Here is a 56,480-nt window from a genome sequence, read left to right on the forward strand (position 1 = left end):
TCCGCGACGATTTTGCCTGAATTGGCAATTGAACCGCCGGGATTTAGTTGCCATTGATGGCATGAGGAGATCCGGGAGGAAAGCAAGTGCAGGTTTTGCAAAACGGACGTTTCGCGGTTTCGACATGGTCGCTGCATCGGCTGCTCGGCGCCGTTCATGCCTATAGTCCCGATCCCGACAAAAGCGCTGCTGCGAAAGAACCCTATGGCCCGGGTGCCGCGGCCCTGATCGATGTGCCGGCGGCGCTCTCGGCGCGCGGCGTCAACCGGCTGGAGATCTGTTCCTTCCATCTGCAAAGCCTCGACGCCACCTATATAAGCGAATTGCGCGACGCGATGGCGACCTCGAATGTGCTGTTCCAGACGCTGCTGGTCGAGGACGGCGATCCGAGCCATCCGGAGACGGCTGAACGCGACGTAAAATGGATGGCGGAGTGGATCGACATCGCGGCAACCCTTGGGGCTGAGAGGATGCGCGTCATTGCCGGCAAGCAGAAGCCGACGGAGGAAAACCTTGCCCGCGCCGCCCGCCATCTGAATTGGCTGGCCGGAAAGGCGGAAGGCAGCGGCGTGCGTGTCGTCGTCGAGAACTGGTTCGACCTGCTACCATCGCCAGTCGAAATGAACTGGCTGCTGGACCGGCTGGACGGCAAGGTCGGCCTCAATGGCGACCTCGGCAACTGGGCGGCGCCAGCCAAATATGAAGGCCTTGCCGACATCATGGGCCGGGCGGAAATCTGCCATGCCAAGGCCGACTATGGCACTGCCGGCCTCGATGCCGAGGATTACCGCACCTGCCTGGAGATGTGCGAGAGAGCCGGTTACGACGGTCCCTTCACGCTGATCTACGACTCGCCCTTCTTCCCTGATGAATGGGACGGCATCCTTCTGCAGAAGGCGTTCATCGAGGATTTTCTGCGCGAGGCGCCCGCGCGCAGAACGGCTTAAATCAGAAGCGCTTCTTGCTCATTCCTAGAGCATGATGCCGAAAAGTGTGAGCGGTTTTCGGACGACATCATGCTCTCACTATATAATGTAGAACAGGATTTAGATTTTAGGCCGACCCGGCCTAAAATCATCCTGTTCTAGCGCGGGAACCTCTGGTTTTCCTCCAGCACGTTCAGATCCATGTGGTTGCGCATATAGCGCTCCGAAGCTTTCTGCAGCGGCTGATAATCCCATGGATAATAGGCCCCATTGCGCAGCGCCGCATAGACCACCCAGCGGCGCGCCTGGCTTTCGCGCACGGCTTCGTCGAAATCGGAAAGGTTCCAGCGTCGGCCGGCCTGTTCGACAAGCCTTGCCAAGATCTCGGCATGCGCCGGGTCGGCCGCCAGATTGTCGAGCTCCTGCGGATCGACCTCGAGATTAAACAGCATCGGCGGGTCCTTCTCGCAGAGCGAGAGTTTGTATCGTCCGTCTCGGATACAGACGAGCGGCGCCTCGGAACCCTCTGCGGCATATTCCAACGGCACAGGGCCGCGGCTGCCGGTGCCTTCGGCAAGCGCTGCGAGATCCTCGCCCTCGGTCCATGGCTTCAATGAGGCGATATCGATCCCGGCAAGACCGGCGAGCGTCGGTGTCACGTCGAGTGTGGAGACAGGCTGGTCGATCCGTCTGGGCGTCCAGCCGGGTGCCGCGATCATCAGCGGAACGCGGGCCGATCCTTCGAAGAAGTTCATCTTGAACCAGAGGCCGCGATCGCCGAGCATGTCGCCATGGTCGGAGGCAAAGAGGATGATCGTGTTTTCAGCCATGCGGCTCCGTTCCAGGACGCCGAGAATGTCGCCGATCTTCTCGTCGACATAGGAGATATTGGCGAAATAGCCCCGCCTTGCCCGCCTGATCTGCTCATCGCTGATGTCGAAAGCGTCGTGATCGCAGGCTTTCATCAGACGCTGCGAGTGCGGGTCCTGCTGCTCGAAGGCAATCGGCGCAACCGTCGGGTCAAGTGCCGGGCAGTCCTCATAGAGGTCCCAGAATTTGCGGCGCGCGACATAGGGGTCGTGCGGATGGGTGAAGCTGACGGTCAGGCACCAGGGGCGCTCGTCATGGCCACGCGAGAGATCGAACAGCTTGCGGGCGGCGTGGTAGGCGACCTCGTCGTCATACTCCATCTGGTTGGTGATCTCGGCAACGCCGGCGCCGGTGACCGAGCCCAGATTGTGATACCACCAGTCTATGCGCTCGCCGGGCTTGCCATAATCGGGCGTCCAGCCGAAGTCGGCCGGGTAGATATCCGTCGTCAGGCGTTCCTCGAATCCATGCAACTGGTCGGGGCCGACGAAATGCATCTTGCCGGAAAGCGCTGTCTGGTATCCGGCAGCGCGCAGATGATGCGCATAGGTCGGAATGTCAGAGGCAAATTCCGCCGCATTGTCATAGACGCGGGTTCGGCTCGGCAATTGTCCGGACATGAAGGAGGCTCGCGCCGGTGCGCAGAGCGGGCTTGCCGTATAGGCGTTGGTGAAACGTACGGAGCGCTCCGCCAATGATTTCAGATGCGGCGCACGCAGGAAATCGGCAGGGCCATCGGGAAAGAACGTTCCATTCAACTGATCGACCATCAGGATGAGGATATTCGGACGCGCCATGTGAAATTGTCTCCTGTGGTCTCCAAGGCCGGGACGGTCTTCCTGGAGGGGGACGTCCCTTGCTATTTGCAGATCTTATCAAAACCGCTATCATCATGCTTGTAAAGGCAGCTTTTTTTTATATTTGCCAAAAGGAATTTTTATGTCAGACCGCCTGCCTGAGCTGGGATGGATGCGCATCTTCGCGGAGGTCGCAAGGCTCGGCAGCTTTTCGGCTGCGGCGGCAGTTCTCGGCCTTACGCAGCCTGCCGTCAGTTATCAGATCCGGCGGCTGGAAGAGCAGTTCGGCGTCGCCCTGCTGCGCCGCCAGCACCGCGGCGTCGAGTTGACCGCGGAGGGCGAACGGCTTTTCCAGGTCACGGCCAAGACGGTTGGTGACATCGATGCCCTGGCGCGCAGTTTCGGCACCGAGGCTCAAAGGCCGGTCGTCAGACTGAGAACCGACTATGCTTTTTCAGCGCTTTGGCTGATCCCGCGCATGCACGGCTTTCGCCTGCTTCACCCGGAAACGGATATACAGATCGTCGCGACCCAGAGGCTTGAGCCCGGCTTTGGTGACGACGCAGATGTGGTGGTGGTTTTCGGCACAAAGGCGGAATTCGGCACTATCGGATCGCTGCTGCTGCAGGAAAAGGTCGTGCCCGTCTGCACGCGAGGCTTTCTCGATCGCAACGGCCCGTTCGACGATCCGCAGCAGCTTGCCAAGGCGATCCTGATCCATCTCGACTCACCGACGCCATCGCCCTGGTTCGACTGGCGAAGTTATTTTGCCGAATTCTCCGTTACTCGCGACCTCCATGCCGGCCGCGGTGATGTCAGTTTCAACACTTACTCGCTGGTCGTCCAGGCCGCTCTCAGCGAGCAAGGCGTGGCGATCGGCTGGATGGGGCTGGTCGATACGCTTCTCTCCACACATATGCTGGTGGAAGCCGGGCCGCCGCTCGAGGCACCCGACCGCGGTTACTGGCTGATACCGCCGCGATCGGCAAATGTTGATAGCGAAAGGCTCAGCACCTGGCTGGTGGATGAAGTCGGCAGGACATGACATCCAGACCGAGGCCGGCGCGTCATTGCATCCGGAATATGTTCGCGCTCAGGAGAGAAGCCTTGTCATGACCGACGCCGATCGACATTGTGGCATCGATTCATAGGGAAGGGCCAAAGCATGTCGCGAACCGTCGGATACGTCGTTGGACTGCTCATGATCCTCTTGGGACTGATCTGGATCGCTCAGGGAAGCGGCTATTTTCCCTATCCCGCGTCCAGTTTCATGATCAACCAAAGCATCTGGGTTCTCTGGGGAAGCATCATGGCTGTCGCGGGGCTCGCTGTGACAATCATTATTTCACGACTGCGCCGGAGAGGATGACCCGGCAACCGTGCATGGCTTTGAGGGAATTCGACATCGACGAGTTCCTCGAGCAGAAATATCTGGCGGCTAACGGCCTGTCGAAGTGAGGAGAATGGCATGAGCGCAGCTGAAATCGACGGCTTTGCGGACCGGATCAGGCAACACCGGGGCGGCATGATCTCCGCCTGGATCGGTATTCCCGACGCCACGCTCGCCAATCACCTGGCGCAGGAGGCCTTCGATGCCGTCGTGCTGGATATGCAGCACGGCATGTGGGATATGCCCTCGGCGGCGAACGCCGTCGCCCAGGTGCGGCTTGCCGGCAAGCCGGCGCTGGCGCGCATACCGGTCGGTGATTTTGCTTCCGCCTCGCGCCTGCTCGATGCCGGCGCCTCCGGCATCATCGCGCCGATGATCAATTCGGCCGAAGACGCGCAAGCCTTCATCAAGACCACCAAATACCCGCCTCTCGGCGAACGCAGCTGGGGACCCTCGCTGGCGCTGAACCATACAGGCCTGTCGGCCGATGATTATCTGAAGAACGCCAACGCGCTCACCGTCGCCATCGCCATGATCGAGACCCGGGCGGCACTCGAGGCGATCGACGACATCCTCGGCGTTGCCGGCATCGATGGCATTTTCATCGGCCCTTCCGACCTTTCGATCGCGCTCTCGAACGGCGACCAGGTGGCGCCGAACGCCGCCGAGATCGACAGCGCCATGCAGCATGCGGTTTCGCGCTGCCGCTCCCACGGCAAATTCGCCTGCGCCTTCGCCGGCGACGGGGAGCGGGCCGGCGAACTGCTGAAATTCGGCTTCGATCTGGTCATTGCCGGGGCCGAGACAGCGCAGCTGCGCTCCGGCGCCCGCCGCGCCATCAACGCCGCCCGCAGGATCGCTTCTGCTTGAGCGTCATTTCACCGGCTTGACGGCCAGCCAGATGACGTGGCGGGCGCCGCCGCGTTTGCCGTTGGCGCGCGTGCTGACTGCATCGACGGCAAAACCGCTGCCCTTAAGACGTCGCGTGAAATCGGGGTCCGGACCGGACGACCAGACGGCGAGCACGCCGCCGGGGCGCAGCGCGTCGCTGGCGGCGCGAAGGCCGGCGAAATCGTAGAGCCGGTCGTTGGATTTGCGGGTCAGGCCATCAGGGCCGTTGTCGACATCGAGCAGAATGGCGTCATAGGCAGCCTTGCCGGCGCGGATCGCTTCGCCGACATCGCCCTGATGGATGCCGACGCGCGGATCGTCGAGGCAGCCCTTGAAGACCTCGGCCATCGGCCCGCGGGCCCAGGTGATGACCGCAGGCACCAGTTCGGCGACGGTGACGCCGGCATCTTCGGGAAGGACGGCGAGAGCGGCGCGCAGGGTAAAACCCATGCCGAGCCCGCCGATCAGCACCTTTGGCTTCGGGTGCGACTTGATCCGATCCCAGGAAAGGGTCGCCAGCGCTTCTTCCGAGCCGCTGAGACGGCTGTTCATCAGCTCGTTGGCGCCAAGCATGATCGAAAATTCGCTGCCGCGCTGCTTCAGCCGCAATTCGCCGTTTTCACCGGGAATGGTTGCGGAATCGAGCTGGATCCAGGGCAGCATGACGGTTTCGCCTCATATGAAAGAGACCGTCCCCTAGCATAGGGCGCTAGATGAGGCCAGCAAGCCGAACTCAGATCATCCGCATGAAATGATCCGGCTCGAATTCGACGATGTCGTCCTGCGGCACTGCCGAACGGCGGCGGATGTCCTCCACCTCGTCGGGCCTCAGCCGCGCCTTCGGGTCCTCGAACCGGACCTCCGGATCAGGCACGGCCGAGAGCAGCAGCCGGGTATAGGGATGCAGCGGATTGTCGATCACCTTGGCAACGCTGCCCCATTCGACGATCTGGCCGGCATACATCACAGCGATATCCTCGGCGACGTAACGGGCGGTGGCGATGTCATGGGTGATGTAGAGCAGGCCGAGATTCATCTCCTGCTTCATCTCGTTCAGCAGGTTCAGCACGCCGAGGCGCACCGAGACGTCGAGCATCGAGGTCGGCTCGTCGGCGACGATGACCTCCGGCTTGACGGCCAAGGCGCGAGCAATGTTGACGCGTTGGCGCTGGCCGCCGGAAAGCTCGTGCGGATATTTCGGCGCGACGAGATCGGGATCGAGCCTGACGCGCTGCAGCAATTCGCGGATCGCGGCGTCGATCTCGGCCCCCTTGATCTCCGGGCGGTGCAGTTTCAGTGGCCGCCGGAGATGATGGGCGATGGTGTGGGCCGGGTTGAGGGAAGCGAATGGGTCCTGGAAGATCATCTGCACCGAGCGGCGGTAGCGGGCGATCTCGGCGGATTTCGCCGCCTCGACAGGCCGGCCCTTGTAGAGAATCCGGCCCGATGTCGGCAGATATTCGCGCATCGCCATGCGGGCGCAGGTGGTTTTGCCGCTGCCGGATTCGCCGACAAGCGCCAGCGCCCGGCCGGCATGCAGCGAAAACGAGATGGCGCGCGCCGCATGCACCGCCCCGGAGCCATGGCCGAAAGTCTTGGTCACCTGGTCGAGTGCGAGAATGGCGTCTGTCATAACAGCACTCCTCCATGCAGCGAGGGGAAGGAGGCCCAGAGCTTCTTCGTGTAGTCGTGCTTTGGCGTCCTGTAGATCGCCTCGGCGGTGTTCTGCTCCACCAACTGGCCGCCGAGCATGATGCCGATGCGGTCACAAAACTGCACCATCAGCCCGAGATCATGGGTGATGAACAGCACGGAAAAGCCGAAGCTGCGGCGCAATTCGTTGATGCGCTGCAGGATTTCGCGCTGGACGACGACGTCGAGCGCCGTCGTCGGCTCGTCCATGACGACGAGCTTCGGATCGAGCGCCATGCAGATGGCGATGACGATGCGCTGGCGCATGCCGCCGGAAAACTGGTGCGGATAGTCGCGCATGCGATCCGGCGCGATGTCGACGAGCGTCAGCATCTCGGCGGTGCGCTCGCGGGCTGCAACACGGCTCATGCCCTTGTGAGCGCGCAGCATGTCGTAGAATTGCGTCTCAATGCGCAGCACCGGGTTCAGCGAATTCATGGCGCTCTGGAAAACCATGGCAACCTCGCGCCAGCGGAAGGCGCTGAGTGCCTGTTTGTCGAGGCCGAGCACGTCGCGACCGTCGAGCAGGATGCGGCTCTCCTTGCGGATTAGCGCCGGCGGCTTGTGCAGGCGGCTGATGGCAAAAGCGATGGTGCTCTTGCCGCAGCCGGATTCGCCGGCAAGGCCGAAGACCTCGCCGGGCGCGACATCGAAGCTGACATCGTCGACGGCGCGGAAATCCTTCTCCTCGCCGATATAGTCGATGGTGAGGTTCCTCACCGAGAGCAGCGGCTGCGTCACAGGCGGCCCTCCCCGGAGCGGACGAGCAGGGACCAGCGCTTCAGATGATTGCCGGTGCGCAGCCGCGGATTGGCGATCTCGTCGACGGCGAAGTTCAGCAATGACATGCCAATGCCGAGGAAGGCGAGTGCGAAGCAGGGGGTGAGAATATCCCACCAGGCGCCGACCGAAAGGGCCGAGGCTTTCTGCGCATTGTAGAGCATGGTGCCCCAGGAGATCGCTCTCGGGTCGCCGAGGCCGAGGAATTCGAGCGTCGCCTCGGTGATGATCGCGAAGATGACGCTGCCGATGAAATTGATGCCGACGATTGAAATCACGTTGGGAAAGATCTCGAATGTCATGATGCGCCATTGCGGCTCCCCCATCATCTCGGCCGATTTGACGAAATCCTTCTGCTTGACGGAGAGCGTTTCGGCACGAGTGACGCGCGCGCCCCAGGCCCAGGAGGTGGCGCCGAGGATGAGGGCGATGACGAGGGGGCTTGCCTGGCCGATGAAGGCGGCGAGCACGAGCAGCAGCGGCAGGTTCGGAACGACCAGCACCATGTTGGTGAAGAAGCTGATGATCTCGTCGGTCTTGCCGCCGCGATAGCCGGAGATGATGCCGAGTGCGGTGCCGACGAGTGTGATCAGCAGGCCGGCGCCGAAGCCGACGGCAAGCGAAGTACGGGCGCCGTAGATCAGCCGGGCAAAGACATCCTGGCCGATGCGGGTGGTGCCGAGGATATGGTCGAGTGATGGCGCTTGATGCGGCCGCCCGGTGCGGGCGGCGGGATCGTACTGCGTCAGCAACGGCGCTGCGATCGCGACGAGGACGATGAAGGCGATGATGACCAGGCCGATCAGCGCCTTGCGGTTTCGAAGCAGGGTCTTCATCTCACGCTCCCTTCAGCCGCGGGTCGAGCAGCACATAGCTGACGTCGACGATAAAATTGGCGATCAGCATGGTCGCGGTCATGATGAGGAGCTGGCCCTGGATGACGGGGTAATCGCGGGCGAGGATCGCCTGGTAGAGAATGTTGCCGAGGCCGGGATAGTTATAGACGACCTCCGTCACCAGCGAACCGCCGAGGATGGTGCCGATGGCGATGGCAAGGCTGGAGACGGTCGGCAACAGGGCGTTGCGCGCTGCGTACCAGAGCATCACATGCCGGTCGGAAAGGCCCTTGGCGCGGGCCATGACGATATAGTCCTCGCCGAGCAGGTTGATCATGTTGTTGCGCATGGTGACGGTGAAGCCGCCGATCAGCACGGTGCAGAGCGTCACCATCGGCAGGATGCCGTGATAGGCGAGGCTGCCGATGTATTGCAGGCTGAAGGCCGGATCGAGCGATGGGTCGGCGGCATAACCGTTCGGAAACCAGCCGAGCGTGAAGCCGAAGATGAAGAGCACGATCAGCGAGGTGACGACGGCCGGCACCGAGGTGGCGAAGATCGCGCCGACGGAGACGATGACATCGAACTTGCTGCCGCGGCGCCAGGCGGCGACGATGCCGAGGAAGGTGCCGAGCGCAAAGCTCACGATCGTCGCCGTGCCCATCAGGCCGACGGTCCAGACGAGGGCATGGCCGAGCACCGAGGTGACCGGCAGCGGAAAATATTTGATCGAGCGGCCGAGATCGCCGGTGAAGATGCTACCGAGATAAGTGAGATACTGCTGCCAGAGCGGACCGTCGACGAAGCCGAAGGTGAGCTTCAGCGCCTGCAGGCTTTCCGGCGGCAATTCGGTGCCGGCACTCGAAAACATGATCTGCACGGGATCGCCCGGCATCAGACGAGGCAGGAAGAAATTGATTGTCGCTGCCGCGATGAAGGCTGCCATGTAGAAGACGAGGCGGCGAAGCAGGAAAGCCATGGGGACTCCGTCATGACAGGAGCGGCGCTTTACGCCGCTCCCGAGGATTGCGATGCCTACTTGACCGGCTCGAGAGCCAGGAGGTTCAGCAGGCGTGCCGGGTTGGTCCGCGAGATCGACGGATTGACGAAGGGGTTTTCCTTGGTCGACCAGCCGGTGAAGCGCTTGGTGTTGTACTGATACCAGTTCGGATTGTTGAACACCGGAATGACAGGCATGTTTTCAGCGACGATGCGCTGCGCCTTGTTCATCGCGTCCTTCTGCTTGGCAAGGTCGGCGGTATGGGTGAACTCGGTGACGCGTTTTTCGACCTCCGGGTTGAACCAGCGCTGCGCGGTGAAGCGGGTCTTGCCCTTGTCCGAAGCGCTGAAGGCGCGCTTGTAGGGGTAATAGGGCGAAGCCGATGCCGGCAGGCTGTTGATCGCCGCATCGAAGGAGCCGTTGATGAGATTGCCGGTCCAGACGGCTTCCTCCGGCGTTTCGATCTTGGCGTCGATGCCGACCGCCTGCATGCCTTCGACGGCGAGGTTGACGGTGTCGATCCAGTCTGTCCAGGCACTCGGGACGATGATCGAGAAGGAGATCTTGCTGCCGTCCGGATTGTCGCGGAAGCCGTCGCCGTCCTTGTCCTTGTAGCCCGCTTCGTCGAGCAGGGCCTTGGCGGCATCGGCGTCATAGGTTGCGAACTTGCCGAAGTCGGCCTTGACGGACGGGTCCGCCCAGCTCTTGTAAAGTTCGCCCATCAGGCCGGGATCTTCGTTCAGCGTCGGATAGCCGTAGCCGGCGACGTCGATCATCGTCTTGCGGTCGAGCGCCATCGAGACAGCACGGCGGAATTTCAGGTCGTTGAAGGCCTTCTTGTTATTCTCGTTTGCGGTTTCCAGATTGAACAGGAAGGCGACCATGCTGCTCGGCGAATACCAATAGTGAAAATGCGCCGGATCCTTGGAAACATAGACATTGTCGATATCGGGAATGAAGGAGACGCCCCAGTCCAGCGTGCCGTCGGCCGTTGCCGTCAGCATCTGGTTGTTGTCGGCAAGCTGCGGGAAGCGCATGCAATCGACCTTCAGGTGCTCGTTGTCCCAGTAGTTCGGGTTACGGCACTGGTCGTAGGTCTGGCCGGTGAAGCGCGGCACTTCAGTCAGTGGGCCGCTGCCAACAGGGGTTTCGTTGGCGAAGGTGACGGGATCGGCAACATCCTTCCAGACATGTTCGGGAACGATCGGCAGTTGCGAGATCTGCTCGGCGGCGAGCGAGCTCGGATTGGCGAGCGTGAAGCGCACCGTCTGGCCGTCGACCGCTTGGACATCGGTGATGAAGGTCCAGATGCTGACGAAGTCGAGCGCCGGAAATTTCTTCAGGTAGTCATAGGTGAACTTGACGTCGGCCGCGGTCAGCGGCTTGCCGTCCGACCATTTCAGGTTCGGGCGCAGCTTGAAATCGATGCTCTTCAGGTCGTCGGAGAGTTTGAAGCTTTCGGCCAGGCGATAGACCGGCTTGTTGCTGTCGAAGCGGTTGAAAACGACCAGCGGCTCGTAGATGAAGTCGAGTGTCGACTGGCGCGACGAGGTCTGGTTGAACGGGTTGAAGTTGCGAACCCAGGTCGTCGCCGGTTCGATATTTACTGTGAGGACCGTCTGCGCCATGGCAGAACCCGAAAGCAGTGTTAGTGCGGCAGCGGCAAGAAGATATTTTTTCATGTTCTATTCCCCTTTTCTTATGCGGTGAGAGATGAGGTGCCGGTCAGGAGACCAGCGCGCTTGCAAACATGTCTTCGACTTCTGCATGGGCGGCGCGGACATCGATCTTGAGATTGCCGAGGCGGGCCTTGCCGGCAGCGATCCGCTGCACGGCGGCGTCCGTTAGCGGGCGGGCGGCCTTGGAGGCGGCTTCGCTTTCCCTGACGTCACCGTGGCTGTGAAGCGCGATGTCGAAGCCTGCGTCGAGCACCTGTTTGACGCGTTCCGGCAAGGTGCCGGAGAGCGATTCCATGAAGATGCAGTCGGAAATCAGCACGCCGTCGTAGCCCATGTCGTTCCGGATCACGTCGTGCATAACAGGCGAGACCGACGCCGGCAGCTCGGCGTCATAGGCCGAGTAGACGACATGGGCGACCATCGCCCAGGGCGTATCCTTCAGCGCCACGAAGGGCTTGAAATCGGTGGCTGTGAGCGTCTCGCGGCTGGCATTGACGACCGGACGCTCCTTGTGGGAGTCGAGCGTCGCGCGGCCATGGCCGGGAATATGTTTGATGACGGGCATGTTGCCGGTCTCGAGAAGGCCATCGACCACCTCGCGGCCGAGGGCAGCGATGAAATCGGGATCAGGGCCGAAGGAGCGGGCGCCGATGACCGCGCTCGTCGTCTCGAAGACGAGGTCGAGAACGGGCGAGCAGCCGCTCGAAAGGCCGAGTTCCGTCATCATCGCACCCATGGCCTGGGAGGAAAGGCGCAGTGCTTTTTTGCCGAGATCGAAATCGCGGCGTGCAAGTTCGGCAAACTGGCCGAAGCTGCGGAAGAGCGGCCAGGGGCCGGCATCGAGATGCTGCACGCGGCCGCCTTCCTGGTCGGTGAAGACAGGCGCGTCGTCGCGGCCGACGGCTTCGCGGAAGCGCTCGATCAGGCGCCTCGTCTGCTCCGGCTCGCGCTGATTGCGCCGGCCGACGAACAGGCCGAGCGGATTGCTTTCGCGAAAGAGGGCGAATTCATCATCCGAAATAGTGGGATTCGGAAGGCCGACGAAAAGGGCGAGCGGGGTCGAGGACAATTCTGTAACTCCGGTATCATGGTCATTTCGGCGCGCTTCGCAGCATGCCTTCGTAGATGCCCTTATCGGGGGCGGGGATGATGGTTGCGCCTGCGGTCCTGGCGTAGAAATCGACTGGCCCGGCATCGCCGATGAAGGCATAGGCGTGGCCGAGCGTCTTCATGGTCTGAAGGCAGGCGGAAAAGAGAGCGAGCCCAATGCCCTTGCCGCGTGCGTCGGGGTCGACGCCGGTCGGGCCGAAGAAGCCGCGCGCCGTCGTGTCATAGCAGGCAAAGCCCAGGAGCTTGCCGCTTTCGACGGCGATCAGGCAGGCAACGGGCTGGCGAGAGAAGGCGACCGCGACTTCGCTCGCCCAGTTCTCGCTGAACCGTTCGCGAACCCAGCTGACGATAAGATGCAGTTCCGGGGGGAGGGCCGGACGGATGGAGACGCCGACATCGTCGGCTTTACGTTTCAGGTCGGCGAGCTCAGTGGAATATAGGCTCACAAGCAGGTCTGGCACCCGTCACTCCTCCAGTTATTCCGTTATTGCGGAACATATCCCCTTTTAGTGTCATAGACTTGGCCATCTGGCCGGGCTTGTCAACAAGGTTTTTCAAACGGCCAAAGGCACGACCCGCCGCTGTCCCCGGCGTTTCAACGCAAAGTAGGTGCCGAACGCAAAAAAACGGCCCGGAAAGGCCGGGCCGTTTCGATTGGCGGAATATTGGTTGAGCGAGCGGCTATTCGCCCTCTTTCCAAAGCGCATGAAAATGCTGCACCGGGCCGTGGCCGGAGCCGACGGTGAGGTGTCCGGCAGCCGCGACCGCGCCGGCGAGGTAATCCTTGGCGATGGCGACAGCCTCCTGCGCCGAGGCGCCCTTGGCGAGTTCGGCCGCCAGCGCGCTGGAGAGCGTGCAGCCGGTGCCATGGGTGTTCTTGGTCGGCACACGCCTGGCTTCGAACCAGTGCAGGCCGGCGGCCGTGGCAAGCACGTCAGGGCTCTCGTCGCTGTCGAGATGGCCGCCCTTGACCAGCACTGCGGCCGGGCCAAGCGCCCGCAGGCGCTCGGCCTGTTCCGCCATCTCAGCCCGGTTTGTCGCGACCGGCTGGTGCAGCAGGGCGGCGGCTTCCGGCAGATTCGGGGTCAGAAGCGTGGCCAGCGGCAGCAGCCGGCGGGTTAGCACGTCGACCGCTTCGGGCGCGAGCAGGGCGGCACCACCCTTGGCGATCATGACAGGGTCGATGACGATCGGAATGTCGCGGTGGTCAGTCAGCGCGCCGGCAACAGCGTCGGCGATGCCGGCATTGGCGATCATGCCGATCTTGACCGCGTCGACGCGCACATCGGCAAAGACGGCATTGATCTGGTCGGCGACGAATTGCGGCGGCACCAGATGCACGCCGCTGACCCCTTGCGTGTTCTGCGCCGTCAGCGCGGTCAGCACCGCCATGCCGTAGACGCCGCGGGCGGAAAAGGCCTTGAGATCGGCCTGGATGCCGGCGCCGCCGGAGGGATCGGAACCGGCGATCGAGAGAACGTTGCGGATCATGCGCGCACCTTTCGAATTTCTGCAGCGATGCGGCGCGTAGCGGCTTCCGGGTCGGGCGTGCCGCAGATGGCGGAGACGACGGCAAGCCCACTGGCGCCTGCGGCGAACACTTGGACAACATGATCCGCCTTGAGCCCGCCGATCGCGACCGATGGCACTGGCGAGGCCTTTACCAGCCTTGCAAGGCCGTCAAAACCGATCGGCTGCTTGTGATCGGCCTTGGTCGGTGTCGCAAACACCGGCCCGACGCCGGTGTAGTCGACCAAGCCAGGATCGACGGCGTTTGCAAGCGCCTCGCTCTCGACCGACAGGCCAAGGATCATGTCGGCACCGACCATCGCCCGCGCTTTGCGCGCATCCATGTCCTCCTGGCCGATATGCAGGCCGTCGGCGCCGATGGCGACTGCCGCCTCGACGTCATCGTTGACGATGAGGAGGGCGCCGGTCCCATCCAGCGCCTGTTTCAAGGCGCGGCCGGTCTCGATCATCCTGATGGTGCCGGCATGTTTGTCGCGCAACTGCACCATGGTCGCGCCGCCGGCAACGGCAAGGCGCGCGGTCTCCACCATGCCGATCCCCGCGCAGAGATCGGGGTCGAGGACGAGATAGAGCGAAAGGTCGAAAGCCTTCATGCGACCGATATCCTTACTCTGGCGTCAAGCGTTTCGGCGTCGAGCGCGGCCAGCGCATCGAGGAAGCGCCAGGAGAAGGACCCAGGCCCGGCCGCCCCAAGGGCGGCCTCCTCGCCGGCGATGGCGAAGGTTGAGAGCGCTGCGACCGTCGCGCCAAAAATATCCTCCGGCGCCGTCGCGGCAAAGGCGCCGACGAGGCAGGTGAGCGAGCAGCCGAGCGCGGTGACTTGCGGCATCAAGACGGATCCGCCTTCGATGCGCACGGCCCTTTCACCATCGGTGACGAAATCCACGGCGCCGGTCACGGCAACGACCGCCCGCTGCCGCTCAGCGAGCCATCGCGCCGAACCTTCCGCCTGCTCGACCGGATCGCGGCTGTCGACCCCCTGACCGCGGCTTTCTCCGCCGGCAAGCGCGATGATCTCGGACGCGTTGCCACGAATGATGGTCGGGCTGAGCGCCAGCAGTTCGGCGACCGCATTGCGGCGGAAAGCCGTCGCATAATGGGCGACCGGATCGAGTACCCAGGGTTTGCCGGTTGATGTCGCCGCCTTCGCAGCCGCCTGCATGCCGTCGATCCATTGCGTCGACAACGTGCCGATATTGATTGTCAGCGCACTAGCGATCGCGGCGAATTCGCCGGCTTCTTCGGCGGCATGCACCATGGCGGGCGAGGCGCCCGATGCAAGCAGGACATTCGCGGCGATGTTCATGGCGACGTAATTGGTGATGCACTGAACGAGCGGCGGCTTCTCGCGCATCGCCTTCAGCATCGCTCCTGGTGTGGTTTTGGTCTGCATGTGGCCCCTTTCAGGCGGGGGCGGGCACGGGGCGGTTCGTGCGGGCGATGCCGCGACCCCGAGCGACTCCCTCCGCCGGCATTATCCGGTTCAGGTTCGAAGGGTGCTTCTCAGCCCGTCTGTCGACGAACGCCCCTGTCTCTCATCGGGTTTCTTTTCGCAGAGAACAGCGCGCCTGTCACCCCGAAAATGACAATTCCACGACCAACGCCGCCGCGTCTCTTTTACGAAAGGCGATCAGCCGACGATCTTTGCCAGCAGCCGTCCGACATCCTCGTTGGCGACATTGTTATGGGCGTCCGACGCCGCCGTCTTGATGATGTACTTGTCCGCCAGGAAGGTGTTGACCTTGCCGGCCTGCGGCGCAAAGACCGCATCCGTATTGTCCTCGACAGCCTGTCCCGCCTTCAGGTGCTGCGGACCGTTCGCCCCCATCGCCCCGAACTCGTCGTTGGCATCGCCGATGCTCTTGGCGATATCGCGCGACAGGCGCGACGCCAGCGCATAGGCGAGCGTGCAGGCGAGATCGTTGTGGGTGTGGGTGATGCAGGTCGGGCCGGTCGGTTTGCCCACGACGTCGGGGAAGGCGCCGGCAAGGCCCGGCTTGATCTCTTTAGCGAAGCCATTGTGCGAGAAGGCGCCCTGCAGCAAAGTGAGCGAGAAGAATTCCAGCTTCGGGATCGGTGCGAGCCCGTTTGCCGCCGCCGCGACCAGCCGGGCGCCAAAACTGTGGCCGACGAGATGCAGGCGGATCGACTGCTGCAGCACGAGCTTCGACAGCACGCTTTTCGTCAAAGCCTCGCCGACGATGCCGGCGCGTTTCTTCATTTCGTAATAGGTCAGCTGGTTCAAAAACCGCGCTACCGCCGCTCTCGGGCCGGAGATCAGGCCCGAGACGACGTCGCCGAGCCCTTGAGCCTTGCCGACGGAGCTTTCGAGGTTGAATGTCGGCGCCGCGATGAGAGCTTCCATCAGCATTTTGGCGCTGGTGGCATCGTCCGTGGCAAGCGCAATCGGCGCTGAATCCGCTTTGAGTTCGGAATCCGTTCCCGGAGAACCGAGTGCTTCGTTGCCGTTCTTTACGAGGAAAAACGACGTCGTTTCATCGAGCGTCTTCACTGCCGCCCGCGCCTTTTCGGCCGTTGCGGCGCCATCCTGCCCGAAGAAATCCTTGAAATCCTTCAGCACGTTTTTGAAGGCCTCATCGTCAAGATCCTCAGGGTCCGCCGCCGTCCCGTCTGCCGCCAGCGTTCCGCCGCCGCCTGGCGTCACCAGTGTCTGTTCGTCGAAATCGGTGCGATAGGCCTTGGCGGGCCAGACGACGCCGGCGACGACGATGTGGCTCGCCTTGTCGGGCGCAAGCTTCTTGCGGGCGTTCGCCCATAGCGTTCCGTAGAGCTTGCGCGCATCGTCCTTGGTATTCTTCCAGCCATGCGACATGACCACCAGATCGGTCGTTCCGGGCTGGTTGAGCAACGCCGCGAGACTTGTCGTCGTCGCGGGATCGATCGCGCCGTTCTTGTCGAATTCGAGCCATAGGAATGGCGAGGGTCCAAGCGTTTCCATATGTCCTCCTTACACAGCCTGTAGCGTTCGCATCAGATCGAGCAAGCCGGCGCCCTGAAACTCCGGCCGCCGCTTGAGATCGGTCGCAGCACTGACGAAGATCTCTTTGACACGTTCCGGCTGGCCGAGAAATTCACGCCGAACCGAGAGGAACGCGGCGATCGCGCCGGAGACATGCGGCGTCGCCATGCTCGTTCCGGTATCCTCCCGGAACGGCGCTTCGCCTGACTTCGCACCGTTGTAGCGCGCGCATGAGATGATGCGCTCGCCAGGTGCGACGAGATCTGGCTTCATGCGCCCATCCGCGGTTGGTCCCTTGGAGGAAAAATAGGAGACGCCGTAGGTATGCGGCATATCGCGATGCGTCGAGCCGACAGTGATGGCGAGCGCTGCGTTGCCGGGATCCATGATCGTGCCGCTATGGGCCGCGCGCTCCGGCGCGCCTGAGAATTGCGTAACCGTACCGTAGCCGGCATTGCCGGCCGCGACCACGACGCAGACGCCCGAACGCACCAGCCTGTCGACCTCGACGCAGAGCGGGCTTTGCCCTGCCGCGAACCAGACCGGATCGAACGGATAGCCAAGGCTGAGATTGATGCCGTGGATCTTGATGTTGCGCCCGTAGTCGTTCGAGCGCCGGACATAGCCGATCGCAGCCAGCAGATTGCTGAGCTTGCCTTGTTTCTCATTGGCCAGCACTTTCAGGCTCAACAGCTTGCAGTGCGGTGCCATGCCGGTGATGACGCCGTCATGAGTATCCTTGACGGTTGATTTGGTCCCGTCCTCGTTGCGCACCTCCGAATTCACGCAGATCTTCTTGATCGCGTCCGTCTTCGGTTCGTCCAGCACCGATGTACGGCCGGCTATGATGCCGGCAACATGGGTTCCATGGCCGGCACTGTCGATCAGCGCCGCAGCCGACGCCACGGCCGGGTCCGGATTGTCGGCCGTGAAATCCCGATGAAAGAGGCCGTCCGGCAGATCGAGCGTTCTCAGTGTTTTGAAATGCGGATGTGTCCCGTCAATGCCGGTATCGGCCACTGCCCAGACAATGCCTTTTCCGCTGGCTGCGAAGGATGCATGCGCCGCATCGCATTTGATTGTCCTGACGGATTCGTAGACGCAGCGTTTGATCTCGTGATCGCACCAGATCTTGTAGACGAGTGGTGTCTTTTTATTCTTGCTGCCGCTTTTGGTTTCACCCTTATTCTTGTCGTCATCCTTTTTGGGCATTGTCCAGCTCGAAAGCCGGTCAATGGCTTCCCGGGTCAGGGTCGCGAAGGCGTAGCTGTCGGTCCAGAGGGATTTGGCGGCAATCCTGCTGCCATTCGAAAAGATCAGCGAGAGGTCCAGTTTGCTGTCTTCCGAGACCGCAGGCATGCCGAGCGGCGGGGACATGCCGAAACGCCACAGGTTGTTGCTCTCGTCAGTCGCCCCGATCCTGTCGAGATACATCAGGAATGCTTCGAACAAGAGTTGCCGCGCCGCCGTGCCGCCGCCCGGAAAGTCGCGGTTGAATTCGATTATGACATCGAAGTGCTTCGCCTTGCCAATCCCCTTGGGGGGATCCGTCTTGCCTTTCATGAACGAAGAGAGATCGCCCCCGATCCGCGTCTTGACGAGGTTTTCTTGAATATTGCCCTCGGATTTTCTCCGGGGCCGTGCTGGCTGCTGCGCTCTCGCCACGCGGTTCTCCCCCACTTTGGAGAATAGCAGTGACAACCGTAGGTGCAATATATTTCTGAAATGCAGCTCTATATTTACTGAATATCCGAATGACTTTAAGATTGCCGATCTACACTCGCTCCGGCAATGCGCTCATGCATGAACCCCTTTCACCCGATAGACCTCCGGATCGGGGATGGGGACCGCGGCGATCAGCGCGCGGGTGTAGTCATCCCTGGGGTTCTCGAATATCTCCCGCCGCGTGCCGGTTTCGATAATGCGGCCGGCGCGCATGACGGCGACGTTGTGCGACATGCGCTCGACTACGGCCATGTCGTGGGAGATGAAGAGATAGGCGAGCCCCATGGTTTCCTGCAGTTCGAGCAGCAGGTCGAGCACCCGGGCGCGCACCGAGACGTCAAGCGCTGCGACGCTTTCGTCGGCGACGATCAGCTTCGGCTCCAGCGCCAGCGCCCTGGCGATGCAGATGCGCTGGCGCTGGCCGCCTGAAAACTCGTGCGGATAGCGCGTCGCCGCATCAGGCGTCAGGCCGACCCGGCGCAGCAGTTCGGCGACGCGGTCCTGCCGTTCGCTGTGGTTGCCGATACCGTGGATGATCATCGGTTCGCCGATCGCCTTGCCGACGGCCATGCGCGGGTCGAGCGAGGCATAGGGATCCTGGAAGATCATCTGCGCTGAGCGGCGCACGGGCCGCATCTCACGCTGGCTGAGGCCGGCGATGTTGCGGCCGTCGATCAGGACGTTGCCCTTGAAGGGGATGAGGCCGAGCACGGCCTTGCCCGTCGTCGATTTTCCGGAGCCGCTTTCGCCGACGAGGCCGAGCGTTTCACCCGGCAGGATATCGAAGGAAACGCCATCGACGGCAGCGACCGGCGGCTTGCCCTTGAAAAACCGGCTTGCGGCATTGCCGTAGGTGACGGTGAGGTCGCGCACGTTCAGGATCGGCGTGCGGTCCGGATGTAGCGTCTCGACGGCGCGCTGGGTGATGCGCGGCGGGCGGTCGGTGCCGGCAAGTGCGCCGAGCCTCGGGACGGCGGCAAGCAATTGCTGGGTATAGGTCTCCTTCGGCCGCTGGAAGACGGCGAGCGCTGTTCCCTGCTCGACGATTCGGCCATTCTGCATGATGACGACACGGTCGGCCATTTCGGCGACGACGCCCATGTCGTGGGTGATGAGGATGATCGAGGCGCCGAATTCGCGCTTCAACTCGCGCATCAGCCTGAGGATCTGCGCCTGTACGGTGACGTCGAGTGCCGTCGTCGGCTCGTCGGCAATCAGCACCTTCGGCCGGCAGGAGAGCGCCATGGCGATCATCACCCGCTGGCGCATGCCGCCGGAAAGCTCATGCGGATATTGCTTCAACCGCCGGGCCGGCTCGGTGATCTGCACGGCATCGAGCATCTTCAGCGCCACCGCCTCGGCATTGTCGCTGCCCTGGTGCGCGCGGATTGCTTCCGTCAGCTGGTTGCCGACCGACATGACCGGGTTCAGCGAGGTCATCGGCTCCTGGAACACCATGGCGATATCGCCGCCGCGCACGCTGCGCATCGCCCGGTCGGAAAGCGTGAGCAGGTCGCGCTCGCCGAGCATGATGCTGCCGGAGGCGACCCGCAGCGAGGCTTTCGGCAAGAGCCCCATGATCGACAGCGAGGTGACCGACTTGCCGGAGCCGGATTCACCGGCGATGCAGAGCGTTTCGCCGCTTGCAAGCTCGAAGCTGACATCCTGGAGCACCGGCTTGCGGCCTTCGGGTGTGCGGGCATCGACGCTCAGATTGCGAAGGCTGAGCACCGGTGCTGCGGCGGGCATGGCTTCGTTCACGCGAACACGATCCTCGGGAAATAGAAGGAAACCACCCAGTTTGGCTGGTCGACGATTTCGCTGATCCGGAGATCGCCGCAGACCGAGCAGAGCAGATAGGCATCGACGGCGCTCATGCCGTGTTCGGCGCCGAGAAGATCGATCATGCGCATGACGCTTTCGCGCGCCCCGGTCATCAGATCAGGGCCGATGCCTGTCGTCACCTCGTAGCCGGCGCCGTCGAGATGGCGAGTCACCGGTTCGGTCGTGGTGAAGCGCGGCGTCTGCAGCTTGGCGTCCTTGACGAGCTCGATCGTCGCTTCGACGTTCATCTGGCTTTCGATCGCCGTGCCGCAAACTTCGCCATCGCCCTGCGCGGCATGGGTATCACCGATCGAAAACAGCGCGCCGTCGACCTCGACGGGCAGGTAGAGCGTCACTCCCGCCGTCAGGTCGCGGATGTCCATGTTGCCGCCGACGCGGCGCGGCGGAACGACGGAGTGGGTGCCGGGCTCGGCGGGTGCGACGCCGATCGTGCCGGCGAAGGGCTTCAGCGGCACGCGGCCGCCCGGACCGTAAAGGGCGGGCACCATGCTGTTGGCGTCATAGGACCAGACGTGCAGCGCCGGATCCTTGAACTGGTCGGCAAGCAGGCCAAAGCCCGGAATATTGGCCGTCCAGCCGACGCCCGAGGGAATGAACTTGCGCAGCGTCACCTTCAGCGCATCGCCAGGTTTGGCGCCTTCGATATAGACCGGGCCGGAGACGGGGTTGATCTTGCCGAAATCGAGCGCGTTCAGCGTTTCCAGGGTCGCGTCGCTTCCGAGCTGGCCACCCGATGAATCCATGCATTCGAAGTGGATCGTCTCTCCGGGCTTGGCGACGACCGCGGGGGTGAAATCCTTGTTCCAGCCGAAATTATGCTGGGCGCGGTGGATGGTGTGGGTGCAGGCGATGCACATTTCATGTCTCCCTCGACTTTATGACGCCTTCCCGGCGTGGACCGGGAAGGCTTTGTTTCTTCGGGGCTTACTGCTTCACGTAGATCGCGTCGTAATTGATGACGCGGGTCGGATCGATGTAGATGTTGTCAGCACCGCCCATGCGCATCGACTTGGCGACGACGCGACGTTCGTTGATGACGGGAATCCACGGCGCATCGGCCATGATATCGGTGAAGATCTTGCCCCAGGCGGCGGTGCGCTCGGCTGCCTTTGCCGGATCGGACATCGAGTCGGCGGCAACGGCGCGCTTGTCGAGGTCGGCGTTGCAATACCATGACCAGTTCCAGCCGCCCGGGACCGCGCCGGCGCAACCGAGGATCGGGCCGTAGAAGTTGGACGGATCCGGGAAGTCGGCGATCCAGGCCATGCCGCCCGACCAGATCATCGGCGCTTCGCCTTCCGTGCCGCCGGCCGCGATGACGTTTGCCTGGGCGAGCGCCCGGACTTCGGCCTTGACGCCGACGGCGGCCAGATCCTGCTGGATCGCCTGGGCGATACGCGGCTGCGGGTCGGTGTTGGTGGAGTAGAGCACGGTTTCGAAGCCGTCGGGATAACCGGCTTCGGCAAGCAGCGCCTTGGCTTTCGCCACGTCATAGGCATAGCCGGTGAAGGACTTGTCGTAGCCCGGCATCAGCGGCGGCAGCGGCTGATTGGCGGGCGTTGCGCGGCCGTTGAGGATGCGGGTGATGCGCTCCTTGTTGATCGCCATGTTCAGCGCCTGGCGAACCTTGACGTTGTCGAATGGTTTCACCTTGGTGTTCAGCCTGATGTAGCCGGTGTGCAACTGTTCGCCGTCGACAATCATCTGCGCGCCGTCGGCCGAGTTCTTGATTTCGAGGAACTTCGCCGGCGGAATGCCGTCGCCGGCGATATCGACCTCGCCCTTCTGCAGGCGCAAGAGCGCCACCAGCGGCTCCTGGCCGACCTCGACCTTGAAGCTGTCGATATAGGGAACGCCCTTGACGAAATAATCCTTGTTGCGCTCGAAAACGAGCTGCTGGCCGATCGTCCAGTCCTTGAGGATGAAGGTTCCGGAGCCGACCGGCTTCTTGCCGAAGTCGCCGGCGGCCGCCTCGACGGCTTCCTTCGGCACGACCGAGGCGAAGTTGATCGCGAGCACGTGCAGGAAGGTGGCGTCGGGGCGCGAGAGGTTGAAGATGACGGTGCTGTCGTCAGGCGTCTCGATGCCGGAGAGCGTCGTCGTCTTGCCGCCGGTTTCATCCTCGAAGCCCTTGATGGCGCCGAAGAAGCCGGCGCCGGGCCCCTGCGTCTTCGGGTCGACGGCGCGTTCGATCGAATATTTCACGTCGGAGGCGACGAGTTCGCGGCCGTTGGAGAACTTCACGCCCTTGTGCAGCTTGAAGGTATAGGTCAAGCCGTCGGGTGAAACGGTGAAGCTCTCGGCAAGCGAGGGAACCGGGTTCGGCGTGCCGGGCGCATAGTCCATCAGGCGGGAATAGAGGCTCTTGATCATCGACCAGTTGACCCAGTCGTAGCCGATCGCCGGGTCGAGCGTGGTGATGTCGTCCTTGTAGGTGACGACGATATCGCCGCCCTGCTTGGGCGTTTCCTGCGCCATGACGGATAATGGGGCGAGCGCCACCATCGTTGCCATGGTCGTCTGTTGCAGCCAGCGTTTGAACATCTTGGTTCCCCTTCTTTGGTTGCTGTCAGCGTGTGCGGATGCGCGGATCGATGACCGGCGCGACGAGGTCGGCAAGCAGATTGCCGATGATGATGGCGAGCGCCGAGGTCAGCGTGACGCCCATGATGATCGGGATGTCGACCTGCTGGATCGCCTGCCATGCGAGCTGGCCGATGCCGGGCCAGCCATAGACCGCCTCGACGACGACCACGCCACCCATGAACTGGCCGATATCGATGCCGATCATGGCGATGATCGGCAGCACGGCGTTGGGCAGCGCATGCCGCAGAATGACGCGTTTCGAGGAAAGACCCTTGGCGCGCGCCGTGCGGACATAATCCTGGTTCAGCACGTCGATCATCGACGAGCGCACCATGCGGGCGTACCAGCCGGCGCCGCAGATGCCGAGCGTTACGGCCGGCAGGACGAGATGCGAGAAGCTGCCGTAGCCGCTCATCGGAAACCAGCCGAGCGTTGCCGCCAGCAGGTAGAGCAGCAGCAGGGCGACGAGAAATTGCGGTGCGGAGGTGCCGACAAAGGAGGCCATCATCACCATCCGGTCGACGAAGCCGCCGCGGCGCACGGCAGCGATGGTGCCGAGCGTCAGGCCGAGCACCACCTCGACGAAGATGCCGGCAAGCATCAACGTCAGCGTCGCCGGCAGCCGCGCGGCAATCAGCGTCCAGACATCGGTTTTCTGCGCATAGGAGCGGCCGAGATTGCCATGCAGCAGATTGCCGAGATAGGTGCCGAACTGGACCAGCAGCGGCTGGTCGAGGCCGAGCTCATGGCGGATGTTGGCGACCGTCTGGGCGGTGGCGCTGCGGCCGGCGATCATGCGGGCCGGATCGGCCGGAAGGGCGTAGAGCAGCACGAAGGTGATCGCCGCGACGCCGAGCAGGATGAGCGCCGCCTGCGCCAGCCGGCGGAGCATGAGTGATGCCATCAGCCCCTCCCGCGCTGGGTCGGGTCGAGAATGTCGCGTAGCGCGTCGCCGACCAGATTGAAGGAAAGCGCCGTCAGAAGGATGATCGCGCCGGGAATGAAGACCAGCCAGGGGGCGGCCTGGAAATAGCTTTGACTCTCGAAGATGATGTTGCCCCAGGAGGGCTGCGGCGGCTGGACGCCGACGCCGAGAAAGGAAAGTGTCGCCTCGAGCAGCACGGTGGTGGCGATGCCGAGAGTTCCCCAGACGATTGCCGTCGGCATGAGGTGCGGCAGGATATGCATGAAGAGCACGCGCATGTGGCCGGCGCCGAGCGAGCGTTCGGCCATGATGAAATCCCGCTCCACCAGGCCGCGAGTTTCGGTATAGACGATGCGGGCGACCTGCACCCAGTTGACCAGCGCAATCACCATGGCGACGATCCAGAGGCTCGGCTTCAGCAATGCGGCGAGCACGATGGCGAGAAGCAATGCCGGAAATGCCATCATCAGATCGGTGAAGCGCATCAGGATGTTGCCCGCCAGCCCGCGGAGATAACCGGCGACGATGCCGACGAAGAGGCCGATCGTCACCGCGATGCCATTGGCGACAAGGCCGATGATCAGCGAGGTGCGGGCGCCGAAGAGCAGGCGCGAGAAGAGGTCGCGGCCGAGCGTGTCGGTGCCCAGCAGATAGGGACCGCCCGGCGGCAGCGGCGCGCCTTCGAGCGACAGGCCGTCAAACATCTGCTCGTCAGGACTGAACGGCGCGATCCACGGCGCTGCGATGGCGAGCCCGATGACGAGCGTGACGACGATGAGGCCGAAAAGGGCCGTCGGCTGGCGGATCATCTGTTTCAGCACATGCATCAGCCGGCCTCCGGCAGAGGTTCGGCACCCGCCAGGATGAAGGCTGATATCTGCTCCATCGGCAGGCGGCGGCGCATGGCGCAATTGCGCAGGATTGCGTAAGCGCTCTCCTCGTCGATGCCATGTGCGGCCTGCAGCTTTTCGACGGCGGCGTGAACGAGCGGCCGCAGCCGAACGCGCTCTTCGAGATATTGCAGTTTTTCCGCAGTCGCCTTGCGCTCCCGATGAAGGGAGACGGCCATGACAAGCGCCGGATAAACGGCCGATGTGGCGATCGGCTTGGCGATGATCGCACCGGCACCCTGTCCAAGTGCCCAGGCGATGCGGCCGGGCGCTTCCGAACCAAGCAAGGCAACGACGGGGCAGGCAGGCGTTTCGCCGTGCCAGGGCAGCAGATCGTCCCAGCCCTGGTCGGCATCGACGATGACGAGATCGGGCAGTAGTGCCGCGGCCGAGAGCGGCGCCCATTGTAGCGTTGCGTGGATGCCGAGCAGGCGAAGCTGGCGGATCAGCTTTTCGGTGTTGCCGTCCTCGCGATGCAGGACCATCGCCTGCCAGCCGGTGAAATTGGGTGTCTCTCTCATGACACCACCCTTAGCCGTGGAAAGGCCAGGCGGTTGCGGCCGGTCAGATAGGGGTCGGCGGCGAGCGGCGGCCGCGAGGCGACGACATCGAAGCCGTTGTCGGCGTTGATCCGGCCGAGATGGAAGGGCAGGGCGGCATGATTGGTATCGCGGTCGATCGAAAGCGCGCCGAACAGGGTCGGCCAGGATCGATTGTGGAGCTCGCGCCGGACGGCGTCGGGCTCGTCACCGCCGGCGGCGACGATCGCGTCGACGCAGAGCCGGACGGCCGTATAGGCGCTGGCAAAGACGCTGGAGACACGCCGCTCGGCGCCGTGACGCTCGGTGACACGGGCCTTGAAGGCGGCATTTTCCGGGGTCGCGATACTATCGAAATAGGAAGCGGCGCAAAGCTGGCCGGCGGCAGCTCCGGCGGCGATATCGTCGAGTTCGCATTCCATCAGGTCGCAGCTGACTACCGGGCAATTTTCCGCGCGGAAGGCCGGATCGCGATCACCGAGGGCCTTGATCGCCTCCAGGAAGGCGTAGCTCGAGGGGCCGATCAGATTGTTGAGGATGAAGCTCGGGCGGCGCTGCGCGATCTCGGCGACGATGCGTTCGACGGCTGTCTCCTCGAGCGGAAGATAGCGTTCGCCAAGCACCTCGCCGCCGGCATTGGTAATGAGTTCGCGGGCGAGCCGGTTCATCTCCCAGCCCCAGACGTAGTTGGCGCCGACGAGGTAGGGCCTTGCGCCGTAACGCGGGATCAGGTGCTCGAAAAGCGGCAGCAGATGCTGGTTCGGGCAGCCGCCGACATAGATGACGTTCTCGTTGGCCTCGAAACCTTCATAGGGGCACATGTACCAGAGCAGGCCGTCATGTTTCTCGACGAGCGGGATGACTTCCTTGCGCGCCGCAGAGGTGATCGTACCGACGATATGGCGGCAGCCGGCGCGCAGAAGATGGCGCGCGCCATCGAGATAGGCGGCAAGATCGGCATGCGGATCGAAGAAGATGGGCTCAATCGCCACCCCTTCGACGCCGGTATATTCGGCCATCGCGAAATCGGCGCCGTCGCGCGCGTCGCGTCCCATCGAGCCGTAGGGCCCGGTGGTCGAAAAGAGGATGCCGATTTTCAGCGCGTCGTTCATGAAGTGACCACATCAAAAACCCCACGACGCTGATCCCATCGAGCGATGAGGCGTCATGGGGGGCGAAACTGCCCGGGGACTATCGAAGTCATGTAATGTGGAAGGCTCTTTGCCTAATCCGCAGGCTTGAGTAAAATACAGGCAGCTTATCTTTGTCAAGTGTGCTGCGCGGCACTCGCAGCGATTTGATCTTGTTCTTTCGGTAGAGCCGCCAAAGGTCGCTCTTCTAGCTCAAATCATGCAGATCGGTGGTAATCGCCGGGCCGATCGAGAATTCGGAAAAGCGGACCGTCAGTCCGCTGCGCTCCGGCGTGCAGGCCGTGGGTCCGACCTCGTAGTGATCGGCAGCCGGGAAGGGGGCGAGCCGCAGCAGCGGCCAGAAGCTGCCATCGCGCGAAGCCTGGATGCGCATCGCGCCGTTGGCGACGGTGACGCGGATGCGGAAATCTTCCAATTCCCTGAAGGGCTGAGCGACGGACCAGTCGGACTTGCCGTCGGTGACGACGGTGCTGAGGTAGGCTTCGCCGTCGGTGAACTCGACGCCTGTTTTCACCCAGCGTCTCTCGTCGATGCGCACCATCAGGCCGGCCTGGTCGTAGAGCGTGCGGAATTCGCCCCGGACGCGGATCTGTGCGGTGAAGCTGTCGGTGGTGGGAAAGGCGAGGAAGTGGCCGCTGTCACGGGTGAAGCCGTAATGGGTCTCCCGCCAGAAATCGGTCTTCTCATCGGTGGTCAGGGTGAGGCCGGTTTCGGTCGCCTGCCAGTGTGACGGCTCGTTCAGCCATTTGCCGTCGTTGAAATCGATGCTCATCCTGTTCTCCCGTTCCGTTGAAGCCTCACCGCAGTGCGATTGACTCACCTTGGCATAATGCGCGGTCTTGTTGCAGGCGGGGCGCAGCCAAAGATTGTGTGTTTTTCGGCGTCCCGGTATCCGCCGAGCGCATAATCCGTCGCTCCTGCTTGACAGGATCGATCCATCTCCTATTCTGTTACAAAAAGATGAATTACATAATTGTGGAACTAAACGGGAGCCTTCACATGAAAACACTGGTCGCATTCCTTCTCGGCACCGCGCTCGTCGCCCTGCCTTCGACGCTCCTTGCCCAGGAAAAGGGCGGCGTCATCAATGTCGCGACGATCGGCGAGCCGCCGACGCTCGATCCGATGTCGTCGACGGCCGATCTCGTCGGCATCGTCACGCAGCACATTTTCGAAACGCTCTACACCTTCGACAAGAGCTGGAACGTCACGCCGCTTCTCGCCGAAAGCCTGCCTGAGATCAGCGCCGACGGCAAAACCTATACGATCAAGCTCAGGACCGGCATCAAGTTCCACGACAATACCGACATGACCTCGGAAGATGTCGTTGCTTCGCTTGGCCGTTGGATGAAGATCGCCTCGCGCGGCAAGCAGGTGGCCGGCTTCATCGATAAGGTCACCGCCGCCGATCCGGCGACCGTGACGATCACGCTTAAGCAGCCCTATGCGCCGCTGACTTCGCTGCTCGCCTTCAACAATTCGGCTGCGATCATCATCCCGTCCGAAAAACAGGACGAGCCGATGAAAGACTTCATCGGCACCGGCCCCTATATGCTGAAGGAGCGCAAGGCCGACCAATACATCCAGCTCGTCCGCTTCGACGGCTACAAGTCCCGCGAAGGCGACAGCAACGGTTATGGCGGCGCCCGCCACCAGTATCTCGATGAAATCCGCTTCGTGCCGGTGCCGGATCCGAACACTCGCGTCGAGGCCGCCGTTTCCGGCCAGTACGACTACGTCGACTCGATCCCGGTTGAATCCTACGACAAGCTGAAGGCCTCCACCGCCTCGCAGCCGATCATCCTGAAGCCCTTCGGTTATCCCGTCTTCGTCTTCAACACGAAGGAAGGTATTGCTGGGAATGTCGAGGTTCGCAAGGCGATCCGCCAGGCGCTCAGCATGGAAGACATGCTGGCGGCGGCTTTCGGCAGCAAGGATTTCTACGCGCTCGACGGCGCCATCTATCCCAAGACCTTTGCCTGGTCGACAGATGCTGGCGTCGAGGGCGCCTACAACGTCGCCGATCCGGAAGGGGCGGCGGCTGCCGCCAAGAAGGCCGGCTACAACGGCGAACCGATCCGTATCCTGACCAGCCGCCAGTATGAGTTCCACTACAAGATGGCGCAGGTCGCCGCCGAATATCTGAAGCTTGCCGGCTTCACCGTCGATATGCAGGTTGTGGACTGGGCGACGCTGACGCAGCGCCGCACCGATCCGAAGCTCTGGGATATCTACATCACCCATAGCCCCTTCCTGCCGGAGCCTGCCCTGATCGGCTCGCTCTCAACCAGCTCGCCGGGCTGGTGGGATACGCCGGCCCGCAAGGCCGCCGTCGATGCCTTCACCTCGGAAGTCGATCCGAAGAAGCGCGTGGCGCTCTGGGCCGATGTCCAGAAGGCGATCTATGTCGACGCCCCCTTCATGAAGATCGGTGACTTCAACGCCGTTTCGGCAGAGTCGACCAAGCTTGAAGGTGTCGATCCGGCTCCGTGGCCGTATTTCTGGAATGCTTCCATCAAGAAGTAGGCATCGCCACCGATACCGGCCATTCCTGGTCGGTATCGGTCTTCTTTTTTGCAGCATCTGCAAAGGTTTACCAGGCATTCATGATACGCTACATCCTCCAGCGCCTGTTCGGCATGATCGTCGTGATGTTTCTCGTCGTCACGATCGTCTTCGTCATCGTGCGCGTGACGCCGGGAGATCCCGCCGCAGTGATGCTCGGGCCGGATGCGACGCCGCAGGATATTGCCGATCTCAGATCCCGGCTCGGCCTCGATCAGTCGCTCGGCCTGCAATATGTCTATTATATCGGCCAGATGCTGAGAGGTGATCTAGGCCAGTCGATCTTCCTCAACATGCCTGTCACCTCGGCCTTGCTCGACCGGGCCGAGCCGACCTTCTTCCTGACTTTGTTTTCGCTCGCCATTGCCAGCATCATCGCCCTGCCGATCGGCATCTATGCCGCCTATCGGCGCGGCTCCTTCATTGACCAGGCGGCAACGACGCTCGCCATGTTTGCCGCCAGCATTCCGAGCTTCTGGCTCGGCCTGATCCTGATGCAGTTCTTCGCCGTCAGGCTCAACCTCTTCCCGGTCTCGGGTTATGGCGGTCCGGGCTCGACCTTTCTCGATCGGATGTATCATCTGACGCTGCCTGCCTTTGCGCTCGGCATCGTCTCCTCGGCGCTGATCCTGCGTTTCACCCGCGCGTCGATGCTCGATGTGCTTGGCGACGATTATATTCGCACGGCGCGCGCCAAGGGGCTGATCGAGCGCCGGGTCATTCTCAAGCACGCTCTGAAGAATGCGCTGATCCCGATCCTGACTGTGATCGGCCTGACGGCAGCGGTGCTGATTTCAGGCGCCGTCGTCACCGAGACCGTCTTCGGCCTGCCGGGTGTCGGCAATCTCGTCGTCTCCGCTGTTCTGCGCCGCGACTATCCCGTCATCCAGGGGGCGCTGCTCGTCATCGCCGCCCTCTACGTGCTGATCAATTTTGCGATCGACATGCTCTATCTGCTGATCGATCCGAGGGTGCGCTACTGATGGCCGATATCGCGATCAAATCCGCCGAAGGCGAGGGCAGCAAATTCGCCAGGCGCCTGCTTAAACGCAAGACGGTCGCCTTGGGCCTGCTGATCCTGACGATCTTCGTGCTTCTGGCGGTCTTCGCTCCTGTTGTCGCGCCCTATTCGCCGTCGAAGCTTTCCATCGTCAATCGGCTGAAGCCGCCGAGCGGCACCTTTTTCTTCGGCACCGATGAGTTCGGCCGCGACGTCTTTTCGCGTACGATCTTCGCCGGCCGCCTGTCGCTGCTCGTCGGTGTTGCGGTCGTGACGCTCTCGGCCATAATCGGCGTGACGCTCGGCCTGCTTGCCGGCTTCTTTCAGAAGCTCGATACGCCGATTGCCCGATTGATCGACGCGATGATGGCGTTTCCGGATATTCTGCTGGCGATTGCGCTCGTTGCTGCCCTCGGCCCGTCGCTGACGACGGTCATCATCGCGCTGTCGATCGTTTATGCGCCGCGCCTTGCCCGCATCGTTCGCGCTTCGACGCTGGTCATTCGCGAACTGCCCTATGTCGAGGCGGCGAGGGCGCTCGGCATTTCGACCTTCCACATTATGACACGGCATGTGCTGCGCAATCTGCTGTCGCCGATCCTGGTGCAGGCGACGTTCCTCTTCGCCAGCGCCATGCTTGCCGAAGCCGGCCTGTCTTTCCTCGGCCTTGGCGTCAGCCCCGAAATCCCGACCTGGGGAACGATGATCGCCGCCGGCCGGCAGTATATCGGCCAGGCCGACTGGATGACGCTGTTTCCCGGCGTCGCCATCATCCTCTCGGTGCTGTCGCTGCAGATGGTCGGCGATGGCCTCAGAGACATGCTCGATCCAAGACTGCGCAAGGATCTTTAATTCACCGACCAAGTCGGCCCAACCGAAATTCGCCAAATCGAAAATTGCATGACAGGAGTTTGCGTGAATCAGTTTCCCACCGCCGCCGGCAAGGTCGAGAACTCACCTTACGAACGGCTTGCCGCCCTCGGCATTGCGCTTCCGCCGCCGCCGCCGCCGATTGCCAATTTCGTCACGCACGTGATCGAAGGCAACATGCTCTATCTGTCCGGCCAGGGCCCGCGTGAGGCCGACGGCTTCATGCATGCCGGCAAGGTCGGCGGTGGGGTCAGTGCCGAGGAGGCCTACGGCCATGCGCGGCTGACCGGCATCAACCTGCTTGCCGTGATGCAGGACGCGCTTGGCGATCTCTCCCGCGTCAAGCGGGTGGTCAAGCTGCTCGGCATGGTCAATGCCGTGCCTGATTTCGAAGATCATCCGAGCGTCATCAACGGCTGCTCGGATCTGCTGATAGAAGTCTTCGGTCCGGCCGGCGAACATGCCCGCTCGGCCGTCGGCTTCGGCTCGCTGCCCGGCAACATTACCGTCGAGATCGAGGCGATCGTCGCCTTGCACGGATGACGGAACTCGACACACTTGATCGTCCGCCCCATGTTTCTTTTTTCGACCCAGACTCCTGGAGATCTCCATGTCCACTGATATCCGCCCGTCGCTTGGCCTTCGCCCTGTCATCAATGTATCGGGCACGATGACCAGCCTCGGCGCCTCGATCGTCGTTCCCGAAGCGATCAGCGCGATGGCATCGATCCTGCCGCACTTCGTCGAGATCAACGATCTGCAGCGCAAGGCAAGCGGCGTCATCGCCCGGCTGACCGGCGGCGAGGCGGGCTTCGTCACCGCCTCCTGCTCGGCCGGCATTTCGCTGGCCGTCGCCGGCGCAATCACCGGCAACAATCTGCTGGCGATCGAGAGGCTGCCGGATGTGGTGCCGGAGAAGAACGAAGTGCTGGTGCAGATGGGCCATGTGGTGAGCTATGGCGCACCCGTCGACCAGGCGATCCGGCTTGCGGGCGGCAAGGTGGTGCTTGTGGGGCAGGCTACCTCGACGCACCGCTTCCACATGGAAAACGCCATCACCGACAAGACCGCAGCCGCCGTCTATGTCGTCTCCCACCATGTCGTCGATTACGGCCTTCTGAACCTCAAGGAATTCGTCGAGATTGCCCATGCCAAGGGCGTGCCCGTCATCGTCGACGCGGCCTCGGAATATGACCTGCGCATCTTCCTGGAGCAGGGAGCCGATATCGCGCTCTACTCCGGCCACAAATTCCTCGGCGGCCCGACCTCGGGCATCGTTGCCGGCAGGAAGGAGCTGGTGCGCCATGCCTTCCTGCAGAACATGGGCATCGGCCGCGGCATGAAGGTCGGCAAGGAGAGCATCTTCGGCGTCATGGCAGCACTCGAAGCCTGGGAAAACCGCGACCATGCCGGCATCCGGGAACGCGAGACCGGCTATCTCAACCTGTGGAAGCGCACGCTCGACGGCCGCCCCGGCCTCACCGCGCTTATCGAGCCCGATCCGACCCACAATCCGCTCGATCGGCTACGCCTGATCGTCGATTCCGAGCAGGCCCATATCACCGCCTGGGATCTGGCCGATGCGCTTGCCAAGGGCAGCCCGCCGATCATTGTGCGCGACCATGAGGTGGAGCACCGCTATTTCTACCTCGATCCGTGCAACCTGCACCCGGGCGAGGAGACGATTGTCGCGGAGCGCCTTGCGCAGGAACTCGATAAGGCGCGCGCCTCCAACGAGATCATCGCGACGCCGATCGAGAACCGCAGCAGGCACCGCTTCGACGGTGCGCTGCGCTGGCCGGATTGATCCGCCGCTTACCCGTCGCAAGAGGAACCGCCATGGCTAGCGCCCAAACCCAACCGATCCAGACGACGGCCGACGTTCTTTCCGTCGAAAGGCTGACGACATCCTTCCTGGTGGACGGCGTCTGGAAACCGGTCGTGCGCGATGTTTCCTTTACTGTGGCACCGGCGGAGACGGTGGCGATCGTCGGCGAATCCGGTTCTGGCAAGAGCGTCACGTCGCTCTCGATCATGCGGCTGCTGCAGGCGGACACGAGCCGTGTCGAGGGCCGCGTCATGCTCGGCGGACGCGATCTCCTGGCATTGCCGGAAAATGCCATGCGGCAGGTGCGCGGCAATGAGGTGGCGATGATCTTCCAGGAGCCGATGACATCGCTCAATCCGCTCTTCACCATTGGTGACCAGATTTCCGAAGCCTTGCTCTGCCATTCCGATATGAGCAGGGCTGATGCCAAAGCCGAGACGATAAGGCTGCTGGAAAAGGTCCGCATCCCCTCTGCCGCCTCGCGCTTCGGCGAATATCCGCATCGTTTTTCCGGCGGCATGCGGCAGCGGGTGATGATCGCCATGGCACTCGCCAGCCGGCCGAAGCTCTTGATTGCCGACGAGCCGACGACGGCGCTCGATGTGACCATCCAGGGCCAGATCCTCGATCTCATCAAGATGCTGCAGGACGAGGAGGGGACCTCCGTCCTTTTCATCACCCATGACATGGGTGTCGTTGCCGAGATCGCCGACCGGACGGTGGTGATGTATCGCGGCGAACAGGTGGAAAGCGGCGCCACCGCCGATATCTTCCATCGCGGCAAACATCCCTATACCAGAGCACTCCTATCAGCCGTGCCGGTGCTCGGTTCGATGCAGGGCCGGCAAAGGCCGCTGCGCTTTCCCGTGGTCAATACCGCAACGGGTGAATCGGACATTCCTGCCGAAGTCGCCGATACGGTGGCAGCGACGCCGGTGCTGCAGGTGAAGAACCTCACCAAGCGTTTCGACATCCATTCCGGCCTGTTCGGCCGGCTAACCAGCCGGGTGCACGCGGTCGAAAACGTCTCCTTCGATCTTCACGCCGGCGAGACGCTGTCGCTGGTCGGCGAATCCGGTTGCGGCAAATCGACGACCGGCCGCGCCATCATGCGGCTGATCGAGCCGCAGGCCGGTTCCGTTCTCGTCGAGGGCAGGGAGGTGCTCGGCCTCGACAGGAAGGATCTGCGCGAGATGCGTAAATCGGTGCAGATGATCTTCCAGGATCCCTTTGCCAGCCTCAATCCGCGCATGACGGTCGGTGCTGCGATCGCCGAACCCTATCTCGAACACAAGATGGGCAATTCAAAGCAGGCAAAAGACGTCGTCGCCGATCTGCTGGTGAAGGTCGGTCTGTCGGCGGATATGGCCGCGCGTTACCCGCATGAGTTTTCCGGCGGCCAGCGCCAGCGCATCTGCATCGCCCGCGCGCTCGCCTTGCAGCCGAAGGTCATCGTCGCCGATGAAAGCGTCTCGGCGCTCGACGTCTCGATCAAGGCGCAAGTCATCAACCTGATGCTCGACCTGCAACAGAGCCTCAACCTTGCCTTCCTGTTCATCTCGCACGACATGGCGGTGGTCGAGCGTGTCAGCCACCGTGTGGCGGTGATGTATCTCGGCGAGATCGTCGAGATCGGCCCGCGATCCGCAGTCTTCGAAAATCCACAGCATCCCTATACGAAGAAACTCATCGCGGCAGTGCCCGTGCCCGATCCGGACCGTCGCCATGAAAAGCGGATGGTGGCGAATGACGAGATCAAGAGCCCGATGCGCCCGGTCGACTATCAAACGCCGAGCGCCTCTTACCGGGAGGTCGGGCCGGGGCATCTGGTGATGGCCGAGCGGTAGTCGAAGGCCGGATAGCCGGATCGGCCTAACGAGCAGAAGTTTCAAGGGTGAGGATTTGGGAATCCATGCCTTTCCGACAGGGCGGCCAGGATATTGTCCTTTTCGGAGATAAAGGCCCGCCCGCGGTACACGCCGGTTTGGTGGACGGAGGTTGCTCCGTCTGCAAGCAAAAGTAGGGGCAGTGACTGATTTTCCTCTCCAACCAGTTCGATGACCGGCAATCTTGGGCGAGGCCATGCAATTCGCTCGATATCAAGTCCTTGCGCGAAGTCCGGAAAGGATGCCAGCACGCCTTCCATGAGCGCGCAATGCCAGCAGTAAAAACGTTGTCCTGGGTAGGCGGGATCTTCGAAGCCCGGGCGAAGTATAAAGAGCCTATCCCTGTTCATCGCACATTTCCCTTTCACATTGACGTGGCACGCCGATCGCTTCCGGATCTGACGGGCGCTATTCCATCGCCAGGATCATGTTGCGCACGACCGGGTAGATTTCTCCCTCCCAGCGGCGGCCGCTGAAGACGCCGTAATGCCCGACATTGGCCTGAAGATGATGGCGCTTCAGATGCGGGCGCAACGCACGACAGAGATCGTGCGCGGCCGAGGTCTGGCCGAGCGCGCAGATGTCGTCGCGCCCGCCCTCGACGGTCAAAAGCGCCGTGTTGCGGATCTGGCCCGGGTCGACCTTGCGGCCATGGTGGGTGAGGTCGCCGGTCGCGAGTTCCGCCTTCTGGAAGACGCGTTCGATGGTTTCGATGTAGAATTCTTCGGTGAGGTCGAGCACGGCGAAATATTCGTCGTAGAACTTCTTGATCTTGCCGGCTTCGGCCGTCTCGCCCTTCGCCAAATGGTCGTAGAGCCTGCGATGGGCGTCCTGGTGGCGCTGCATGTTCATCGACATGAAAGCGACGAGCTGGAGGAAGCCGGGATAGACCCGCCGTCCCGCACCCCGATAACGCCAGGGAACGCCTGTGATCAGCGAATTCTCAAACCAGGCGAGCGATTTCGACACGGCAAGCTCGTTGACCTTCGTCGGGCTCTCGCGCGGATCGATCGGCCCGGCCATCAGCGTCATGGTGCGTGGGGTGGCGGGATGCCGCTCTTCCGACATCACGGCAACGGCGGCCAGCGCCTGCACGCAGGGTTGGCAGACGGCGAGGATATGAGCGCCCGGACCGATCTCCTCCAGGAAATGCATGATATAGTCCACATAGTCGTCCATGCCGAAGCGTCCGGCCGACAGCGGCACGTCGCGGGCATTGGCCCAGTCGGTGATATAGACGTCATGATCGCGCAGCAGGGTCTGCACGGTGCCGCGCAGGAGTGTGGCGAAATGGCCGGACAGCGGTGCGACGACCAGCACCCGCGGCCGCTTTGCATCGGTGTCCGTTGCAAAACGAAGGAGCGTGCCGAAGGGCATGCCGAGCACGGTCTCGACGGTGACGGGCACCACGCGATTGCCGATCATGACTGAGTCTATGGCGAAATCCGGACGTTGGTGGGTGATCTCGAAGCGTGAGATCATCTCCAGCGCGGCGGCGAAGTGCCGTCCCATTTCGCTGCCGGATCCCCAGAGCGCTGTCGCGGAGAAGATCTGCAAGCGCCGCGCCAGATCGCGGAGCGGCGCGATGAGATCATCCTGGAACTGATAGGCCTGGTAGAGCATGGCCGAAATCTCCCGCACTGCCGCATCGATGCGGCGGTGCAAAAAATGCTAGTGGAATATGTCCTACCATGCGAGAAGATTATCGAGGAAGAAGCAACATTGTCCGACAAGGATACGAGCCCGATGTCGCAAGCTGCACTGACGATTTCCTCGAAGAACTACTCCTCATGGTCTCTGCGCGGCTGGCTGCTGTGCCGGATGGCGGGGCTGAACTTCGCCGAAGTCCTTGTGGAACTGGATGACGAGGCGCGCCAGGAACTGCTTCTGCTTTCACCGTCGGTCCTAGTGCCGAGGCTGACCCATAACGACGTGACGGTGTGGGACACGCTGGCGATTGCCGAATATCTCCATGAGGTCGTGCCGGATGCCGGGCTTTGGCCCACTGAGCGCGCAGCGCGCGCCCGCTGCCGGTCGGTCTCGGGCGAGATGCATTCGGGTTTCCATAACCTGCGCTCGGCATTGCCGATGAACCTCAAGGCGCGGCATGCGAGCTTCAAGATATTTTCGGGCGCGCGGCCCGATGTCGAGCGTGTCAGGGCGATCTGGACCGAATGCCTCGAGGCAAGCGGCGGGCCCTGGCTGTTCGGCACCACGCCGACCGTGGCCGATGCGATGTACGCGCCGGTCTGCACCCGCTTCCGCACCTATGCGGTGGAGCTGGAGCCGCGGCTTGCAGCCTATGTCGAGACGGTGTTGTCCTGGCCGCTGATGGGCGAGTGGACCGAAGGCGCGATGGTCGAGCCGGACGAGATCGTCGAGTTGGAAGTCGAGTTCTGAAGGGAACGCGGCGGTGCGGCTCCGCATCGATTTTCACGCGACGAATTAAGAGTTGCCTGGACGATGAGCGGCGCATAAATCAGATGCAGTGCCACATGCCGCGAAATCTGGACCGATGAACAACAACGACTATTATTCCAAACTCGGCGGACTGCCGCCGCAGACCGAGCTGCTTTCCAGCAAGGCCGTCTTCACCACGGCCTACGCGGTCATCCCGCGCAGCGTCATGACTGACATCGTCACCAGCGTCCTTCCGCATTGGACGGGAACGCGGGCTTGGGTTCTCTCCCGGCCGCTCTCCGGTTTCTCCGAGACCTTCTCGCAATATGTGATGGAGGTTCAGCCCGGCGGTGGAAGCGATCGGCCGGAGCCCGATAAACGGGCTGAAGCGGTCCTGTTCGTCGTCGACGGCGAGGTGACGGTGGAACTCGATGGCGTCAGCCACGCGCTTCGCACCGGCTCCTTCGCTTATCTTCCGGCGGGTTCGGTCTGGCGCCTGAAAAACGGCGGCTCGACTGCGGCAAAATTCCATTGGATTCGAAAGGCCTTTCAGGAGGTCGAGGGGTTGGAGCTGCCGCCGGCGATCTTCACCCATGAGGACGAACACCCCATCTTGGCAATGCCCGATACCGATGGGCGCTGGGGGACGACCCGGTTCATCGATCCCGCCGATGTCCGCTACGACATGCACGTGAATATCGTGACGCTGGAGCCGGGTGCGACGATCCCCTTCATGGAAACCCATGTCATGGAGCATGGTCTCTACGTGTTGGAGGGCAAGGCGGTCTATCGGCTGAACCAGGATTGGGTCGAGGTCGAGGCCGGCGACTTCATGTGGCTGCGCTCCTTCTGCCCGCAGGCATGTTACGCCGGCGGCCCCGGCCGGTTCCGCTATCTGCTCTACAAGGATGTCAACCGTCACATGACGCTCTGGTAGGAGCTATCGCAGAGGGACGATGAGGCTCGAAAGCGAACGTCTGATTTTGAGACCCTGGCGACCGCAAGATCGCAAGCCCTTCGCTGCGATCAATGCCGAGCCCGACGTTGTCAGATATCTCAATCCTCTGACCGACGAACAGTCGAATGCGATGCTGGACCGTATCGACCGGCACTTCGAGGACCATGGCTGGGGATTCTGGGCGTTGGAAGAGAAGGCAAGCGGCCAGTTGATCGGCATGTGCGGCCTCGCCAAGGTTTCACCTACTTTGCCATTTGCCCCGGCAGTCGAAATCGGTTGGCGGCTTTCAGCGTCTCGGCACGGCGCCGGCTATGCGCGCGAGGCCGCGGAACGGTCTCTCGACTTTGCATTCGACGAGCTGAAGCTTGACCGCATCGTCAGCTTCACGGTGCCCGCAAACAGCAATTCCTGGGGTTTGATGAGACGACTGGGGATGAACCGGATCGGTGAGTTCGATCATCCCAATCTGGCCGAAGGGCATCCGTTGCGCCATCACGTGCTCTATGAACTGCGATCATCAAACGGTATTTGAAAGGCGGATCTCAGGGAGGTCCCAGCTGAGTTCCTCAAACAACCAAGAGTGCGCGCGCATAGCTTTACCAATCTATGATTGTGAAAGTGGCGTAATCTATCTTATGGAACTGAAATATATTTAGCCGCGTTTCGCGCTGCTCGCAATCTCGTTTCATTGGAACCCCTGTTGGCTTCCGACAATCAAAATCGCAATAAAAGTTCGAGGAGTTCGCCTCGTTGAAGAGATTCACCGCGAGAAGTCGGAACTGTTTTGCTGGGCGCTCGTTAAAAAACGCGGCGGGGGAACCAGAGATGACCAAGTCGAAATTAGAATGGCTTGCGCGGGCTGGATATAGCGCCCGAGGCATTGTGTTTTTGCTCGTTGCTGCGCTGGCAGTTTTTTCGAGCTTCGGCGGCGGAAAGGCCGATACCAAATTAGCGCTCGACGCTGTCTTGGAACAGCCATTGGGCCGGGTGTGGCTGGGCTTGATAGGGCTCGGGCTACTCGGCTTTGTAGCATGGCGGCTTGCCCAGTCCATCGCAAACGCAGACAACCATGACCACAGTGTGAAAAGCTACCTGATCCGTGCCGCCCTCCTCGGGAGCGCCGTGACCTACATGGGGTTGGCGATATACGCCTTTCAGGACGCCCTTGGTTTTGGATCCGGTGGCGACGGCGGAGAAAAGGGCTTGGCAGCCTGGGCCATGTCGCAACCGTTTGGTCGATTCCTAGCTGGTGCGATTGGTCTCGGCTTTGTCGTTGGCGGTGCTGTTACCGCGCTGAAAGGTATCACACGGCGATTTGAGCGATATCTGACGCTCGGTCAAAGTCGACCTCTGTTATTGGTTTGCGTCTATGGGCTGGTTTCCCGCGGGGTCGTTTTCGTGATCGTCGGCGTCTTCTTTTGCTATGCGGCCTTCACCGTCGATCCGGGCCAGGCAGGGAGCATAAGTGATGCCTTGACCTTCGTGAGGCAGCTTCCTTTCGGAGCTGTTCTCTACCTCGTCGTGGCTATCGGCTTGGCTGCGTTCGGAATCTATAATTTGGTCGAGGCACGATATCGAACCGTGTCGACACCAAAACTCTCGCAGGTACGGTCGGAACTGCCACTATCTCACAACTGAGAAGCATTCGAGAAGAGTCATGTCAACCTTGATGTCCATGACGGCTTTGACTTCGGCGGCGCTGGTGCTCATGCGTCCAACCCGTACTTCTGCAGCGAGCGCGTGCGCTTTGAATGCCGCCGCCTCGGTTTACGGGTGGTGGGAGTTTTTCATTTAGGGGGAGATCAAACTTGAGTGTCGCGATCACGCGTGAGGATTTCGATAGAAGCAAATGTTTTGCAGGGATCGCACGCGGTATTGCGGGAGCATTGCTTTTCGCGCTGCCCATGTTCATGACCATGGAAATGTGGGAGCTCGGCTTCTACATGGACCGCAGCCGCCTGTTTCTCTTGCTGATCGTCAATATTCCCCTTCTCGTCATTCTCTCGGACCGGATCGGATTTGAGCGGACGTCGACCTGGCGACAAGCGATCCGTGACGCAAGCATTGCCTACGGCCTTGGGGTTCTGGGCAGCGCACTGATCCTCTTCGCCATGGGGGTTCTGAAATACGACCAATCTCTGCACGAGATTATCGGAATGATCGCCATCCAAGCCATACCTGCGAGCATTGGCGCGATGCTAGGTCGGAGCCAGCTCGGCGGACAATCGGACGATGGTGACGATGCCAAGGAAGGCGATAGTGATGACCCAGTCCACGAACGGGAAACGAGCTATGCCGGTGAACTATTCCTGATGGCGGTCGGCGCCCTGTTCCTCAACCTCAACGTCGCGCCCACCGAGGAAATGATCTTGCTCTCGTACAAGATGACGCCGTGGCATGCCCTGCTCATGATCGCCGCGTCGCTGGCGGTCATGCATGGGTTCGTTTACGCCCTTTCTTTCAAGGGGAGCCACGATCTCGCCGAGGGTATGCCAAGCTGGCACGCTTTCGTTCGCTTCACCCTGCCGGGCTACGTAATTGCCGGTCTGATCAGTGCCTATTGCCTCTGGACGTTCCATAGAACCGATGACATCGGGTCTACCCAAATCCTTATGGCCGTTGTCGTTCTGGGCTTTCCCGGTGCCATTGGCGCGGCAGCAGCTCGCCTGATCCTGTGAGGTACCATGACAAGAATCTTCAACGACAAAAATGTGGAAGCAGGCGAACCGCATTGGATTGAATGGGCCACGGGCGTCGTCTCGGCCGTAATTGTCCTTGGCGTGATTGCTTGGATTGGCAAGGATGCATTGGTGGACCGTGATTCTTCGCCGAATCTGGTCGGGGTCGTGCTGCAAACCGAAAAACGCGGCGGTGGCTTTCAGGTCCTCTTCGAAATCCGAAACGATTCAAGCGCGACCGCGTCGCAGGTAACCGTCCAGGGCGAGATACGAGAACAAGGTTCGGTGCTTGAAAACGTCGAGACCGTCTTGGACTATGTCCCAGGACATTCGAAAGCCAGAGGTGGGCTGATATTCCAGCAAGACCCCGCCGGGAAGACATTGACGGTCAGAGCGTCCTCATTTGATGAGCCATAGTCGAGATGCTACGTTTCGACGTCCGTCTCGCCGCCGGTGCGGATTTTTCCGTGGTGGGGAGGCTATCCGCCCGGACAGCATGCAGACATACTGACTTCAGCTCCGTCTGAGGAGCAACTTTTGACCATTGCCGAACTCTCGATCCCGGGCAGCGACCCTATCGAGGGCGCCGGTGGATACTTGGTTCGCGCATGGCGCAGAGTTTGATCGAGCTTCCCTGCAAGATGGGATGCCTGGTCAAACTGAAAATGCGAGGGCGCGCTCCACGCCGCTAGTCAGGCAGCCGCCGTGCTAGTCAGCACGCCGCGCGACACCGGTCAGTAACTGACAGTCGGCATTCCGACAGGAGACGTCGATTATTCTCGGAGTTTTATTGGTCAGGCCGTTCGTCCAAGGGTGGAAAGTGCGTCCTGAAGTCTGAGCGTCGCCAGTGCCTTGGTTGCCTCGTCCGAAGACCATCCCGCTTCCAGCGCCGCAGACAGGACCAGCGATTCCGTTTGAAGCTCGAGCTTCTCATAAAGCGGTTCGATGGCTTCGCGGGCTGTTACAACATGCTGGTCCGGTGGGGTAATGGGTGTGGCGGCAACCGTAGGCATGAAATGCTCCTCCTATTGAACGCTAAGGTTCGAAACCCGTTAAGGGCATCCTTGTTCCATTCATTTTGCCCTTTTGGCCTTCGAGCGGCGATGCGAAAGATGACGACGCCACATATCGCGCAATTTCCTCCACCTCAGAAACGCGCGAACGATGATTGCTGGCGGAATCTTCTTGTGGTCGCCAACAGTCCCCTGCCTGGTGAGTGGTGCGTTCGGGTCGAGCAGAAACGCCACCAACGTGCTTGCACTCTGCGCCTCTACTTCGAGCTTGTCATCCGATAAATGCAGCCCCTGCTCGCCTTCGGCGAACGTCTCCTTATTGACGACTACGGAACCGCTGAAGACATAGAAATAGAGGTCTCGGCCTCGTTTCTGCGGGAATTCCACCCGTACGCCCGCGTCTAGCCGTATGTCGAAGACGTCGATCGCACTGCGGACATAGAACGGCGCGCCCTCCCCTTCCGGCCCGACCAGGTGTCGCCAGACGTTTGCCGCGGCAGCCGGCATCGGTCCGTACTGGATCTTTGGCTCGAGATCGACCGCATGAGGGCGGATAAGGATCTGCAGCATCCGCAGAGGCGGATCGGATGCCTGCGTCTCTTCGGAATGCCAGAAGCTGACCCCGGCATTCATCACCATCAGATGATCGCGGTCGATCACCAGTCGGCCAGCCGCCCTGTCGTCGTGACGCATGACACCCTCGGGCACCCAGGAAATGATCTCGTCGTTCCGGTGCTCATGCATGGCGACCTGGTGGCCGGGATCGAGGATCGATTCAACGACCATGGCGAGAGGGCCGTGGCCGTGATCGGTCGGCTTCGGCTTCAACCAGCCCGGCATGTTGACATGCGCGACGAAGCCTCCCGCACCCCGCACCACGAATGTTCGTTCGCCCTTGATCAGCATCGCATCCTCCATGCTTGCAAGGCAGTGACGGCACCGGGCCATTACCGCGCCGCGCGTCGCGATCGATCGATCGAGAATCACGGTCGACGCGTTCGTCCAGGAATTACAAATCAATCACGATGTCGCCCTCAGGCTTCGCGCAGCAGATCAGCACATTGCCATCCGCCGGAGCATCGACCGGGTCCGGCCGGTAACCGACGCTTCCCTCGACAAGTCCGGTCTCGCAAGTGTGACAGACGCCGGTTCGGCACGACCACCGTACCGGCACGTCGCAGGCCTCGGCCAGTTCGAGCAAGCTCTGGAATGTCGCCTCCCAGCGCACATTAAGACCGGTGCGGGCAAACGACACCAGCGGCCCTGAGTCTGGAAGCCCTGCCGGCAAATGTGGTGGCCGGCGCGGCGAAGCAGCTATGCCAGGTGTGATCGACGGACCGGCGCCGAACATCTCGGTGTGGATGCGATCCGGCCCGATGCCCAAGGCTGCAAGGCCGACGGTCAGATCGCTCATGAAGGTCGACGGTCCGCAGACATAGACGTCGCAATCGCGCGGCAGGTTGAGCGACTTGAGCGCCTGCGCATCCAGATGGCCGCGAGCGTCGAAATCTATATCAGGCCGATCCGCGGGGTCGGGAGTGCTGTAGCAAATATGGCTTTGGTGGTGAGGAAGCCTCTTAAGCAGCCCGCGCGCCTCCTCGGCAAACGGATGTTCGCGGCTGTTGCGGGTTCCGTATAGCCACCAGACTTCCCGGGACGATGCTTCGGCCGCCAAAACATGAAGCATCGCCAGCACCGGCGTCACCCCGATCCCGGCACTTATCAGAACAACCGGCGTATCTCCCGGCCGCAATGTGAAACTGCCGCGTGCGGCACTTGCCTGCACGATGTCGCCGACCTGCAGCTCGTCGTCGATGTAACCGCTGGCAGCGCCATGGGCTTCCCGCTTGACGCTGACGCGGTAGCGGGTGGCGCTGGGCTCGCCTGATAGCGAATAGCTGCGCATCAGCGCAGGCGCAGAAGCTGGCCCGAGCCGCAGCACCACGAACTGCCCGGGGAGTGCTGCGGCAACAGCTTGGCCATCCGCCGGCTCGAGTACGAGGGAAACCACGCTGCCGCTTTCGCGCACTTTGCGCGACACACGCAGCGGGCGGAACCCGCGCCATGCCGGTGGGCCGGACGCGGCTGTCAGCCCGGCATTTCCTGTCGGCGCGCCCTCCTTCCGCTCCTGCTTGAGCAGCGCCTCGAAAGAATGACGCCAGCCTGGACTCAGCGCCGGGATACACAGCGCGCGTTCCAACTGATCGCGGGGGTGGCCCGGCATATAAAGCAGCGCGTTGATCTCGAAAACGCTCATGCCCTCGGGCCCCGAGGCCACTTTCGTGATCTCGTCGCCGGCCTGCACTTCCCCTTCCTCCAACACACGGAAATAGAAACCAGGCCGACCGTGTTTGACCACCAGCGCGGCCATCTCCGGCTCGTCCATGCGTATGCCGAGCCGGTAGCAGGTGACGCGCGGTTGCGTCACTTCGAACAAAGCGCCGCCGATCCGGTAACGGTCTCCAATGCATACCTCTGCGTCCGGCAATCCATCGACGGTGAAATTCTCGCCGAACTGCCCGTAGACGAAGTCGTCTCGGCGCAATTGCTCCTGCCAGTACCGATAGGAATCGATTTGATAGACAAAGACTGCGCGGCGTTCGCCGCCGTGGCCAGCCAGGTCGCCTTGTCCATCACCGTCCACGTTCAGGCGCCGCACCATACGCGGGCCGTCGACCGACGTCTTCCAAATGCCTGTGTTAACGATCTTGCCTTGCCAGGTGATGTCGCGCGGCAAGCCCACATTGACCGAAAGCAAGTGTACCATGACATTTCTCCCGAATGACGATCACCGCAATCTCGAGATCGACGGAGGATGGCTACAGCGTCAATCTCAGCTCGAGATAGTGTTCGGTCAATGTCGTCAAGGTGAAGGCTCTGTTGAGGCCGCTCGGATTTGGCAAGAGCCAGACGCCTGCGCCGGCAAATTCCTCGGGCTGCCGACCCCATTCAACATCGGCTCGAAGACTGATCGCCGCGTATGCAGCCTTTCCAAGAAAGGCCAGATTGGCTGGCGCAAACTTTCGTATCTTGTTTTCCAGGACGGGCGCGGCGCTGAGGTAATCCTGCCTCTTGAGTTCGCTTGCGCTTTTCGTGGGACGTGAAACCGCGGATGTCAGACCACAGCCATTTTCCAGCAGCTCGCGCTCTTCATCCGCTCGCAGCAGCCGCGGTGTAAATCCAGCCAGATGCAAGACCCGCCAAAAGCGGTTGCTCGGGTTCGAGAAATTATGCCCGTCGCGAACGGCGGACAGAGCCGGATTCAATCCGCAGAAAACCACGGAAAGGCCAGGAGCGAGGATTTCCGACAATCCGGCTTTCGGCATCGTGGAGGAGTCTGGCCTATCGAAGTCCGCGGACATGGCATCTCTTGCATTATGGGACATCGCTCGAATTAAGCCTGTCAAATACACCAACCGTGCAACAGACACACGGTGCTAATCATCTTGCCGAAAATGCCGATGAATGGCCTTAGTGGCAATTTGAAAAATATCGGGCGCAATCGATTCTTTGACAGGATCTGCAATGACCACCGAAGCACGTAATTCGCATCCCATCTACTTCGTCGGAGCTTTTGCCACGGGCGGGCTGCTGACATTCATGGTGCACCTCAACGGGGAGTTGGCCCGTTATGGCAATCCCCTGTTCTCATCTTGGACCGCTCACGGCACAGGCATAATTGCTGCCGTCATTCTTCTCCTAATGGTCCACCGCCGGCGCACGCCGAGGGTAGAAAAAGCCCCCAATGCGCCTTGGTGGGCTTACTTCGGTGGGATATCCGGTGCGGCAACGGTCATTCTGACCTCGACTGCGGTCAACTCACCGCTCGGGCTCTCCGGCACCTTGGCTTTGGGTTTGGCGGGCCAGGTCGCCTTCAGCGTCGCGGCCGACAGCTGGGGATTGTTCGGTCTGCCAAAGCGGCGTCCGGATAGACGAGACATCGCTGCACTCGGCTTGGTCGTCACGGGGGCTGCACTCATCATCCTGTTTGGGCGAGGTGCGGCGTGACGGTGTTCATTCTCCTCGCGTGCCTGGGCGGTGTGCTCGTCGGCCTCAGTCGTCAGCTCAATGGACGGTTGAGCATATCGACGACGCCGCTGATTGCATCCTTCTGGAATCATGCCATAGGCTTTGCTGCCCTCACCTGCCTTGGTCTCTTTGTCGGAGGTCTGCTTCCTGCGGGTGCTGCCGAGGCGCCTTGGTATGCCTATCTGGGTGGTCCGATCGGCGTCATCTTCGTGGCGGCGGGCAGTTGGGTCATTGCTCGAATAGGTGCGGTCAATTCGGCTCTGCTGATCATCGGTGGCCAGATGGTGACAGGGGTAGCGTTTGATTATATCAGCGCCGTTCCAGCGTCATTTTGGGCAAACGCGACCGGAATTGTTCTCATCGTCGGCGGAATGATGGTCAGCCGGGGACGACGCAAAGTCGGCGGTTCGCAATAGCCATGCGGATGGTTTTCGACGCCATGGCCGACCGGGCAATTTCATCGACCGATCGCCAGCCAAGGGACGGATGGACGGCGGGGAACGCCCCCCGCCCCGCAGCATCTTTTTAGGCGCGGCGTTCTCAGGGCAGGGTTACCGGCTGTGAACCGATGCAGCCATCACATCGTCGGGTATCGGGCACACATAGGCTTTGCCGCTGGTCTTTTCCCGCCACTCGGCCGTCGCGGCTGCCAGGAGGTCGGATGACGACATCAATGCGAGCCCCGTTGTCGCAAGCGTCTTGGCCGCATGCGCCATGGCTTTGTGCGCGGCCGGGCTTTTTCCTTGCGCGACGACTTGCCATGTATGGGGATTGGTGCCGATCGCCCAGGCTGGCGCCCAGCATTGCGCGGTCGGCGTCACCCAGCTGACATCTCCGACATCGGTCGATCCGGCCCGGAAATGCGATTGTCCCTCGAAATCGCGCAGACCGGTATGCAGGGGCGTCGATCCATCGACCTTGGCGTTGGAGAACACATCGCCCTTGATCTGATAGAGGCGGATGCTGCTCCTGATCGCTTCCTCAGTGAAGGTATCCTGGATTTTCCTGGCAAAGGCGATGTCGGTCTCGTCGAAGGCTATCGGCCCGAGCGCGACCATGTTCTCGTGCATCGCCGTTTCAAGCGTGATGTTGGGAAGAAGGTTCGTCGAGGCGGTGTCGAACACGATCTCGACCGCGGTTTCGGTCATCATCGCAGCACCTCGTGCGACTTTCTCGACGCGCCCGGCAAGCGCAAGCGCCTGCGGCATGTCAGGCGCCCTGATCAGATAGAGAACTTCGGCGCTCGCCTGCACGACATTGGCGGCCCTGCCGCCGGTGTCGGTGATCGCATAGTGAACGCGACAATCCTGCGGCATGTGTTCGCGCAGGAAATTGACGCCGACATTCATCAGTTCGACCGCATCGAGCGCCGAACGGCCGAGATGGGCGCTGTTGGCCGCATGTGCCGCGACACCCCTGAAACGATAGTAATATTCGAGAACGGCAAGATTGTTCGTCGAACGAACACCGTTGAACGGAGCCGGATGCCAGGTCAGGGCGGCATCGACGTCATCGAATGCGCCGGCGCGAACCATGAAGGTCTTGCCGGAACCGCCCTCCTCTCCGGGGCAGCCGTAATAGCGCACCGTCCCGGGCAGGTTGTTCTCCTTGAGGTGGCGGGCAAGCGCAACCGCCGCCATTAGCGATCCGACACCAAGCAGATTGTGCCCGCAGCCGTGACCGGTTGCGCCCGCCGCCTCGGGAAGAGGCTCGGCGACGTCGGCGGTCTGGCTCATTCCGGCCAGGGCATCGAATTCGCCGAGAAAAGCAATCACCGGCTTGCCGCTGCCGGATTCGCCGATGAAGGCCGTTTCCATGTCTGCGACGCCGCGGCGCACGGCAAAACCGTTTTCCTCGAGTGTCCTTGCCAGCAATTGCGACGAGCGCCGCTCCTCGAATTTCAGCTCCGCGAAATCCCAGATACTGTCGCTGAGGGCGATATAATCCGGTTTCATCTTTTCGACCGTCGCGGCAATGGAGCTGATCGCGTCAAGATTCATGGCATTTCCTCGCTGTCTGTCCTGCCGCCACAGGGACGTGTTGCACCGGACCCGGCAGGACTGCCTGCCGGATCTCCTGTTGACTGTCGAAACGGGATGGCGGCGCCCGAACCATCCGGGCGCGGCAGTTCAGGCTCAATTGTCGAGCGAAACTTCCCAAAGACGGGCATTCGATTGCCAGACGGGCTGGCCCTTCAGCTTCTTGGTCGCGCCCCAGACATCGACCATGTCATAGAGGAAGATGCCCGGCATTTCCTTGAGCATCAGCGTGTGAAACTCGTCGAAGAGCGCCTGACGCTTCGTCTGGTCGGCCTCCGCATAGGCGGCCTTCATCAACTCGACAGCCTTCGGGTCATCCCACATCAATGACGCATTCTTGTCCTTGTTGCCGACATAGAAGCCGTACATCAGCGCCGGATCGAGCCGCGGCGCGACCGATTGCGAGATGATCTGGTAGTTGCCGGACCGGCGGCGATCGACCTGCGTCGCATAGTCGAGCACCTCGATCTGCACATTGAGACCTGCCTGCTGCATCATGGCCTGCGCCATCACCGCGGCCGGGAAGCTTGGCACGTTGCTGCGCTTGTTGGCGATGATGGTAATCGGCTCGCCCTTATAGCCGGCCGTCGCAAGCTCTTTCTTTGCGGCCTCGATGTCGTAGGGCAGACGCTCCTTCTGGACATCGTCGAAATAGAGCGAGTCTTGCGAAACCATCGAACCGTTGGCTGCGCCGGTGCCATTGGAGGCGGCCTCGACGAGTTGGTCGAGATCGAGTGCCATCGCCATGGCGCGGCGCACGCCGGGATTGCTCAGAACCTTGTCGCGCGTCTGGATGTAAAAGAGGTTTTTGCCGTTGTTGCGAGCCACGATCAGCTGCATCGTGTCGCTCGTCTTGAATTCGGGAATGAGATCCGGCGAAATCTCCGCGGTATCGAGCACGCCGGACTGAAGGCCGGCCTTTACGGTCGAAGCATCGGGAATGACCATGAACTTGATGCCGTCGACGAGAGGGCGTTTGGAGCCGACCATGCCGTCGGGCTTGCCGTCGTTCTGGGGCGAGACATAATCGTCGAACTTGGCGAGATGGATATACTCGCCCTTCTTCCATTCATCCCATTTGAAGGGACCGGTGCCGATCGGCTTGACGAAGCTTCCGTCCGCGCCGACCGATTCCGGGGAGATCATCCCGGTGTAACCGCATTCGGGGCGAGACATCAGGCCAAGGAAAACTGCCGATGGCTTTTCCAGCGTGATGGTGACGGTCGAAGTATCGACTGCCTTGACCCCCGTAACATGCACGGTGCCGCTGCCGTCGAAGTCAGGAAGGCAGGTCCATTTCGTTTCGGGCTTGAGATAGCGGTTCCAGTTCCACACGACGTCATCGGCGGTCAATTTCTTGCCGTTGTGGAATTTGACGTCATCACGCAGTTTGAAGCTGTAGCTCAGCCCATCCGCCGAGACTTCGAAGCTCTTTGCCAGCAGTGGCTTAACCTCGCCGTTGTTGGCATAGCCGACGAGCCCCTCGACGATATGCAGGATGACTCCATCGGTATTGCCGTCGCGATTGACGCCCGGATTGTTGCTGCGCAGATCGGAACTTTGAGCCACGACGATGTCGCGGGCGTCGACCACGCCGGTCATCGCCATCAACATGGTGCCTGCAAGAAGAAGCTTGTGCATTGTTCTACCCTCTTTTTATGATCTTTAGGATTGGAATTCATCCCAGCAGGCGCGTGAAAGCCTGCCGATGGTTTCAAGCGCGACCGTGTAGCCGGGGGTGCCGTCCTGCATTTCCTGCGGCACGTCGTCGGTATAGACGGCGATGATGTAGAAGGGGGAACCGTCGCGATAGACGATACCGGCATTCATGCGGCCGCGCTTTCCCGTGCCGCCCTTGTGGGCGACGAGCACCCCGAATGGCAGCCGGGAAGGAATGGCATAACGCAGGATCTGGTTCTTCAGGGTTTGAAGCGCATAGGCGCTGAGCGCCTGTGAGCAGCCGAGCCGGTCCGCGGCTTCCCGCGAATCCTGCGCATCCAGGATGGTCTGCAGCAGATAGACCTGATCCCGCGCCGTCGTCGTGGTGACGGCCTTCAATGAATGATCGGGCGACAGCGCCAAGGGAGGGATGAGGAAGCGATGGTTGGTGCCCGTCATGCCGATCGACTTGCAATAGCTGTCGACCTCTTCGAGCGTCAGCCTTTCGAACACCATCTTGGTGCAGACATTGTCGCTCAGCACCATCATGCCGGTGATGGCATCACGCAGCGATATGACGATACCGGGCGTCAGATAGCGGAACATCCCGCTCGCCACTTCCTCGGCGAAACGCTTTTCGTAGGTGATCCGTTCGTCCAGGTCCAGGCGGCCTTCATGGGCGGCCTTCAAGGCAGCCATCATGATCGAGGTCTTTCGGGTGCTGGCGGAAGGGGTTTCCTCGTCCGCGCCCCTGCCGATCGTTTCGCCGCTGCCAAGCGCACGCACCATGAAGCGGGTCACGAAAGGCTGGGCATCGCAGATCGCGTTCAATCGCTCCGCAAGCTTTCCGGATTCAATCATCGTCATGTCAGTTCTCCAGGCGCCATTTGAGGATCACGCCGCCCTGAGCATTGTGGTCCAGAGCGGGGATGGCCGAGAGAAGCCTTTGCGTATAGGCCTCCTTCGGGCTGTCGAAAACCGTATCGCGGTCGCCCTCCTCGATGATCCGGCCGTCCTGCATGACGACGACGCGATCGGCCACCTGTTCGACCACGCCGAGATCATGGCTGATGAACAGGCAGGAAAAGCCGTAGCGTTTTTGCAGATCGGACAGGAGTTCGAGCACCTGCGCCCGGACCGTCACGTCAAGCGCCGATACCGGTTCGTCGGCGATCAGGAATTTCGGCCGGCGCGCAATGGCCCGGGCGATCGCCACGCGCTGCCGCTGACCGCCCGAAAGCTCATGCGGGTAGCGCCCGGCATAGTCGGACCCAAGGCCGACTTCCTCCAGCGTCTCCAGGGCGCGCTTGCGCTTTGCCGCAGCGTCGAGATCGGGAACGAGCCGCAGCGCTTCTTCCACGAGCGCGAGGATGGTCATGCGCGGATCGAGCGAGGAATAAGGATCTTGAAACACCATCTGGCAATTCAGCCGATAATCCATCCAGTCGTCGTCGCGGCTGCGTCCCTTGAACCGGATATCGCCTTCGCTCTCGCGGACCAGTCCGGCAATGGTGCGGCCGAGCGTGGTCTTGCCGGAACCCGAACCGCCGACCAGCGCCACGACTTCGCCCTCGTGGATATCGATGCTGACGCCATGCAGCGCCCGTTTCGGCTTTGCCGTCTTCATCAGCGACCGCCGGCCTGGATAGTCGACGACGATATCCCGCGCTGAGACCATCGGCGCCCTGGTCTTGTCGATCATCCGCGTCTCTCCGCGGAACGGCAGGGAGGAAAGCAGTTTCTTCGTATAGGCACGCTGCGGTGCGTCGAGCAGATCGGCGGTGCATCCTTCTTCGACGATCACGCCCTTTTCCATGACGACGATACGGTTCGTGTAACGCGCAACCATCGGCAGATCGTGACTGATCAGCAGCACGGCGGTGCCTTCCGCCTGCGTCAGCTCCACCATCAGTTCCATGACATCGCGCTGGATCACGGCATCGAGCGCCGTCGTCGGCTCGTCGGCGATCAAGAGCGCCGGTTTCAGCAGCATCACCGATGCCAGCATGATGCGCTGGCGCATGCCGCCCGAGAATTCATGCGGATAGGACGTGAGCGCCCCGGCGGGATCGCGGATCCCGACCCGGTTCAGCATGTCGAGGATCCGGCTGCGCCGTTCTTCCTGTGAAAATATCGTATGCAGCTGCAAGCCTTCTTCGAGTTGGCGGCCGACGGTCATCGAGGGATTGAGCGAGGTCATCGGCTCCTGGAAGACGACACCGATTTCCGCACCACGCAATTGGCGCAATTGCGCGCCGTTCATGGAAAGCACGTCGCGTCCCTTGTAGGCAACGGAGCCGCCGATCACCTTGATGGGTGCCGGCAGCAGCGAGATCAGGGCGCGTGTTGCCAGCGTCTTGCCCGATCCGCTTTCTCCGACGATGCCGAAGATCTCGCCTGGCGCGATGTCAAAGTTGACGTCCTTGACGACCTGGACACCGGTCCCTGTGACCTGAAGCGACAGATTGCGGACATTCAAAAGCGTTCTATTGGTCATTTCAGCCCCCTCATCCGCGGATCAAGCTTGTCCCGAAGAGCGTCGCCCAGAAGATTGATGCCGAGGAGCGTCAGGGCGATCGCCAGGCCCGGGAACAGACCCAGCCAGACCGCCTGCTCGATGAATGGTCGGCCGGCAGCCAGCATGTTGCCCCAGGTCGGCGCCGGTGGCGGAACGCCGAGGCCGAGAAAGCTGAGCGCGCTTTCCGAAAGGATCGCCCAGCCGAACATCGAGGTCGCAAGCACGGTGATCGGGGCGACGCAATTGGGGAGGATATGGCGGAACATGGTATAGAGCTCGCCATTGCCCATCACCTTTGAGGCCTCGATGAATTCCCGCTCGCGCAGCGACAGGACGGCACCCCGGACAACGCGGGCCATGGAGGGAGAATAGGCAATGCCCAGCGCGAAGATGATGCCATATTGGTTGGCGCCGAAGACGGCGAGCAATCCAAGCGCCAGAAGGATGCCGGGAAAGGCAAGAAGCGCATTGTTGACGGCCATGATGACGGCATCGACCCAACCGCGGGCATAACCACTGACGAGACCGATCAGCGTGCCGCAGACCGTTGCGAATGTGACCGTCAAGGTGCCGATCCAGACGCTCGCCCGGGCGCCGACGATCAGGCGGCTGAGCACATCGCGGCCGAATTCGTCGGTTCCGAGCCAGTGGGCGCTGCTTGGCGCCGCCAGCCGTGCGGTGAAGCCGAGCTTCATCGGATCATAGGGGGTCCAGAAAAGGCCGATCGCAGCGGAGATGAGCAATGCGGCAATGAGAATACTGCCGATGAAGCCGTTGAAGGTGACGTTTTTCATTCGGCGACTACCCGCGGATCGAACAAGGGATAGAGCAGGTCGACGACCAAATTGACCAGCACATAGGAAAGCGAGACGAACAGCAGGCACCCTTGGATTACGGGGTAGTCGCGGGCAAAAATACTGTCGACCATCAGTCGCCCGAGCCCCGGAATGGTGAAGACCGTCTCGATGACGGCAATGCCGCCGAGCAGATTGCCGAGGATCAGACCGATGACTGTCCAGGTCGGGCCGAAAGCATTCTTGAAGGCGTGCCGCCAGAGGACGGCGCTCTCGGAAAGCCCCTTGGCCCGGGCGTGGGTGATATAGTCGAGACGCAGCACTTCCAGCGTCGAGGCGCGCGCCATGCGGATCAACACACCCATCTCGTGAATGACCAGGGTCATGATCGGCAGCACGAGGTAAAGCAGGCCGCCGGTGACGTTGCTGCCGATCGAGACATAGCCGAGGACCGGTAGCCAGCTGAGTTTCAAGCCGAAGAAAAGCAGAAGCAGGAGGCCGAGCCAGAATGTCGGGATCGACAGCAGGATCGTGGCCGTGCCGACCAGTGCCAGGTCCGTCAGACTGTTCTGCCGCCAGGCGGCGATGACACCGGCCGGCACGGCGATGAGGCTCGCCAGAAGCACGGCGACGACGACGATTTGGGCACTGACCAGAAAGCGTGATGCGACGAGCGGCAGAACCGGCTCGTCATTGACAATCGAGCGGCCGAAATCACCCTGGACGACATTGGCGGTCCAGATCAGGAACTGTTCCGGCAGCGATTTGTCGAGGCCGAGTTCCGAGCGCATTGCCGCGATCTGAGCCGGCTCGGCCATATCACCCAGCATCAGGGCCGCCGGATCGCCGGGTATGAAGCGGATCAGCGTGAAAACGGTCACCGAAACGAGGACGATCGTCGGCAATGCCATCAACAGGCGGTTTAGAACGAATTTCAGCATTTTTGTTCCCCGCGATGGGCGACGGACAGTGCCCGGCGCCATCGGTTTCGTTGCCGCAGACTATGATCGAATGAGGAAATATCCGCAATATTATGCGATTCTGTCATAACTCTATGCGGAATACGACCGCAACCAAAACGGCTACGTTGGCGTAAAGGTTCAGGCTAAACGTTTGATTTCAAATGTCTTTTTGCGAAAGCTGGATCTGCCGCTTCAAAGCGTCGCTGAGAGCGTGAGCGGCAATCGAGAGTGGCGTCCCGACCGCCCTCGCCAATCCGAATTCCTGGGTCGCGCGTGGCACGAAAGGACGGTGAACCACCGGTAGGTGGCGATAGAGATTCGCATAAAAGCTGCTGATGATCGTGACCCCGAGGCCATGCGCGACGTAGGAACAGGCGGAACTATTGGTATGCGTCTCGATCTTGACGATCTGCTTGACGCCGGCCCGCCGGAAGGTCTGGTCGAGCGCCATGCGGTTCGGCCGTTGGCGGCCAATCAGAATGAGGGGCACGTCGCGCAAATTCCTGACCGTGATTTCCTCCAGTTTCGCAAGAGGATGGTCCTTCGGAACGACGCAGACACTTTCGCCGGTGGCGACCCGCTCGACCTCGATGCCCGGTCCGCTCTCGCCCTCCATGCGCAGAAAGCCGAAATCGATCACTCTCTGCTCGACGAGCTTGTTGATCGCGGTCGTCGTCTCGAAGAAGGTTTCGATCCGCACACCGGGGAAATCGCTGATGTAATCGGCCAGCATTGCCGGTGCGAAATGCTCCCACATGCTGCTCGGCAGGCCGACGCGGACGATCTCCGGGCCGGCGGCGCCGCTTCTTAAGTCCTCCGCATGGCCCGACATCCGATCGACCGCGAGCAAGATGTTTTCGGCATCGCGGGCAAGAAGCAGGGCCTCGGGGGTGGGGATGAGACGGCCTTTGTCGCGCACGAAAAGCGACATCGAAAGGTCCGCCTCGAGCTGCTGGAGCAGGCGGCTGACGCCGGACTGGCTGAGCCCCATCGTCTTTGCAGTGGCAATCGTCGACCCTGTCGCCAGAAGCGTGCGCAGGACTTCCAGTTGCTTGATATTCATGCGTTCGCGATCCCCCGGAACAGTTCAAGCGCCGTCATCATGCCCAGTCCGAAATGCTTTGAAGGAAGAGGCTGGCGGCCTTGGGCATCGGAAATTTCTCTCCGCTGATCAGCGCGTAAGCAACCGGCAGTTCCGGTTCGAGCGGAATGAACTGTAGCGGCAGCGTCGCATATTCGCGGGCGATGATTTCGCCGACCAGCGCAATGCCAAGCCCCTGCGCGGCCAGCGCGCAGGCACTCGCCACCGAATGCGCTTCGAGCAAGGGGCGTTGGCGGATGCCGGCCTTGTAGAACAACGCCTCAAGCTCGTGACGAACCGGTCGCTCCCTGTTCAGCATGATCAGATCCTGCCCCTTCAGGTCGGCGACCGACAACTGGCGGCTGCCGGCCTTCGGATGATCATTGTGCAGGGCGCAAATGACCCGCGACGACAGGATCTTCTCCTGTTTCAATCCCGGGCTCATCAGCGGCAGACGCGCGAAGCCGAGATCGGCCTCGCCGTCGGCCACCATCCGTTCAATTGCCAGGTAGCTGCCGGATGCGACTTCGACGCGCATCGGACCATTCGCCGCGAGAAAGTTCTTCAGCAGCTTCGGAATGCGCGTCGAGGAGAGGCTGCTGGGAAAGGCGAGCCGCAGCATGATCTCGCGCGATCGACCGCTTTCGAGCTCCATCGCCGCTGTTTTCAAGGCGCGTAGCCGGTCGGAAATGGCCCGGATTTCCGGGCCGAGCTGCAGCCCCTCGCGGGTCGGTTGCAGCCGGTTCTTTTCCCGGTCGAAAAGCCGGACGCCGAGATAGTCTTCCAGTTGCTGCAACAAACGGCTGGCGTTCGATTGCGAGATCCCAAGCTCGACGGAAGCGGCAATCGTCGAGCCCGTCGCCGCGATGGCGTCATAGGCCTCGATATGCTTCAGGCTGATCGCCGCACTCGTGTCTCGCGCCATTCTATCTCCAACATCGATAGCCCTACCCGCAAACCGCATAAGATTGCGGACCTGCGGAAAGTTGAACATTTTCCGCTGAGAACCAAACTCACCGAAAGACTTTCGTCAATGGCCACCATTCTCCGGAAGATCGCGCAACAGCTCCTGTCGCGAACGACGTTCTCAGACCTCGCCATGGACCGGGCAAGAGATGCTGTGGTGGACACCATCGGCTGTATGATTGCAGGCAGCGGCGATGAAAGCGTTGCCGCGCTCACCCGCGCCTTCGACGGAGAAATCGCCGGAGGCGGCGAAGCGCGGCTCGTCACCGGCGGCTCCGCCTCGCCCTCTTTCGCCGCACTCATCAACGCAACGGCGGCTCATGCGCTCGATTTCGATGACAATTTCCATCCGGCAAGGGCGCATGCTTCCGCGGTGCTGGTGCCGGCGCTGCTGGCGGTTCTGACGCGCGGCAAGGCAACAAGCGGAAGACGGTTTCTCGAGGCCTACCTGGCCGGGCTGGAGGCGCAAGCGGCGGTCGGCTTCGGCGTCAATCCCTCTCACTACAACAGAGGCTGGCACGCAACGGCGACGGTCGGCAGCATCGGGGCCGCGGCTGGCGTGGCACGGCTTCTCGGCGCCGACGAAAACGGCTTAGTCGCGGCGATGAGCCTCGCGGCGAGCTTCGCCTGCGGCCCGAAAGGGCAATTCGGCACGACCGCCAAACCGCTTCACGCCGGCATTGCCGCGCGCAATGCCGTGGACGCGGTGCGCATGGCGCTTGCGGGCATGAGCGGGCGGCCGGATATCCTCGAGCGGCTGCAAGGCTTCCTCGATCTTTTCGGCGGCGATAATGCCAAGGGCTGGGAAGACCTGACATTCGACGAGGAACATATCATCGAAAGCCGGGGCGTGGTGACCAAGCGCCATCCCTGCTGCGCTTCGACCCATCGCGCCATCGACGCGCTTCTGGATCTGAAGCAGGAGCATGGACTTTTGGCCGGCGACATTGCCGGGATCGAGACGAAAGTCGGCATATCCGCTGCCCGCAACCTCGCTTATCCCGATCCCACCGATGAGATGCAGGCCCGCTTCTCGATGCAATATTGCCTGGCAACAGCTTTCCTCAAAGGCTCCCTCAGCCTGTCAGACTT

The 56,480-nt window shown here is 61.8% G+C and carries 56 protein-coding genes and 1 riboswitch (2 of these 57 cut by a window edge); of the genes, 20 read left to right on the plus strand and 36 right to left on the minus strand.

Annotated elements, in window-relative coordinates; genetic code table 11:
• Both FFM53_RS30010 and FFM53_RS30015 read left to right on the plus strand, forming a co-directional pair.
• On the plus strand, positions 1–20 hold the 3' portion of the coding sequence (locus FFM53_RS30010; RefSeq protein ID WP_138389665.1) for an amidase. Its footprint begins 1,351 nt before the window's first position; the window shows 20 of its 1,371 coding nt (coding positions 1,352–1,371); its start codon lies off the left edge, out of view; its stop codon occupies positions 18–20.
• A 66-nt stretch (positions 21–86) separates the two neighbouring features.
• Positions 87–947: a sugar phosphate isomerase/epimerase family protein gene (locus FFM53_RS30015; RefSeq protein ID WP_138389664.1), complete on the plus strand. Its 861-nt coding sequence runs from the start codon at positions 87–89 to the stop codon at positions 945–947.
• A 137-nt stretch (positions 948–1,084) separates the two neighbouring features.
• Here the strand turns inward: FFM53_RS30015 and betC are convergent, their stop codons facing one another.
• Complete coding sequence (gene betC, locus FFM53_RS30020; protein ID WP_138389663.1) at positions 1,085–2,593, minus strand: choline-sulfatase; 1,509 nt, start codon at positions 2,591–2,593, stop codon at positions 1,085–1,087.
• Between the two features lie 142 nt (positions 2,594–2,735).
• Between betC and FFM53_RS30025 the strand changes: the two genes are divergently transcribed.
• The 3 genes from FFM53_RS30025 to FFM53_RS30035 all read left to right on the plus strand — a co-directional run bounded on the left by FFM53_RS30025 (position 2,736) and on the right by FFM53_RS30035 (position 4,853).
• A complete protein-coding gene (locus FFM53_RS30025) occupies positions 2,736–3,638 on the plus strand; it encodes a choline sulfate utilization transcriptional regulator (RefSeq protein WP_138389662.1) in 903 nt (300 codons plus the stop codon).
• 120 nt (positions 3,639–3,758) lie between these two features.
• Complete coding sequence (locus FFM53_RS30030; protein WP_026265569.1) at positions 3,759–3,962, plus strand: hypothetical protein; 204 nt, start codon at positions 3,759–3,761, stop codon at positions 3,960–3,962.
• A 99-nt stretch (positions 3,963–4,061) separates the two neighbouring features.
• Positions 4,062–4,853 carry an HpcH/HpaI aldolase family protein gene (locus FFM53_RS30035; RefSeq protein WP_138389661.1) on the plus strand — a complete coding sequence of 264 codons (792 nt, stop codon included), beginning with the start codon at positions 4,062–4,064 and terminating at the stop codon, positions 4,851–4,853.
• A gap of 3 nt (positions 4,854–4,856) precedes the next feature.
• Here FFM53_RS30035 and FFM53_RS30040 read toward each other — a convergent pair whose 3' ends face one another.
• The 21 genes from FFM53_RS30040 to FFM53_RS30140 form a co-directional block, all read right to left on the minus strand.
• Positions 4,857–5,537 (minus strand): spermidine synthase, encoded by a 681-nt coding sequence (locus tag FFM53_RS30040; protein WP_138389660.1) that lies wholly within the window; start codon positions 5,535–5,537, stop codon positions 4,857–4,859.
• Between the two features lie 70 nt (positions 5,538–5,607).
• Positions 5,608–6,507 carry an ABC transporter ATP-binding protein gene (locus tag FFM53_RS30045; RefSeq protein ID WP_138331378.1) on the minus strand — a complete coding sequence of 300 codons (900 nt, stop codon included), beginning with the start codon at positions 6,505–6,507 and terminating at the stop codon, positions 5,608–5,610.
• Positions 6,504–7,307, minus strand: coding sequence for an ABC transporter ATP-binding protein (locus tag FFM53_RS30050; RefSeq protein ID WP_138389659.1), 804 nt, complete (start codon positions 7,305–7,307; stop codon positions 6,504–6,506). The genes FFM53_RS30045 and FFM53_RS30050 overlap by 4 nt, the downstream gene beginning before the upstream one ends.
• The gene (locus tag FFM53_RS30055) at positions 7,304–8,182 is read right to left on the minus strand and encodes an ABC transporter permease (RefSeq protein ID WP_018495205.1); all 879 of its coding nucleotides are present in this window, start codon (positions 8,180–8,182) and stop codon (positions 7,304–7,306) included. The genes FFM53_RS30050 and FFM53_RS30055 overlap by 4 nt, the downstream gene beginning before the upstream one ends.
• Before the next feature lies 1 nt (position 8,183).
• Positions 8,184–9,161 carry an ABC transporter permease gene (locus FFM53_RS30060; protein ID WP_130704444.1) on the minus strand — a complete coding sequence of 326 codons (978 nt, stop codon included), beginning with the start codon at positions 9,159–9,161 and terminating at the stop codon, positions 8,184–8,186.
• A gap of 56 nt (positions 9,162–9,217) precedes the next feature.
• Positions 9,218–10,864 (minus strand): ABC transporter substrate-binding protein, encoded by a 1,647-nt coding sequence (locus FFM53_RS30065; protein ID WP_138389658.1) that lies wholly within the window; start codon positions 10,862–10,864, stop codon positions 9,218–9,220.
• A 43-nt stretch (positions 10,865–10,907) separates the two neighbouring features.
• Entirely contained in the window at positions 10,908–11,930 is a 1,023-nt protein-coding gene (locus FFM53_RS30070; RefSeq protein WP_138389657.1) for a glycoside hydrolase family 3 N-terminal domain-containing protein, read from the minus strand.
• A 22-nt stretch (positions 11,931–11,952) separates the two neighbouring features.
• A complete protein-coding gene (locus FFM53_RS30075; protein WP_138389656.1) occupies positions 11,953–12,432 on the minus strand; it encodes a GNAT family N-acetyltransferase in 480 nt (159 codons plus the stop codon).
• 220 nt (positions 12,433–12,652) lie between these two features.
• On the minus strand, positions 12,653–13,462 hold the full coding sequence (gene thiD, locus FFM53_RS30080) for a bifunctional hydroxymethylpyrimidine kinase/phosphomethylpyrimidine kinase (protein WP_138389655.1): 810 nt from the start codon (positions 13,460–13,462) through the stop codon (positions 12,653–12,655).
• Positions 13,459–14,094, minus strand: a complete 636-nt coding sequence (gene thiE, locus FFM53_RS30085; RefSeq protein WP_138389654.1) for a thiamine phosphate synthase — start codon at positions 14,092–14,094, stop codon at positions 13,459–13,461. The genes thiD and thiE overlap by 4 nt, the downstream gene beginning before the upstream one ends.
• The gene (gene thiM / locus FFM53_RS30090; RefSeq protein WP_138389653.1) at positions 14,091–14,894 is read right to left on the minus strand and encodes a hydroxyethylthiazole kinase; all 804 of its coding nucleotides are present in this window, start codon (positions 14,892–14,894) and stop codon (positions 14,091–14,093) included. The genes thiE and thiM overlap by 4 nt, the downstream gene beginning before the upstream one ends.
• A gap of 50 nt (positions 14,895–14,944) precedes the next feature.
• A riboswitch (TPP riboswitch) is annotated at positions 14,945–15,041 on the minus strand.
• A gap of 90 nt (positions 15,042–15,131) precedes the next feature.
• On the minus strand, positions 15,132–16,460 hold the full coding sequence (locus FFM53_RS30095; RefSeq protein ID WP_138389652.1) for a hypothetical protein: 1,329 nt from the start codon (positions 16,458–16,460) through the stop codon (positions 15,132–15,134).
• Positions 16,461–16,469: 9 nt separating this feature from the next.
• Positions 16,470–18,146: a S8 family peptidase gene (locus FFM53_RS30100; RefSeq protein ID WP_138389651.1), complete on the minus strand. Its 1,677-nt coding sequence runs from the start codon at positions 18,144–18,146 to the stop codon at positions 16,470–16,472.
• Positions 18,147–18,278: 132 nt separating this feature from the next.
• Positions 18,279–19,967, minus strand: a complete 1,689-nt coding sequence (locus FFM53_RS30105) for an ABC transporter ATP-binding protein (RefSeq protein WP_138389650.1) — start codon at positions 19,965–19,967, stop codon at positions 18,279–18,281.
• The gene (locus FFM53_RS30110; RefSeq protein WP_138389649.1) at positions 19,964–20,908 is read right to left on the minus strand and encodes an acetamidase/formamidase family protein; all 945 of its coding nucleotides are present in this window, start codon (positions 20,906–20,908) and stop codon (positions 19,964–19,966) included. The genes FFM53_RS30105 and FFM53_RS30110 overlap by 4 nt, the downstream gene beginning before the upstream one ends.
• A 67-nt stretch (positions 20,909–20,975) precedes the next feature.
• Positions 20,976–22,595, minus strand: coding sequence for an ABC transporter substrate-binding protein (locus FFM53_RS30115; protein ID WP_138389648.1), 1,620 nt, complete (start codon positions 22,593–22,595; stop codon positions 20,976–20,978).
• Between the two features lie 25 nt (positions 22,596–22,620).
• On the minus strand, positions 22,621–23,541 hold the full coding sequence (locus FFM53_RS30120; protein ID WP_017958070.1) for an ABC transporter permease: 921 nt from the start codon (positions 23,539–23,541) through the stop codon (positions 22,621–22,623).
• Positions 23,541–24,389, minus strand: coding sequence for an ABC transporter permease (locus tag FFM53_RS30125; protein ID WP_003547924.1), 849 nt, complete (start codon positions 24,387–24,389; stop codon positions 23,541–23,543). The genes FFM53_RS30120 and FFM53_RS30125 overlap by 1 nt, the downstream gene beginning before the upstream one ends.
• The gene (locus FFM53_RS30130; RefSeq protein ID WP_138389647.1) at positions 24,389–24,973 is read right to left on the minus strand and encodes an ANTAR domain-containing response regulator; all 585 of its coding nucleotides are present in this window, start codon (positions 24,971–24,973) and stop codon (positions 24,389–24,391) included. The genes FFM53_RS30125 and FFM53_RS30130 overlap by 1 nt, the downstream gene beginning before the upstream one ends.
• Positions 24,970–26,103 carry a transporter substrate-binding protein gene (locus FFM53_RS30135; protein ID WP_138389646.1) on the minus strand — a complete coding sequence of 378 codons (1,134 nt, stop codon included), beginning with the start codon at positions 26,101–26,103 and terminating at the stop codon, positions 24,970–24,972. Before FFM53_RS30135 ends, FFM53_RS30130 begins: the two co-directional genes overlap by 4 nt.
• Positions 26,104–26,329: 226 nt before the next feature.
• The gene (locus FFM53_RS30140) at positions 26,330–26,914 is read right to left on the minus strand and encodes a DUF1349 domain-containing protein (protein ID WP_138331395.1); all 585 of its coding nucleotides are present in this window, start codon (positions 26,912–26,914) and stop codon (positions 26,330–26,332) included.
• Positions 26,915–27,141: 227 nt separating this feature from the next.
• On the opposite strand from FFM53_RS30140, the gene FFM53_RS30145 reads away from it, so the two are divergent.
• From FFM53_RS30145 to FFM53_RS30170, 6 genes are all read left to right on the plus strand, one after another.
• Positions 27,142–28,668: an ABC transporter substrate-binding protein gene (locus FFM53_RS30145; RefSeq protein WP_138331396.1), complete on the plus strand. Its 1,527-nt coding sequence runs from the start codon at positions 27,142–27,144 to the stop codon at positions 28,666–28,668.
• Between the two features lie 80 nt (positions 28,669–28,748).
• The gene (locus tag FFM53_RS30150) at positions 28,749–29,690 is read left to right on the plus strand and encodes an ABC transporter permease (protein ID WP_011655191.1); all 942 of its coding nucleotides are present in this window, start codon (positions 28,749–28,751) and stop codon (positions 29,688–29,690) included.
• Positions 29,690–30,559, plus strand: coding sequence for an ABC transporter permease (locus FFM53_RS30155; RefSeq protein ID WP_138389645.1), 870 nt, complete (start codon positions 29,690–29,692; stop codon positions 30,557–30,559). The genes FFM53_RS30150 and FFM53_RS30155 overlap by 1 nt, the downstream gene beginning before the upstream one ends.
• Positions 30,560–30,607: 48 nt before the next feature.
• Positions 30,608–31,120: a RidA family protein gene (locus FFM53_RS30160; RefSeq protein ID WP_138389644.1), complete on the plus strand. Its 513-nt coding sequence runs from the start codon at positions 30,608–30,610 to the stop codon at positions 31,118–31,120.
• A gap of 67 nt (positions 31,121–31,187) precedes the next feature.
• Positions 31,188–32,384 (plus strand): aminotransferase class V-fold PLP-dependent enzyme, encoded by a 1,197-nt coding sequence (locus FFM53_RS30165; protein ID WP_138389643.1) that lies wholly within the window; start codon positions 31,188–31,190, stop codon positions 32,382–32,384.
• 32 nt (positions 32,385–32,416) lie between these two features.
• On the plus strand, positions 32,417–34,252 hold the full coding sequence (locus tag FFM53_RS30170) for an ABC transporter ATP-binding protein (RefSeq protein WP_138389642.1): 1,836 nt from the start codon (positions 32,417–32,419) through the stop codon (positions 34,250–34,252).
• A 41-nt stretch (positions 34,253–34,293) separates the two neighbouring features.
• Here FFM53_RS30170 and FFM53_RS30175 read toward each other — a convergent pair whose 3' ends face one another.
• A complete protein-coding gene (locus FFM53_RS30175) occupies positions 34,294–34,641 on the minus strand; it encodes a DUF3088 domain-containing protein (RefSeq protein ID WP_138389641.1) in 348 nt (115 codons plus the stop codon).
• 58 nt (positions 34,642–34,699) lie between these two features.
• A complete protein-coding gene (locus tag FFM53_RS30180) occupies positions 34,700–35,914 on the minus strand; it encodes a polyhydroxyalkanoate depolymerase (RefSeq protein ID WP_138389877.1) in 1,215 nt (404 codons plus the stop codon).
• Positions 35,915–36,037: 123 nt separating this feature from the next.
• On the opposite strand from FFM53_RS30180, the gene FFM53_RS30185 reads away from it, so the two are divergent.
• From FFM53_RS30185 to FFM53_RS30210, 6 genes are all read left to right on the plus strand, one after another.
• Positions 36,038–36,691, plus strand: coding sequence for a glutathione S-transferase (locus FFM53_RS30185; protein ID WP_138389640.1), 654 nt, complete (start codon positions 36,038–36,040; stop codon positions 36,689–36,691).
• Positions 36,692–36,806: 115 nt separating this feature from the next.
• Positions 36,807–37,628, plus strand: coding sequence for a bifunctional allantoicase/(S)-ureidoglycine aminohydrolase (locus FFM53_RS30190; protein WP_138389639.1), 822 nt, complete (start codon positions 36,807–36,809; stop codon positions 37,626–37,628).
• Positions 37,629–37,647: 19 nt separating this feature from the next.
• Positions 37,648–38,181, plus strand: coding sequence for a GNAT family N-acetyltransferase (locus FFM53_RS30195; RefSeq protein WP_138389638.1), 534 nt, complete (start codon positions 37,648–37,650; stop codon positions 38,179–38,181).
• A 293-nt stretch (positions 38,182–38,474) separates the two neighbouring features.
• Positions 38,475–39,287: a DUF1206 domain-containing protein gene (locus FFM53_RS30200; RefSeq protein ID WP_138389637.1), complete on the plus strand. Its 813-nt coding sequence runs from the start codon at positions 38,475–38,477 to the stop codon at positions 39,285–39,287.
• Positions 39,288–39,400: 113 nt separating this feature from the next.
• Entirely contained in the window at positions 39,401–40,327 is a 927-nt protein-coding gene (locus FFM53_RS30205; protein ID WP_138389636.1) for a TIGR02587 family membrane protein, read from the plus strand.
• Between the two features lie 6 nt (positions 40,328–40,333).
• Positions 40,334–40,744 carry a TIGR02588 family protein gene (locus FFM53_RS30210; protein WP_138389635.1) on the plus strand — a complete coding sequence of 137 codons (411 nt, stop codon included), beginning with the start codon at positions 40,334–40,336 and terminating at the stop codon, positions 40,742–40,744.
• Positions 40,745–41,121: 377 nt separating this feature from the next.
• Here FFM53_RS30210 and FFM53_RS30215 read toward each other — a convergent pair whose 3' ends face one another.
• From FFM53_RS30215 to mug, 4 genes are all read right to left on the minus strand, one after another.
• The gene (locus FFM53_RS30215) at positions 41,122–41,340 is read right to left on the minus strand and encodes a hypothetical protein (RefSeq protein WP_003553121.1); all 219 of its coding nucleotides are present in this window, start codon (positions 41,338–41,340) and stop codon (positions 41,122–41,124) included.
• A 60-nt stretch (positions 41,341–41,400) separates the two neighbouring features.
• Positions 41,401–42,246: a pirin family protein gene (locus FFM53_RS30220; RefSeq protein ID WP_138389634.1), complete on the minus strand. Its 846-nt coding sequence runs from the start codon at positions 42,244–42,246 to the stop codon at positions 41,401–41,403.
• A 103-nt stretch (positions 42,247–42,349) separates the two neighbouring features.
• Complete coding sequence (locus FFM53_RS30225) at positions 42,350–44,107, minus strand: MOSC and FAD-binding oxidoreductase domain-containing protein (protein ID WP_138389633.1); 1,758 nt, start codon at positions 44,105–44,107, stop codon at positions 42,350–42,352.
• A gap of 52 nt (positions 44,108–44,159) precedes the next feature.
• A complete protein-coding gene (gene mug, locus FFM53_RS30230) occupies positions 44,160–44,666 on the minus strand; it encodes a G/U mismatch-specific DNA glycosylase (protein ID WP_173883704.1) in 507 nt (168 codons plus the stop codon).
• 199 nt (positions 44,667–44,865) lie between these two features.
• Between mug and FFM53_RS30235 the strand changes: the two genes are divergently transcribed.
• Together FFM53_RS30235 and FFM53_RS30240 are read left to right on the plus strand one after the other, a co-directional pair.
• Positions 44,866–45,348, plus strand: coding sequence for a DMT family transporter (locus tag FFM53_RS30235; RefSeq protein WP_138389632.1), 483 nt, complete (start codon positions 44,866–44,868; stop codon positions 45,346–45,348).
• On the plus strand, positions 45,345–45,785 hold the full coding sequence (locus tag FFM53_RS30240; protein WP_138389631.1) for a DMT family transporter: 441 nt from the start codon (positions 45,345–45,347) through the stop codon (positions 45,783–45,785). The genes FFM53_RS30235 and FFM53_RS30240 overlap by 4 nt, the downstream gene beginning before the upstream one ends.
• 135 nt (positions 45,786–45,920) lie before the next feature.
• On the opposite strand, the gene FFM53_RS30245 is transcribed toward FFM53_RS30240, so the two are convergent.
• The 8 genes from FFM53_RS30245 to FFM53_RS30280 all read right to left on the minus strand — a co-directional run bounded on the left by FFM53_RS30245 (position 45,921) and on the right by FFM53_RS30280 (position 55,416).
• Entirely contained in the window at positions 45,921–47,369 is a 1,449-nt protein-coding gene (locus tag FFM53_RS30245) for a M20 family metallopeptidase (protein ID WP_138331416.1), read from the minus strand.
• Positions 47,370–47,504: 135 nt separating this feature from the next.
• On the minus strand, positions 47,505–49,049 hold the full coding sequence (locus tag FFM53_RS30250) for an ABC transporter substrate-binding protein (protein ID WP_138331417.1): 1,545 nt from the start codon (positions 49,047–49,049) through the stop codon (positions 47,505–47,507).
• A gap of 24 nt (positions 49,050–49,073) precedes the next feature.
• On the minus strand, positions 49,074–49,934 hold the full coding sequence (locus FFM53_RS30255) for a serine hydrolase (protein WP_138331418.1): 861 nt from the start codon (positions 49,932–49,934) through the stop codon (positions 49,074–49,076).
• A 1-nt stretch (position 49,935) separates the two neighbouring features.
• A complete protein-coding gene (locus FFM53_RS30260; RefSeq protein WP_138389630.1) occupies positions 49,936–51,564 on the minus strand; it encodes an ABC transporter ATP-binding protein in 1,629 nt (542 codons plus the stop codon).
• Positions 51,561–52,379, minus strand: coding sequence for an ABC transporter permease (locus FFM53_RS30265; RefSeq protein ID WP_138389629.1), 819 nt, complete (start codon positions 52,377–52,379; stop codon positions 51,561–51,563). The genes FFM53_RS30260 and FFM53_RS30265 overlap by 4 nt, the downstream gene beginning before the upstream one ends.
• On the minus strand, positions 52,376–53,320 hold the full coding sequence (locus FFM53_RS30270; RefSeq protein WP_138331421.1) for an ABC transporter permease: 945 nt from the start codon (positions 53,318–53,320) through the stop codon (positions 52,376–52,378). The genes FFM53_RS30265 and FFM53_RS30270 overlap by 4 nt, the downstream gene beginning before the upstream one ends.
• Before the next feature lie 178 nt (positions 53,321–53,498).
• Positions 53,499–54,404: a LysR family transcriptional regulator gene (locus tag FFM53_RS30275; RefSeq protein ID WP_138389628.1), complete on the minus strand. Its 906-nt coding sequence runs from the start codon at positions 54,402–54,404 to the stop codon at positions 53,499–53,501.
• Between the two features lie 37 nt (positions 54,405–54,441).
• On the minus strand, positions 54,442–55,416 hold the full coding sequence (locus FFM53_RS30280) for a LysR family transcriptional regulator (RefSeq protein ID WP_173883695.1): 975 nt from the start codon (positions 55,414–55,416) through the stop codon (positions 54,442–54,444).
• Between the two features lie 39 nt (positions 55,417–55,455).
• Here FFM53_RS30280 and FFM53_RS30285 point away from each other — a divergent pair, with 39 nt between their 5' ends.
• Positions 55,456–56,480, plus strand: the 5' portion of a protein-coding gene (locus tag FFM53_RS30285) for an MmgE/PrpD family protein (protein ID WP_138389626.1). Its footprint extends 349 nt past the window's final position; only the first 1,025 of its 1,374 coding nucleotides appear in the window; its start codon is at positions 55,456–55,458; its stop codon lies off the right edge, out of view.

This window comes from Rhizobium indicum (assembly GCF_005862305.2).
Taxonomy (GTDB): Bacteria; Pseudomonadota; Alphaproteobacteria; order Rhizobiales; family Rhizobiaceae; genus Rhizobium; species Rhizobium indicum.

Bases quoted from the DNA above. Each gene is read 5' to 3' on its own strand.
- betC (WP_138389663.1), bottom strand. From the start codon at position 2,593: ATGGCGCGTCCGAATATCCTCATCCTGATGGTCGATCAGTTGAATGGA.
- FFM53_RS30025 (WP_138389662.1), top strand. From the start codon at position 2,736: ATGTCAGACCGCCTGCCTGAGCTGGGATGGATGCGCATCTTCGCGGAG.
- FFM53_RS30030 (WP_026265569.1), top strand. From the start codon at position 3,759: ATGTCGCGAACCGTCGGATACGTCGTTGGACTGCTCATGATCCTCTTG.
- FFM53_RS30035 (WP_138389661.1), top strand. From the start codon at position 4,062: ATGAGCGCAGCTGAAATCGACGGCTTTGCGGACCGGATCAGGCAACAC.
- FFM53_RS30040 (WP_138389660.1), bottom strand. From the start codon at position 5,537: ATGCTGCCCTGGATCCAGCTCGATTCCGCAACCATTCCCGGTGAAAAC.
- FFM53_RS30045 (WP_138331378.1), bottom strand. From the start codon at position 6,507: ATGACAGACGCCATTCTCGCACTCGACCAGGTGACCAAGACTTTCGGC.
- FFM53_RS30055 (WP_018495205.1), bottom strand. From the start codon at position 8,182: ATGAAGACCCTGCTTCGAAACCGCAAGGCGCTGATCGGCCTGGTCATC.
- FFM53_RS30060 (WP_130704444.1), bottom strand. From the start codon at position 9,161: ATGGCTTTCCTGCTTCGCCGCCTCGTCTTCTACATGGCAGCCTTCATC.
- FFM53_RS30065 (WP_138389658.1), bottom strand. From the start codon at position 10,864: ATGAAAAAATATCTTCTTGCCGCTGCCGCACTAACACTGCTTTCGGGT.
- thiD (WP_138389655.1), bottom strand. From the start codon at position 13,462: ATGATCCGCAACGTTCTCTCGATCGCCGGTTCCGATCCCTCCGGCGGC.
- thiE (WP_138389654.1), bottom strand. From the start codon at position 14,094: ATGAAGGCTTTCGACCTTTCGCTCTATCTCGTCCTCGACCCCGATCTC.
- thiM (WP_138389653.1), bottom strand. From the start codon at position 14,894: ATGCAGACCAAAACCACACCAGGAGCGATGCTGAAGGCGATGCGCGAG.
- FFM53_RS30095 (WP_138389652.1), bottom strand. From the start codon at position 16,460: ATGGAAACGCTTGGACCCTCGCCATTCCTATGGCTCGAATTCGACAAG.
- FFM53_RS30110 (WP_138389649.1), bottom strand. From the start codon at position 20,908: ATGTGCATCGCCTGCACCCACACCATCCACCGCGCCCAGCATAATTTC.
- FFM53_RS30115 (WP_138389648.1), bottom strand. From the start codon at position 22,595: ATGTTCAAACGCTGGCTGCAACAGACGACCATGGCAACGATGGTGGCG.
- FFM53_RS30120 (WP_017958070.1), bottom strand. From the start codon at position 23,541: ATGGCATCACTCATGCTCCGCCGGCTGGCGCAGGCGGCGCTCATCCTG.
- FFM53_RS30125 (WP_003547924.1), bottom strand. From the start codon at position 24,389: ATGCATGTGCTGAAACAGATGATCCGCCAGCCGACGGCCCTTTTCGGC.
- FFM53_RS30130 (WP_138389647.1), bottom strand. From the start codon at position 24,973: ATGAGAGAGACACCCAATTTCACCGGCTGGCAGGCGATGGTCCTGCAT.
- FFM53_RS30135 (WP_138389646.1), bottom strand. From the start codon at position 26,103: ATGAACGACGCGCTGAAAATCGGCATCCTCTTTTCGACCACCGGGCCC.
- FFM53_RS30140 (WP_138331395.1), bottom strand. From the start codon at position 26,914: ATGAGCATCGATTTCAACGACGGCAAATGGCTGAACGAGCCGTCACAC.
- FFM53_RS30145 (WP_138331396.1), top strand. From the start codon at position 27,142: ATGAAAACACTGGTCGCATTCCTTCTCGGCACCGCGCTCGTCGCCCTG.
- FFM53_RS30150 (WP_011655191.1), top strand. From the start codon at position 28,749: ATGATACGCTACATCCTCCAGCGCCTGTTCGGCATGATCGTCGTGATG.
- FFM53_RS30155 (WP_138389645.1), top strand. From the start codon at position 29,690: ATGGCCGATATCGCGATCAAATCCGCCGAAGGCGAGGGCAGCAAATTC.
- FFM53_RS30160 (WP_138389644.1), top strand. From the start codon at position 30,608: ATGACAGGAGTTTGCGTGAATCAGTTTCCCACCGCCGCCGGCAAGGTC.
- FFM53_RS30165 (WP_138389643.1), top strand. From the start codon at position 31,188: ATGTCCACTGATATCCGCCCGTCGCTTGGCCTTCGCCCTGTCATCAAT.
- FFM53_RS30170 (WP_138389642.1), top strand. From the start codon at position 32,417: ATGGCTAGCGCCCAAACCCAACCGATCCAGACGACGGCCGACGTTCTT.
- FFM53_RS30175 (WP_138389641.1), bottom strand. From the start codon at position 34,641: ATGAACAGGGATAGGCTCTTTATACTTCGCCCGGGCTTCGAAGATCCC.
- FFM53_RS30180 (WP_138389877.1), bottom strand. From the start codon at position 35,914: ATGCTCTACCAGGCCTATCAGTTCCAGGATGATCTCATCGCGCCGCTC.
- FFM53_RS30185 (WP_138389640.1), top strand. From the start codon at position 36,038: ATGTCGCAAGCTGCACTGACGATTTCCTCGAAGAACTACTCCTCATGG.
- FFM53_RS30190 (WP_138389639.1), top strand. From the start codon at position 36,807: ATGAACAACAACGACTATTATTCCAAACTCGGCGGACTGCCGCCGCAG.
- FFM53_RS30195 (WP_138389638.1), top strand. From the start codon at position 37,648: ATGAGGCTCGAAAGCGAACGTCTGATTTTGAGACCCTGGCGACCGCAA.
- FFM53_RS30200 (WP_138389637.1), top strand. From the start codon at position 38,475: ATGACCAAGTCGAAATTAGAATGGCTTGCGCGGGCTGGATATAGCGCC.
- FFM53_RS30205 (WP_138389636.1), top strand. From the start codon at position 39,401: ATGCCGCCGCCTCGGTTTACGGGTGGTGGGAGTTTTTCATTTAGGGGG.
- FFM53_RS30210 (WP_138389635.1), top strand. From the start codon at position 40,334: ATGACAAGAATCTTCAACGACAAAAATGTGGAAGCAGGCGAACCGCAT.
- FFM53_RS30215 (WP_003553121.1), bottom strand. From the start codon at position 41,340: ATGCCTACGGTTGCCGCCACACCCATTACCCCACCGGACCAGCATGTT.
- FFM53_RS30220 (WP_138389634.1), bottom strand. From the start codon at position 42,246: ATGCTGATCAAGGGCGAACGAACATTCGTGGTGCGGGGTGCGGGAGGC.
- FFM53_RS30225 (WP_138389633.1), bottom strand. From the start codon at position 44,107: ATGGTACACTTGCTTTCGGTCAATGTGGGCTTGCCGCGCGACATCACC.
- mug (WP_173883704.1), bottom strand. From the start codon at position 44,666: ATGCCGAAAGCCGGATTGTCGGAAATCCTCGCTCCTGGCCTTTCCGTG.
- FFM53_RS30235 (WP_138389632.1), top strand. From the start codon at position 44,866: ATGACCACCGAAGCACGTAATTCGCATCCCATCTACTTCGTCGGAGCT.
- FFM53_RS30245 (WP_138331416.1), bottom strand. From the start codon at position 47,369: ATGAATCTTGACGCGATCAGCTCCATTGCCGCGACGGTCGAAAAGATG.
- FFM53_RS30250 (WP_138331417.1), bottom strand. From the start codon at position 49,049: ATGCACAAGCTTCTTCTTGCAGGCACCATGTTGATGGCGATGACCGGC.
- FFM53_RS30255 (WP_138331418.1), bottom strand. From the start codon at position 49,934: ATGACGATGATTGAATCCGGAAAGCTTGCGGAGCGATTGAACGCGATC.
- FFM53_RS30260 (WP_138389630.1), bottom strand. From the start codon at position 51,564: ATGACCAATAGAACGCTTTTGAATGTCCGCAATCTGTCGCTTCAGGTC.
- FFM53_RS30265 (WP_138389629.1), bottom strand. From the start codon at position 52,379: ATGAAAAACGTCACCTTCAACGGCTTCATCGGCAGTATTCTCATTGCC.
- FFM53_RS30270 (WP_138331421.1), bottom strand. From the start codon at position 53,320: ATGCTGAAATTCGTTCTAAACCGCCTGTTGATGGCATTGCCGACGATC.
- FFM53_RS30275 (WP_138389628.1), bottom strand. From the start codon at position 54,404: ATGAATATCAAGCAACTGGAAGTCCTGCGCACGCTTCTGGCGACAGGG.
- FFM53_RS30280 (WP_173883695.1), bottom strand. From the start codon at position 55,416: ATGTTCAACTTTCCGCAGGTCCGCAATCTTATGCGGTTTGCGGGTAGG.